The sequence below is a fragment of the Mycobacterium sp. OAE908 genome, from assembly GCF_017872775.1.
GTDB lineage: Bacteria > Actinomycetota > Actinomycetes > Mycobacteriales > Mycobacteriaceae > Mycobacterium.
In genome coordinates this window covers 1-57,671 of sequence record NZ_JAGGJL010000003.1, presented here as the reverse complement: position 1 = coordinate 57,671, position 57,671 = coordinate 1, and the positions used below count along the sequence as shown (strand labels likewise).

Annotated in this window: 51 protein-coding genes and 2 pseudogenes (1 of these 53 running past the window's edge); 28 read left to right on the top strand and 25 right to left on the bottom strand. The window is 63.8% G+C overall.

The window, feature by feature from the left end; genetic code table 11:
* The 3 genes in view from nrdH to J3E61_RS32715 are tightly spaced (at most 3 nt apart) and all read left to right on the top strand, a layout consistent with a single transcriptional unit that may run on beyond the window.
* Positions 1–194: the 3' portion of a glutaredoxin-like protein NrdH gene (nrdH, locus tag J3E61_RS32725; RefSeq protein ID WP_192726123.1), read on the top strand. 43 nt of this gene lie to the left of the window's left edge; only the last 194 of its 237 coding nucleotides appear in the window; the start codon falls outside the window, past its left edge; the stop codon is at positions 192–194.
* A 3-nt stretch (positions 195–197) separates the two neighbouring features.
* Positions 198–551: a hypothetical protein gene (locus J3E61_RS32720; protein ID WP_210086826.1), complete on the top strand. Its 354-nt coding sequence runs from the start codon at positions 198–200 to the stop codon at positions 549–551.
* Positions 548–1,126 (top strand): helicase DnaB, encoded by a 579-nt coding sequence (locus J3E61_RS32715; protein ID WP_210086825.1) that lies wholly within the window; start codon positions 548–550, stop codon positions 1,124–1,126. Before J3E61_RS32720 ends, J3E61_RS32715 begins: the two co-directional genes overlap by 4 nt.
* Positions 1,127–1,195: 69 nt before the next feature.
* Here the strand turns inward: J3E61_RS32715 and J3E61_RS32710 are convergent, their stop codons facing one another.
* A complete protein-coding gene (locus J3E61_RS32710) occupies positions 1,196–2,569 on the bottom strand; it encodes an NAD(P)/FAD-dependent oxidoreductase (protein WP_210086824.1) in 1,374 nt (457 codons plus the stop codon).
* Positions 2,570–3,429: 860 nt separating this feature from the next.
* On the opposite strand from J3E61_RS32710, the gene J3E61_RS32705 reads away from it, so the two are divergent.
* The 5 genes from J3E61_RS32705 to J3E61_RS32685 all read left to right on the top strand — a co-directional run bounded on the left by J3E61_RS32705 (position 3,430) and on the right by J3E61_RS32685 (position 10,013).
* Positions 3,430–3,963, top strand: a complete 534-nt coding sequence (locus J3E61_RS32705; RefSeq protein WP_210086823.1) for a hypothetical protein — start codon at positions 3,430–3,432, stop codon at positions 3,961–3,963.
* Between the two features lie 50 nt (positions 3,964–4,013).
* Positions 4,014–4,319, top strand: coding sequence for a hypothetical protein (locus J3E61_RS32700; protein ID WP_210086822.1), 306 nt, complete (start codon positions 4,014–4,016; stop codon positions 4,317–4,319).
* A 408-nt stretch (positions 4,320–4,727) separates the two neighbouring features.
* Positions 4,728–5,717 carry a DUF4192 domain-containing protein gene (locus J3E61_RS32695; RefSeq protein WP_210086821.1) on the top strand — a complete coding sequence of 330 codons (990 nt, stop codon included), beginning with the start codon at positions 4,728–4,730 and terminating at the stop codon, positions 5,715–5,717.
* 555 nt (positions 5,718–6,272) lie between these two features.
* Entirely contained in the window at positions 6,273–9,083 is a 2,811-nt protein-coding gene (locus J3E61_RS32690) for a relaxase domain-containing protein (RefSeq protein ID WP_210086992.1), read from the top strand.
* Between the two features lie 522 nt (positions 9,084–9,605).
* Positions 9,606–10,013 carry a hypothetical protein gene (locus J3E61_RS32685; RefSeq protein WP_210086820.1) on the top strand — a complete coding sequence of 136 codons (408 nt, stop codon included), beginning with the start codon at positions 9,606–9,608 and terminating at the stop codon, positions 10,011–10,013.
* A 102-nt stretch (positions 10,014–10,115) separates the two neighbouring features.
* Here J3E61_RS32685 and J3E61_RS32680 read toward each other — a convergent pair whose 3' ends face one another.
* Entirely contained in the window at positions 10,116–11,765 is a 1,650-nt protein-coding gene (locus J3E61_RS32680) for a chromosome partitioning protein (RefSeq protein ID WP_210086819.1), read from the bottom strand.
* Between the two features lie 317 nt (positions 11,766–12,082).
* On the opposite strand from J3E61_RS32680, the gene J3E61_RS32675 reads away from it, so the two are divergent.
* From J3E61_RS32675 to J3E61_RS32665, 3 genes are all read left to right on the top strand, one after another.
* Positions 12,083–12,268, top strand: coding sequence for a DUF1508 domain-containing protein (locus J3E61_RS32675; protein WP_210086818.1), 186 nt, complete (start codon positions 12,083–12,085; stop codon positions 12,266–12,268).
* Positions 12,269–12,828: 560 nt separating this feature from the next.
* Complete coding sequence (locus J3E61_RS32670) at positions 12,829–13,356, top strand: hypothetical protein (RefSeq protein ID WP_210086817.1); 528 nt, start codon at positions 12,829–12,831, stop codon at positions 13,354–13,356.
* 127 nt (positions 13,357–13,483) lie between these two features.
* Positions 13,484–13,807 carry a WXG100 family type VII secretion target gene (locus J3E61_RS32665; protein ID WP_210086816.1) on the top strand — a complete coding sequence of 108 codons (324 nt, stop codon included), beginning with the start codon at positions 13,484–13,486 and terminating at the stop codon, positions 13,805–13,807.
* Here J3E61_RS32665 and J3E61_RS32660 read toward each other — a convergent pair whose 3' ends face one another.
* Positions 13,808–14,584, bottom strand: coding sequence for a phosphoribosyltransferase (locus tag J3E61_RS32660; protein ID WP_210086815.1), 777 nt, complete (start codon positions 14,582–14,584; stop codon positions 13,808–13,810).
* 608 nt (positions 14,585–15,192) lie between these two features.
* On the opposite strand from J3E61_RS32660, the gene J3E61_RS32655 reads away from it, so the two are divergent.
* Together J3E61_RS32655 and J3E61_RS32650 are read left to right on the top strand one after the other, a co-directional pair.
* The gene (locus J3E61_RS32655) at positions 15,193–16,410 is read left to right on the top strand and encodes a helix-turn-helix domain-containing protein (protein WP_210086814.1); all 1,218 of its coding nucleotides are present in this window, start codon (positions 15,193–15,195) and stop codon (positions 16,408–16,410) included.
* Positions 16,407–17,078: a WhiB family transcriptional regulator gene (locus J3E61_RS32650; RefSeq protein WP_210086813.1), complete on the top strand. Its 672-nt coding sequence runs from the start codon at positions 16,407–16,409 to the stop codon at positions 17,076–17,078. Before J3E61_RS32655 ends, J3E61_RS32650 begins: the two co-directional genes overlap by 4 nt.
* A gap of 30 nt (positions 17,079–17,108) precedes the next feature.
* On the opposite strand, the gene J3E61_RS32645 is transcribed toward J3E61_RS32650, so the two are convergent.
* Entirely contained in the window at positions 17,109–17,507 is a 399-nt protein-coding gene (locus J3E61_RS32645) for a hypothetical protein (protein WP_210086812.1), read from the bottom strand.
* Entirely contained in the window at positions 17,470–18,264 is a 795-nt protein-coding gene (locus J3E61_RS32640; RefSeq protein ID WP_210086811.1) for a ParA family protein, read from the bottom strand. Before J3E61_RS32640 ends, J3E61_RS32645 begins: the two co-directional genes overlap by 38 nt.
* A 760-nt stretch (positions 18,265–19,024) precedes the next feature.
* Between J3E61_RS32640 and J3E61_RS32635 the strand changes: the two genes are divergently transcribed.
* Positions 19,025–19,558, top strand: a complete 534-nt coding sequence (locus tag J3E61_RS32635; RefSeq protein WP_210086991.1) for a GrpB family protein — start codon at positions 19,025–19,027, stop codon at positions 19,556–19,558.
* Positions 19,449–21,146, top strand: coding sequence for a carboxylesterase family protein (locus tag J3E61_RS32630; protein WP_210086810.1), 1,698 nt, complete (start codon positions 19,449–19,451; stop codon positions 21,144–21,146). The genes J3E61_RS32635 and J3E61_RS32630 overlap by 110 nt, the downstream gene beginning before the upstream one ends.
* Before the next feature lie 174 nt (positions 21,147–21,320).
* Here the strand turns inward: J3E61_RS32630 and J3E61_RS32625 are convergent, their stop codons facing one another.
* Positions 21,321–22,085, bottom strand: coding sequence for a hypothetical protein (locus J3E61_RS32625; protein WP_210086809.1), 765 nt, complete (start codon positions 22,083–22,085; stop codon positions 21,321–21,323).
* 442 nt (positions 22,086–22,527) lie between these two features.
* Between J3E61_RS32625 and J3E61_RS32620 the strand changes: the two genes are divergently transcribed.
* Positions 22,528–23,247 (top strand): ParA family protein, encoded by a 720-nt coding sequence (locus tag J3E61_RS32620; protein WP_210086808.1) that lies wholly within the window; start codon positions 22,528–22,530, stop codon positions 23,245–23,247.
* The gene (locus J3E61_RS32615) at positions 23,247–24,092 is read left to right on the top strand and encodes a ParB N-terminal domain-containing protein (RefSeq protein WP_210086807.1); all 846 of its coding nucleotides are present in this window, start codon (positions 23,247–23,249) and stop codon (positions 24,090–24,092) included. Before J3E61_RS32620 ends, J3E61_RS32615 begins: the two co-directional genes overlap by 1 nt.
* A 213-nt stretch (positions 24,093–24,305) precedes the next feature.
* On the opposite strand, the gene J3E61_RS32610 is transcribed toward J3E61_RS32615, so the two are convergent.
* Positions 24,306–25,376: an aminoglycoside phosphotransferase family protein gene (locus J3E61_RS32610; RefSeq protein WP_210086806.1), complete on the bottom strand. Its 1,071-nt coding sequence runs from the start codon at positions 25,374–25,376 to the stop codon at positions 24,306–24,308.
* 218 nt (positions 25,377–25,594) lie between these two features.
* The gene (locus J3E61_RS32605) at positions 25,595–26,032 is read right to left on the bottom strand and encodes a hypothetical protein (protein ID WP_210086805.1); all 438 of its coding nucleotides are present in this window, start codon (positions 26,030–26,032) and stop codon (positions 25,595–25,597) included.
* 187 nt (positions 26,033–26,219) lie between these two features.
* Here J3E61_RS32605 and J3E61_RS32600 point away from each other — a divergent pair, with 187 nt between their 5' ends.
* Together J3E61_RS32600 and J3E61_RS32595 are read left to right on the top strand one after the other, a co-directional pair.
* Positions 26,220–26,396 (top strand): hypothetical protein, encoded by a 177-nt coding sequence (locus J3E61_RS32600; RefSeq protein ID WP_210086804.1) that lies wholly within the window; start codon positions 26,220–26,222, stop codon positions 26,394–26,396.
* A gap of 115 nt (positions 26,397–26,511) precedes the next feature.
* Positions 26,512–26,988 carry a thermonuclease family protein gene (locus J3E61_RS32595; protein WP_210086990.1) on the top strand — a complete coding sequence of 159 codons (477 nt, stop codon included), beginning with the start codon at positions 26,512–26,514 and terminating at the stop codon, positions 26,986–26,988.
* Positions 26,989–27,410: 422 nt separating this feature from the next.
* Here the strand turns inward: J3E61_RS32595 and J3E61_RS32590 are convergent, their stop codons facing one another.
* From J3E61_RS32590 to J3E61_RS32555, 8 genes are all read right to left on the bottom strand, one after another.
* Positions 27,411–28,928 (bottom strand): serine/threonine protein kinase, encoded by a 1,518-nt coding sequence (locus tag J3E61_RS32590; RefSeq protein WP_210086803.1) that lies wholly within the window; start codon positions 28,926–28,928, stop codon positions 27,411–27,413.
* Between the two features lie 182 nt (positions 28,929–29,110).
* On the bottom strand, positions 29,111–29,509 hold the full coding sequence (locus J3E61_RS32585) for a hypothetical protein (RefSeq protein WP_210086802.1): 399 nt from the start codon (positions 29,507–29,509) through the stop codon (positions 29,111–29,113).
* Positions 29,509–30,048 (bottom strand): hypothetical protein, encoded by a 540-nt coding sequence (locus J3E61_RS32580; protein ID WP_210086801.1) that lies wholly within the window; start codon positions 30,046–30,048, stop codon positions 29,509–29,511. Before J3E61_RS32580 ends, J3E61_RS32585 begins: the two co-directional genes overlap by 1 nt.
* 28 nt (positions 30,049–30,076) lie before the next feature.
* A complete protein-coding gene (locus J3E61_RS32575; RefSeq protein WP_210086800.1) occupies positions 30,077–30,658 on the bottom strand; it encodes a hypothetical protein in 582 nt (193 codons plus the stop codon).
* 122 nt (positions 30,659–30,780) lie between these two features.
* On the bottom strand, positions 30,781–34,035 hold the full coding sequence (locus tag J3E61_RS32570) for a DUF559 domain-containing protein (RefSeq protein WP_210086799.1): 3,255 nt from the start codon (positions 34,033–34,035) through the stop codon (positions 30,781–30,783).
* Between the two features lie 548 nt (positions 34,036–34,583).
* A complete protein-coding gene (locus J3E61_RS32565; protein WP_210086798.1) occupies positions 34,584–35,744 on the bottom strand; it encodes a ThiF family adenylyltransferase in 1,161 nt (386 codons plus the stop codon).
* Complete coding sequence (locus J3E61_RS32560; RefSeq protein ID WP_210086797.1) at positions 35,719–35,976, bottom strand: multiubiquitin domain-containing protein; 258 nt, start codon at positions 35,974–35,976, stop codon at positions 35,719–35,721. The genes J3E61_RS32565 and J3E61_RS32560 overlap by 26 nt, the downstream gene beginning before the upstream one ends.
* A 74-nt stretch (positions 35,977–36,050) precedes the next feature.
* Positions 36,051–36,206, bottom strand: coding sequence for a hypothetical protein (locus tag J3E61_RS32555; protein WP_210086796.1), 156 nt, complete (start codon positions 36,204–36,206; stop codon positions 36,051–36,053).
* A gap of 370 nt (positions 36,207–36,576) precedes the next feature.
* On the opposite strand from J3E61_RS32555, the gene J3E61_RS32550 reads away from it, so the two are divergent.
* The 4 genes from J3E61_RS32550 (at position 36,577) to J3E61_RS32535 (ending at position 40,080) form a co-directional block, all read left to right on the top strand.
* Entirely contained in the window at positions 36,577–37,107 is a 531-nt protein-coding gene (locus tag J3E61_RS32550) for a sigma-70 family RNA polymerase sigma factor (protein ID WP_210086795.1), read from the top strand.
* Positions 37,104–37,781: a hypothetical protein gene (locus J3E61_RS32545; RefSeq protein ID WP_210086794.1), complete on the top strand. Its 678-nt coding sequence runs from the start codon at positions 37,104–37,106 to the stop codon at positions 37,779–37,781. Before J3E61_RS32550 ends, J3E61_RS32545 begins: the two co-directional genes overlap by 4 nt.
* On the top strand, positions 37,771–38,784 hold the full coding sequence (locus tag J3E61_RS32540) for an ImmA/IrrE family metallo-endopeptidase (protein WP_210086793.1): 1,014 nt from the start codon (positions 37,771–37,773) through the stop codon (positions 38,782–38,784). Before J3E61_RS32545 ends, J3E61_RS32540 begins: the two co-directional genes overlap by 11 nt.
* Positions 38,785–39,582: 798 nt before the next feature.
* Positions 39,583–40,080, top strand: coding sequence for a hypothetical protein (locus J3E61_RS32535; protein ID WP_210086792.1), 498 nt, complete (start codon positions 39,583–39,585; stop codon positions 40,078–40,080).
* Between the two features lie 335 nt (positions 40,081–40,415).
* On the opposite strand, the gene speB is transcribed toward J3E61_RS32535, so the two are convergent.
* From speB to J3E61_RS32495, 8 genes are all read right to left on the bottom strand, one after another.
* Positions 40,416–41,399, bottom strand: coding sequence for an agmatinase (gene speB / locus J3E61_RS32530; RefSeq protein ID WP_210086791.1), 984 nt, complete (start codon positions 41,397–41,399; stop codon positions 40,416–40,418).
* Between the two features lie 90 nt (positions 41,400–41,489).
* Positions 41,490–42,650 (bottom strand): serine hydrolase, encoded by a 1,161-nt coding sequence (locus J3E61_RS32525; RefSeq protein ID WP_210086790.1) that lies wholly within the window; start codon positions 42,648–42,650, stop codon positions 41,490–41,492.
* Positions 42,647–43,054: a DUF861 domain-containing protein gene (locus J3E61_RS32520; RefSeq protein WP_210086789.1), complete on the bottom strand. Its 408-nt coding sequence runs from the start codon at positions 43,052–43,054 to the stop codon at positions 42,647–42,649. The genes J3E61_RS32525 and J3E61_RS32520 overlap by 4 nt, the downstream gene beginning before the upstream one ends.
* Positions 43,054–44,685 (bottom strand): hypothetical protein, encoded by a 1,632-nt coding sequence (locus J3E61_RS32515; protein ID WP_210086788.1) that lies wholly within the window; start codon positions 44,683–44,685, stop codon positions 43,054–43,056. Before J3E61_RS32515 ends, J3E61_RS32520 begins: the two co-directional genes overlap by 1 nt.
* Entirely contained in the window at positions 44,682–46,133 is a 1,452-nt protein-coding gene (locus J3E61_RS32510) for a cytosine permease (protein WP_210086787.1), read from the bottom strand. The genes J3E61_RS32515 and J3E61_RS32510 overlap by 4 nt, the downstream gene beginning before the upstream one ends.
* A 60-nt stretch (positions 46,134–46,193) precedes the next feature.
* Complete coding sequence (locus J3E61_RS32505; RefSeq protein ID WP_210086786.1) at positions 46,194–46,541, bottom strand: WhiB family transcriptional regulator; 348 nt, start codon at positions 46,539–46,541, stop codon at positions 46,194–46,196.
* Entirely contained in the window at positions 46,538–47,290 is a 753-nt protein-coding gene (locus J3E61_RS32500; RefSeq protein ID WP_210086785.1) for an MBL fold metallo-hydrolase, read from the bottom strand. The genes J3E61_RS32505 and J3E61_RS32500 overlap by 4 nt, the downstream gene beginning before the upstream one ends.
* An 80-nt stretch (positions 47,291–47,370) precedes the next feature.
* Positions 47,371–48,798, bottom strand: a complete 1,428-nt coding sequence (locus tag J3E61_RS32495; protein ID WP_210086784.1) for a cytosine permease — start codon at positions 48,796–48,798, stop codon at positions 47,371–47,373.
* A 182-nt stretch (positions 48,799–48,980) separates the two neighbouring features.
* On the opposite strand from J3E61_RS32495, the gene J3E61_RS32490 reads away from it, so the two are divergent.
* Entirely contained in the window at positions 48,981–49,628 is a 648-nt protein-coding gene (locus J3E61_RS32490; protein ID WP_210086783.1) for a TetR/AcrR family transcriptional regulator, read from the top strand.
* A gap of 33 nt (positions 49,629–49,661) precedes the next feature.
* On the opposite strand, the gene J3E61_RS32485 is transcribed toward J3E61_RS32490, so the two are convergent.
* On the bottom strand, positions 49,662–50,318 hold the full coding sequence (locus tag J3E61_RS32485; protein WP_210086782.1) for an acetoacetate decarboxylase family protein: 657 nt from the start codon (positions 50,316–50,318) through the stop codon (positions 49,662–49,664).
* Between the two features lie 1,017 nt (positions 50,319–51,335).
* Here J3E61_RS32485 and J3E61_RS32480 point away from each other — a divergent pair.
* The 4 genes and pseudogenes from J3E61_RS32480 (at position 51,336) to J3E61_RS32465 (ending at position 57,380) form a co-directional block, all read left to right on the top strand.
* Entirely contained in the window at positions 51,336–53,924 is a 2,589-nt protein-coding gene (locus tag J3E61_RS32480; RefSeq protein ID WP_210086781.1) for an alpha/beta hydrolase fold domain-containing protein, read from the top strand.
* A 456-nt stretch (positions 53,925–54,380) separates the two neighbouring features.
* Positions 54,381–54,813: pseudogene (locus tag J3E61_RS32475) on the top strand (phenol 2-monooxygenase); the annotation flags it as partial.
* A 4-nt stretch (positions 54,814–54,817) separates the two neighbouring features.
* A pseudogene (locus J3E61_RS32470) lies at positions 54,818–55,018 on the top strand (alpha/beta hydrolase); the annotation flags it as partial.
* A gap of 52 nt (positions 55,019–55,070) precedes the next feature.
* Entirely contained in the window at positions 55,071–57,380 is a 2,310-nt protein-coding gene (locus J3E61_RS32465; protein ID WP_210086780.1) for a LuxR family transcriptional regulator, read from the top strand.
* The last annotated feature ends 291 nt before the right edge of the window (positions 57,381–57,671 follow it).

Below are 57,671 nucleotides of genomic sequence, written 5' to 3'. Positions count from 1 at the left end.
GCCGCGCCACCCTGCGAGCACTCGAACGCGCCGGCTTGGACTACGAGACTGTCGACCTCAGCACCGACCCGCAGGCGCGCGACTTCGTGATGAGCCTGGGCCACGTGCAGGCCCCGGTGGTGCTCGCCAGCGACCGGCATTGGAGCGGATTTCGCCCCGACCACATCGACGACCTGGCTGGCGAGGTCGCCTGAGACATGTTCACGCTCACCATCAACCATCCGGAGACATCGGCGGTAACGACGCACCCCGGGCGGGAAGTGGCACTCGCAGCGCTGGAACGGTTCCTGGGAACCATCGGGCAGCGCCACCGCATCATCACCGCCATCTGGACCCAGGCGGACTACGAGATCCTCGGCGGGGATGGCGGCGTCGTCGGCGCCGCCGCGATCGACGAGATCTGCGTGTGCAGCCACGCCGCGCGCGACCACGGCGAGATCGGCTGCACCGCAATCACCTTCGGCCCAGGGCCGTTCGCCGAGTGCCGCTGTACGGGCCACAGCCCGGTGATCGTCGAGGCCGACCTGTTCGCACCCGAGGTGTCGACATGAGCAGCGCGCCCAAGCTGACCGTTGTCGGGGGCGATACCGCGGCCCCCGGGCAGCGTGCCGAAAACACGCTGCGCCACTGGGATCCCGAAGCCCAGCTGGTCGGGGCTCTGCTGCACCTGCCGGCCGCCAAGGTCGCGCCCATCCTTACGCTGGTGCCCGACACCGCTATCTGGCATCCCGATCATCGCTGGGTCTATGAGATCGTCCGCCACCTCGTTGACACCGGCACTGATCCGGATCCGGTCGTCGTGCTGCGCACCGCCCGGCATCGTCCGCCGGCTGATGGCGGGCGAACCGTCACCGCCCGCCGTCACCACGCGTTCGCAGTGCGCCTCGCCGAGCTCTACACAAACACCGTCAGCCCCGCCATGATCGACCAGTACGCCCGCGAGGTGCTCGAGGATGCCTACCGCCGCGCCGTCGGCTTCCATGGCACCCGGATGACCCAGCTCGCCGAAAGCGACTGTTCCCGAGAAGAACTCACGAACTACCTGACCGTCATGCGCGCCGACCTGGCGGAGCTGTGGCGGCGAGCCGAGGCCGCCGGATCCCGGCGGCGCGGCCCCCGACGTTGACGTCCTCGCTGTAAGTCGCGCGATTATCCTCGCGACGGACTGTAAGTCCGTCGAGCGGCGACCGGCTGGTTAAGGCGTGGGCGTCGCCTCGTCGGAATGATGCGTCGCGCGAAGCATGTTGGGGTGCACGAACTTCAGCCAGGTGTAGGGGTGCTCGGGTGACGTCGTGCTGCCAAGGGTGAACGTGCGGTCGGTGCGCCGGGCGCGGGCGATCGTGGCCAGCCATGTGGCGACGGTGCTGATGCGGTTCTCTACGCCAGTGAGAAATGCGATGTGGATGAGTCCCCAGCCCAGCCAGCCGATGAACCCGGAGAGCTTGACCGGGCCGGCTTGTAGCAGGGCGTGTCCTCGGCTGATGTAGGCCGCGGAGCCGACATCGCGGTAACGGTAGGGCGGACGGGTCTTGCCTGCGAGGTCGTGACGAACGCAGGCGGCAGCGTGGATTCCGCCCTGCATGGCGTTCTCAGCCACTCCTGGCAGGTTGTCGCGGCCGGCGAGGTCACCGATGACGAAAATCTCCGGGTGCCCGGGCACGGACAGGTCGGCTTCCACTGCGATGCGTCCGGCATGGTCGGACTTGGCGTCGAGCACCTTTGCGATACGTCGCGCGAAGGGCACGGCCTCGACGCCCGCCGTCCACAGGACGGTCCTGGCCGCAAACTCCTCGGGCGCCCCGCCGGCCTTGGGGGTCACGGTTACGCCGTCGTGTCGCACGTCGGTGACGTGCACACCCATGTGCAGTTCGACGCCCAGATTCTGCAGGATCTTGGTGGCTTTGTCGGTGAGGGCTGGCGCGAAGCTGCCCAGAACGCAGCTTCCCCCGTCGAAGAGCAGTACACGCGCGTCTTGGGGCTCGATGCTGTGGAACTCGTTGGCCAGGGCTCGAGTAGCCATTTCCCGGATCTGCCCGGCCAGCTCCACACCGGTGGGTCCACCACCGGCGATGGCGAAGGTCAGCCAGGCGTCGCGCTGCGGTCCCGGAGGCAGCGTTTCGGCCATCTCGAATGCGCCGAACAGCCTGCGGCGGACACTCAGCGCATCATCGAGAGTCTTCATCCCCGGCGCCCACTGCGCGAATTCCTCTTGACCGAAATACGACTGCCGCATTCCGACCGCGACGATCAGCACGTCGTAGTCAAGGGTGAACGTCGACTCGTCGGGGCGGCGAGCGGTGACCCGACGCGCATCGGCGTCGAGGTCGACCGCTTCACCGAGCAGGGTGGTGACGTTGCGGTGACGCGCGAGCTCCTCGCGCAGCGAATGGCTGATCTGCCCAATGCTCAGCGTGCCGGTGGCGCACTGGTAAAGCAGCGGCTGGAACACGTGGGACGCGGCGCGATCAAGCAGCGTGACCTCAACATCGACATGCCCGAGCCTCCGCGCGCAGAACAACCCTCCGAATCCGCCGCCGATGATCAATACCCTTGTTCGACCTTCACCCATCACGTCACCTTTTTCGCATTCGAGGACCAGCTCATCACGGTGTACCCGCCTCAGTCTCGGTCTGAGGCGTGATTGCTCGACGAGACCGCCTCGGAGGATTAACGCTTAGTTCGTGCGCTGCGAAAGGGTCGAGGATTACGAATCTATAGGGCCAAACTTTCAGAGCAGGTGGTCAGAGGGTCCATTCGAGTGCCAGCGGCCCCGGCCGTTGGCTGACAGCTTCCTCTCACCCACGATGAGCAACACACGGCCGAGGTTCGACGCGGCGGGGTCCACTTCCTGCAGTCGGTTCCGCGAACGCGAAGAGGGCAGACTGCAAATCCGTTGACGAGCGCTAGGCTCTTGCCGGCTATCCAACGTCGTCGTTGCGGTGGTGGGGTTCGAAGTAGTTGCCGTTTATTCACCGTCAACGACTGTGAATCGGCTGGATCCGCCAGTGCGCGGCCAGATGTATCTGGCGGCCAAATGTGTTGTTACACAAGGCATGATGAGAAACGATCGGCATTGCCGCGAGAGGCGCACACCGACCGCAGCCATGCAGCGCCGCACCTACGCCCTTGTCCGCCTGCGGCGGCCAATACCAAATCCGTAGCCACTCACCATTCTTGCCGTCAGCGCTCGCCCAGTGTGGCCTGCGGGGCCCCGACCGCGTCAACCCACGCCGCTTCTCGCGCTCGCCCGTTCTCCGCTGCGCTCCGCCCGTGCGGCTCCGACGAATTTCGCCAAACCCGGACTCGCTGACGCTCGGCCCGCGAAATTCGCCTCCTGCGCGGCGGCTCAAAGGGGTTGACCCGGCCACCCCACCGGCCCGACCCGGCGCCGCCAACTGGCACTCCCCTTCAAACACGAGGTGAATCACCATGACTCAGACACTGCACACCGTCCCAGCGGCCACCATCACCCACACCATCGCTGTCATCCGCGGCGAAATCACCACCGATGTGACCGTGCATCACGCCCGCACCACCGACGCGCGCATCGGGCTGATCTTCGGCACCGCGCTGATGAACATCTACTCGGCGTCGTCGGCCCAAGGCCTGCTCGAGGCGTTCGCCGCCGCCCGCGCCGCCATGACCCGGGTGCCCCGCGAGATCGCCGCCCCCACCACACCGCCCTATGAGCCGTTCGCCCGCACCACCCTGGCCATCGACTGGACCCGCCGACCCGCCTACTGCGTGGTGCCGCAGTCCGGCCCCAACAAGCTGGGCACCCTCACCATCCACTGGGTCGACCTGCACTGCGGGCCAATCACTTTCCAGATCCGCGACCAACGCGGCCTCAAATCGACACTGGACCTGCTGACCCGGGTGCACCAGACCGCGGTCGCCGTCTTCCTCGACGGGGCCGAGCACGCCGCCGACCCCACCGCCGACGACTACCGGTGGCCGCGATAGCGGCCACACCGGCGCACCGGCGACCGGCGCGCACCCACCACAATTGAGAAATGGACATCGACTACGCGCTGGCGTGGCAGTTCGTCGACCTCGACGGGCGGCCACGCCGGCTGCGGTTCCGCCGCGACGACACCGAAGCCGACGACGTCTTGTCGGGCACCGGCCAGCTCGTCGCGGTCATCGCTGACCCGCACCGGGCCGATCACGACGACACCATCGCGATCAGCCGCCCCGGCGTCGACTTCCACGCCGTCGAGCACGCACTCGAGGGCTGGCGCGAATGGGCAATGCTCGGCGAGGAAGCGGTCAACCTCGCCGAGATCCAGCGCCGCATCCACGCCGCAGACCTGGACTGACGCCCCACTCCCGCAGACCTGCACCGACAGAACCTAATCACAGGATCACCCGGTGATCCGATCACACGATCACCTGCGGTGACACGGCGCCTGCGGCGCCGTACGAGTCCGTAGCCACTCACCTAACTAGCCGTCAGCGTGCGCCCAGTGTGACCGGCGGGGCCCCGTCGGCGTCAACCCACGCCGCTATCCGCGCTCGCCCGTTCTTCGCGCCGGCTCGCTGGCGCTCACCGCCGCTGCGCCCGTGCGGCTCCGACGAATTTCGCCAACCCCGTGCTCGCTGGCGCTCGCCCGACGAAATTCGCCTCCTGCGCGGCGGCTCAAAGGGGTTGACCCCGCCACCCCACCGGTCGCCCTGTCCCCACGCCAACCGGCGCACCGATCACCTTCGACAACGAGGAAAACACCATGAACACACCAGAACTGACCCTCACCACCCCCGCCGACCTGCTCGCCGCACTGCCCCACCTGCTCGGATTCGTGCCCACCGACGACCTGGTCGCGCTCATGCTCGGCCCCGCGGGCCACCGCGACGACAGAAAAGTCGCGATGCGCAGCGCCATCCGCTGCCCGCTCACCATCGATCGCGAAGCCGCCGAACGATTCCCGCGGGCGTGCCGGCTCGACGCCGACCACTACCCCGGCGCCATCCTCGCCGCGGTCTGCGGCAGCGGTCACGACGAACACGCGCACATGCTGCTGCACACGGTGCGCGCCGCGCTGCACCGCTGCGGCATCGTCGTGCACCGCACGCTAATGACCTCCAGCGTCACCGCACCCGGACACTGGATCGACCTCGACACCGGCCACACCGGCACCACCACCGCCTACATCGACTCCGCGGCCACCGCGCTGGGAGTGATGCAAGGCCGCGTCATCGCCGCCTCCCGAGACCACATCCAACGGGAATTCACCACCACCGACCCGGCCCCGGCCGTGGACGCCGAAGCTCAAGACATCGTCGCCCTCGCCGACGCCACCGTGATCGACTTGCAGGAAGCCATCAGCCGCAACAGCCCGCCCACAACCGATCTGGCGATGCGCGCCGCGCTCGTCGTCACCGCGCACATCGGATGGCGCGATGCGCTGCTGCGCCTGGCGGCCGGACGCGAACTCGTCGCGGGCCGGCTGTGGACCCAGATCGCGGCCCCGCACCGCGGGCGCACACGCGCCGAACTGCTGACCATGGCCGCGTTCGCCTACTACTGCGGGGAAGACACCGTGCGCGCAGGCATCGCGCTGACCCACGCCGCGGCCGCCGCCCGCGACGACGACAGCGCACCCCCGCGCCTGGCGGTCATGCTCGACACCGCACTACGAGCGGGCATGCCGCCCAGCAAGATCCGCCACCTCATCGTTACCGAGCCCACAGGCCCCACACAGAAACCGCACATATAGTCCCCGACACTGCGGCCGGCCAGGCCTCGACCCCCCGAAGAGCCGGCCGGCCGCAGCCCTTTCCCCGCCCGTCGACCCAGCCCACAGCCGTCGATCTGTGACGGGGTCACCCGACAAGCCGGCCGACAAATCCACCACCTCACCGCCGGTATCCGCTGCACGCGCGCTCAGACGCAGACTCGAATCACCCACACCCCAGCAACTCCCAACCACCCACCGCCCTCACACCACCCTCCGCCACCACCAACCGCCCCCCGATCCTCATCCGCACTCACCCGAGTCCTCAACACCCCCAACACCATCCACACCCCCAGCCCCTCACCGCCCAACCAAAATAACCGTCCGGCACATTGGCACAGCAGTGCAATACTGGGTTCGGACGCGTTGTGGCGCCGCATGATTGCGGACCACAGCATCCCTGGCGGGATGCTGCACGCGCCCGAAACCGCTGCCCCACAAGGGGCTCTGGTCGCGGCCAATGGCCGCGACGATCACAGCTCAGCGAAACCATCTCCACCCCAGGCGATCTCACCGACAACGATCGAAGCGTCGACATTGTTGACTATCTCGCGCTTGACGAAGTTTTCCATCAACTACTACAACGACACCGCTGATGCGGCCAAACAAGCCGCCATGGACCGGCAGAGCGCCAACGGGGGGCTGGCCGAGTACTACTCGGAAGGCGATACCCGCATCCCGACCTGGTTGGTCGTCGGGGACAAGGAAGCCATCGGCCGCACAACGGGTCTCAGCGAGGCCGCGATGGAAGGCGGGGATGCCGACAGCGACGACGCCCGTGTGTGGCTGGACTACGGGACCGCCCCCAACGGGGCGCTGGGCCGCGCCTTCACCGAGAAGTCGATCCACGGTTTCGACCTGACGTTCGCCGCGCCGAAGTCGGTCAGCCTGATCCGGGCACTCACCGACGACATCGCCGAAAAAATCCTCGCCACCGCCCACACCAAAGCCGTCCATGCCGCGATGACCTATCTGAAACAGCACGCCGGTTATACCCGCGTGCACAATCCGATTACCGAAACCAAGGACCTGCAGCGGCTGCCCGGGCTGGTCGCGATCGCCTATCAGCATGAGACGTCACGGTGCGGCGATCCGCACCTGCACACCCATGTCATCGTCCCAAATCGGCAGCCGCGCAGGGACGGCCGGCTGGTCAGCATCGATTCGAAGAGCCTGTATCACGAGGCCAAGGCCGCCGGGGTGATCTATCAGGCGACGTTGCGCCACGAGCTGCACGCCGAGCGCGGGTTCGAGTGGCAGGCGGTGGACCCGCACACCGGGATGGCCGAGATCGCCGGCGTGACCACAGAGACCATCCGGGCGTGGTCGCAGCGATCGACCCGGTTGCGGGAATGGGCCAAAGACAACCTGGTGATCGTCGACGGTGAACCCACGGCCGCGCAGTTGGCTGCCGCGCAGAAAGCAACCCGACCGGCCAAGCCGGAGTCACTCGCCTGGCACGAACTGAAGGAGGGCTGGCGCGCCGACGCGCGCGGTCTGGGTCTGGACCGCGACGCGCATTTCGCCGCGCGCACGCAGCGGCGCACCGCGCAGCGCAGCGCGGCGGATCGCGCGCACATCGCGGCGTGCGCCGCGCAGATCGACAAGGCCGCGTTCACCCGCGCCGACATGGTGGAGCTCATCGGCGCGCAGCTGCCGATCGACGCGCCCGGCGACCCGCGCGCGCTGATCGAGCAGATCGTCGGCGAGGTGAGCCTGCGCATCAGCGCACCGCGCCGCGCCCACCACCGCGAGGGCCATGAACGCTTCACCGTCGAGGCGGTCATCGCCGAGGAGCAGCGCGTCTTGGACATGGCCGACGCCGCCCATAACGGGGCGCGGCTGGATGTGCGCGACGAGGACCTCGGCGACCTGTCGGTCGATCAGCAGCGCGCGATCGGGGCGATCGCCACCTCGCCCTTCCTGGTCCAGCCGCTGCAGGCTCCCGCGGGAGCAGGTAAGACGCATTCGCTCAAGGCGCTGCGCGCCGCGGCGCACCGCGCCCGCAAACAGGTGCTGGTGCTGGCGCCGACCGGTAAGGCCGTCGATGAGGCGATGGGTGAGGGCGCTGGCGATAAAGGCCTCACCGTCGCCAAGGCGCTCAAACTCATTGAAGACAACCGGCTCGGCGTCGATGCGCGCACGGTGGTGATCGTCGATGAGGCCTCGATGCTGGGCACCCCGGAACTGAAGAAGCTGCTCGCGTGCGCCACCCGCGGGTGCGCGAAGATGGTGCTGGTCGGCGACGCGTATCAGCTGGCGCCGGTCAAAGCGCGCGGCGGCATGTTCGAGCAGATGTGTGCCGAGCTGCCGTGGAGTCAGCGCCTCGGTGAGGTGTGGCGGATGAAAGATCCCGAGGAGCGCGACATGTCGCTGGCGCTGCGCGCCGCGCACGGCAACCGGTTGCGTAGCGCGGTCAGGTGGTATCGCGACCGCGGCCGGCTGCACACCGGGGATCCGATCGCGATGGCCGCCGACGCCCTGCAGGCCTACCTCCACGATCGCGCCAACGCCAAAGACGCGCTCGTGATCTGCGATACCTGGGAGATGGCCGACGCGCTGAACCGCCGACTACACGACACGCTGACCGGGCCGGGCCCTGCCGTGACCGCGGCGCGTGACCAGCAGATCCGGGTCGGTGACATCGTGATGAGCCGAAGCAACGACGCCACCATTCCGGTGCATCCCGGCCCCCAACACAGACCCACCGACGCGGTGGATCAGGTGCGTAACGGCAACCGGTGGCAGGTGGCAGGCATCGACACCAAGACCAATCGGATTGCCGCCCAACGGCTCAGCGATCAGGCACGCGCGGTGTTCGACGCCGACTACCTAACCGAGCACATCACGCTGGGTTATGCGGCCACGGTGCACTCCGCGCAGGGGGTTACCGCCGACAGCTGCTATGCCGTCGTCGGTGAGGGCGCGACACGGGCCATGCTGTATGTCGCGATGACCCGCGGCCGCCACAACAACGAGGCGTTCCTGTATCAGCGGGTGGCCCACGAGGCCGACCATGAACACGCCGCACCGGTGGCGGCGCCGGAGATCCACCAGATCCGGCGCGGTGACAAGCATTCCGCCGCTTACTATTTCCGCCAGATCCTGGGCAACGACGAGCGGCCCCGCACCATGCACACCGAGGCCGAACGTACCGAGCGTCACTTGCTTCCCGAGGTGGTCGCCGAGGTGATTGAACGCAACGAGCTACGCCGCCGCGTCCGCCGCGCCATGTGGCAGGCGCACCGCAGAACCGCTGAAGCCTGGCGCAGCGGCTATGAGCGAGTGGCCGCTGCGGCAACCCGCGATGCGGGTATCGGCTTGGAGGCCAGCGGTTTCGAGATGTGACTCTGCCGTGCTCGTCGATTCGGTCACGCGGCAGAGATTATGCACCGTGCGAGAAAGCGGCGATTTGCCCCGAATCGGAGGCGATGGTGCCACTGTGGTCGTTGGCAGTGGTGCGGGTGGTGTTCGTGGCTTGAGGCCATGTCGCTGTTAGGGGATGTGATGCGGCGAATCTGGGTGGGTGTGGCGACGGCGGTGTTGTTGCTGCTCGCAGTAGTCGTTTGTGTGGCAGTGTTTCTCGCACCCACGCGGGCGTCCGATATCTGGACGGAGATCGCGAAGGCATGCATCCAACTTCTCGTTGTGGTCGGGCTAGGTGGCGTGGTGGGGACGGTGTTGAGATCCGTCGACCAGCGCCGCGATGAGCGCCGCGCACGAGACGAACAGCGGTACGCCATCTTTCAGCAGACTGTCGATGCCTATCACCGTCTAAAGTACGTTCGCCGGTACTTTCGATCGATGGGTCTGCGTGCGCCGGCGCCCCAACCGCTAAGTAGCAAGCAGCTGACGGCTCTACGAGACGGGATGACCGACGTCATCCAGGTCGAGTTGACACTCGAGGACATCTACCGTGGGTTAGACGCACGCCCTGTCTTCGATCGGACCGAAGATATCCGCCACGAGCTCGATCGGCTGCTCAAATACGTCAGCGGTTTGGTCAAGGAATGGGAAAAGAGTGGCGCAGCGCTGTGTAAGAACAGCCAGGCAGTCCACGTCGACAATCTGCCACGGCTGCAAGCGTTCCTGGCGCCAGCCCCAGTCAGCTTCACAGCCGGGGCCGCTGATCCTATGGGCTGGATCGAGTGGATTGTGCGCGACGAATTATCGAGTACGCGTCACACCCGTCGCAGCCGTGCAGAGGCCAAGAAACAGGGCCCGGCGGCCGAATTTGACGCCGAACGCGACGACAACCAGTCGCCCGCCAACGGTTGAGGGCGCCCTTCAGAGCTCGGGTTCTGGCCTACCGCAGCCGAACCAGAAGTCGGCGTGCTTCCCGGCCGGCGTTGATCGGATCCGTGCAGACCCTAGTCGCTGCTACTGCTCCCACCGGTGTCCGCGCGGCGCATCGGTGGTGCTCGGGAAGTGCTCGGCGATTGTCGCTGCGATCTCGAGGATGCGCCGGCGGGTGACGCGATCGACCTCATTGTCGATGTCGATCACACCGCCGGGGCGCAGATGCCGGTCGAACGGCAGCTGGATCACCGCCTGGCCGTGCTTGCTGAAGTAGTCCGCCAGTTCGTTCCGGGCTTTGGCGTCGGCGTGGCCGTCGGAATCGTTGAGCACGACCACGGTGCGGTGCAGCAAGCCGGTGTAGCCGCGTTCGGCCAGCCAATCCATCGTCTGTCCAGCGGCCGCCGCGCCGTCCACCCACGTTGAGGACACGATGATCAATGCGTCGAGGTCAGCCAAGACCGCTTGCATCACAGGCGAATCCATCGTCGTCCCGCAGTCGATGATGGAGATCGTGAAGTGACTGTCCAGCCGCGCGGTGGCTTCCCGGTAGGTTGCGGAATCCAACACCCGGCGCCGCGCTGTCGCGGTTTCACCGGCCAGCACGAACAGGCCGGCGCTGTTGTTGCCCACCCGAGTTCGCATGTCGGCGAAGGTGTTTAGTTGCCGGTCGCCGATCAGCTCCCAATAGGAACCGGATGTGCGGGGATCGATACGGGTGGCGAGCTTGCCGAACGCGGTGTCGGCGTCGACGGCGACCACCCGGTCGTCCTGGCGGAGTCGGGCGAACAGCGACCCGACGCAGGCGGCGATGGTGGTCTTGCCGGTGCCGCCCTTGCCCAGCACCCCAATCTTGTAGCGGCCCCGCAACACCGCGCGAACCTTGGCCTCCAGCTCGGCCTCGCGTCGCTCGTCGGGTGACTGGCCCAGGTTGATCAGCCCGAAAGTGATCCTGAGCACCACTCGCCGCCAGCCACGCGAGGGCGGCACCTTACGGGTAGGAACCAGTTCGCTGCTGCGGATCTGGTCGACGTAGGACCAATTGACTGCACCCCCACCGGTGGGCGCGGTGGCGCGCTGTTCGGGTCGGTGACCCGGCCCGATTGGCTGAGGATTGGGCGCAGCCCACTGAGCGGGGCCCGGGCGTCGCCCCGGATCGGTGTCATCCCAACGGCTTCCGGGACGGATTGCTTGTGCGGGCTGGGGGGCCGTCGAACCCTCAGCAGGCCTCGGCATCGATGTGCGGCTGAATTCGCGCGGCGAATACTCGTCCGCCGCCCCGGTCCACTCATCGCCCAGCGGATCGTGGTCCTCGCCAACAGTCGCGGGGCTGGGCGCAGGACCCCAGCGCTCCCGACCTGGCTCGTCGGACGGCCCCCCGTACCTTGCGGGTCCGGAGCGTTGCGCATCATCGGCGCGTTGTTCGTTGGTCGGCGCGGATGCGGGCTCTACTTCAGGCCGGCCGTCATCTGAGGTTGTCGACGCGTCGATGCCGTAGTAGCCGGCGGGCCCGCGGGGAGCGATGGAGGCAGGCCGCGTGGCGGCCGAATCTTCCTCATCCGCCGAACCAGTCCGTGACTGCAGCCGCTCCCACCGAGGCGCGGCGTTCGGCTGCGGTACATCAGGTCGTGCCGGTGTCTGCGGCGGGATGGGCCGGCTAGGCGGCGGAGGCTCAGTGTGTGCGTTGTTGTCCGGTGCAGCCGACACGTCGGTACTGCTTTCGGAGTCGCTCACTTGCTCATCCTATCGACCATCAACACGGCGCCGCGGGGCCGAGATCTGCGGTCACGGGGCTCGGGTCACCCGGGTTCGACACCCGCCTGCATCGGGTCGCCCAAGCGCTCAACTGTCCGAAACGCGCCGACATCGTTGCTGTGTCGTCGATAGCGCGCAGATAGCCATGCGTGTCGACTTACGACCCGGCGCACGCGATTTCCCCACCCGCGGATGATCGACCGGAGATCCCCTGCCGCGCGCCAACATCACCCGTGTTTTCCCATCGCGAGAGTTGTTAGCGTAATTGGTGCCAACCGATGCGAGAAGGAGGCCAGATGGCAGCGAAGTTCGAGCTGTTCAACGACAAGGCCGGCAAGTACAGGTTTCGGCTGAAGGCCGCCAACGGCGAAGTCATTGCCGTGGGTGAAGCCTACGAATCAAAGGCCTCGGCCAAGAACGGTGTTGAGTCGGTGAAGAAGAATGCCGCCTCTGCCGAGGTCGTCGATCTGACAGAGACGTAAGCACCGTTCTCGCAGGGACCTGATGCTGTTCGCGCCGTACACGGCGAACTACGTGCTGGGGTTGTGCGTCGGGGGGCTAGGTCCGCAGTGGCTCGTCGGTGGCTCGGACAACCACACAGCCGGCATCCGGAATTCGGAGCTGGGTGACCGGTACTCCATGCGAGATGTGTTGATCGCCAACAAATCATGCGTGTTGCGTCCTGTGTCGTGATTTATAGCCAGGGGCGGGTGGTCGCTGCCCGTCTCGCATCACGTGCACACTTTCCACGATGCTGACTGCCCGGGTGACTCAGCGACGCAGCAACGTCAAGCTCTCCGTATTGGGCTGTCCGGGTGACCAGCAGCGCACCAAAGTCTGCAGCGCCCAAAAAATGTGTACAGGTGACCCTCCCCGGCGACTTTATGGTCGTCATCGACCAGTAAGTACCGACGATGGACGGGACAAACGTGTCACAGGATATCAACAGCCTGCATCCAGGCAGAGCATCGAATGTCGTTTTCGGACAACCGATTACCGCGGCGCCGGAGGCGTTACCGCGCGGTGCTCAGGCGGGGCGCCGATGAACGTCAAGCTTCGACTCAGCGACGTCGACCGGTGGGATCCCGAAGCGCTACGCCAGGTCGCTCACGCGTCCCGCCTTCGCGCCGAGGCCGCCGAATCCGCCGCGCAGGGCCTCGCCAACCTCTCCGTGTTCGGACCTGCCGACGGACCACCCGCAGCATCAGCACAGGCGATCGCCGAGACACGCGATCGGTTGACCGCACTTGCCGCAGAGGCACGCGATGTCGGTGCCGCCGCCGACATCGCCGCCGGAGGCGTCGAAGACCTCAAGGACCGCCTTGCGGCATTGCGTCAGCGAGCATCCAGCCAGCAGCTGCGCATCGACGAGGACAGCGACGGCGTGGTACTCGAACCGGCCTCTCCGGGTGACGGGCCGGAAGCCGCGCCGACCGTGGCCGCGCTGCAGGCAGAACACGACGCCATTGTCGCCGAGGCTAATCGGATCGACCAGACCCTGGCCGCTGCGATCGAGGCCGCGGATCACAGCCGAACGCGAATAGCGCCGCGCGCAGCTGAGGCCGTGTAGCGCGCGACTGATCGCCGCCCCACCGTCGGGACGGGAAATTGCCGTCCGGGGCCGACGCTTGGCGCCGGTATTCTGATCTTCTGCAATTTGCCGGCGCGAAGTTGCGCCCCAAGTGCTGGAGGAAGCGATGGCTGATCGGATCCGCGTCAGGCCCGAGGACCTGCTGATCTCAGGTGCACAAGTCAAGAGCCAAGCCGACGACGTGGAAGCGGGCCACGCTGCATCCGACGCCAATATCTACGCCGCCCAGGCAGGCATGGTCGGATCGTCGGCAGCGGCCATGGAAGCCAAGCTGGCGCAATGGCAAAGCACAACGGTCGCACTGACGAACAAACTGACCGAACATGCCCAGGCGCTGACCGCGGGCGCCGACGAATTCACCGAGAGCGACCGACACAACGCGGCGATCATCGCCGATGTCGGCAGACAGGCCACCCAAGCCGGCATGTGATCACCGGACTGACACCGCACCGACGCCGGTGAGATCGCAACGATGTCCGGTGACCAGGCACAGCAGGGCATCGTAATTCGCATGGAGTTGTTCGCGAATGAACCGCACGCACAACGGATGCCGCGCGTCTAGCCACCGCGCGATGACGACCACACTGACCGCAGAAGCCCCAGCTCGGCGCAGAGCCAGCGACGCGGACTGGGCGTTGGATCCGGTTGTCCAGACGTCGTCGATCACCATCACGTGCTGGCCGACCACGGTGCCGTCGACGATGAATTTGTCGGCGTCTACCACGCGGTCACACCGCGCATCGAGTGACGGCCTCAACACCACGTCGCCCAGCAGATCCAACGAATGTGCGATGGACACCATCGGGTGGGTCCCCATGCGGCTGGTCAGCGAGGGCACCACGACCCGCGTCACGACCGGCTGACCGACCGCGGCGGTAATGCACGGCTGATGGCGTGAGATCGCCAACCGGAGAAGTTCACCGATGATGCGCGCGCAGCGTTCACGCTCAGCACGCTTGGGGTGGTTCTTGTAATTGCGCAGCAGCTCTGCTGAGCCGGGGCCGTCCATGGCATAGATCAGCGGCGCCACGAGATCCGCGACCCCAGGTGTGCGCCGGTGTTGTCGACATCGCCAGCAGAACCGATAGCCGCCGACCGGCGTGGTGCAGACCGCGCAGGTACGAGCCGGTTGTCGTATGACATTGCGGAAAACCTCGAGGGCGACGGCGGTCGGGCAAGTCGCAGATGTAGGAGTCGGTGCGCGCATGACCGGAAGCTATGACTGCAAGCCGACGAGAATGCGACTCGATGGACCGGTTGTTAACAACCACTGGGCTATCCACAGGCTGTGGATAGCGACAATGAAAAGCGCCCCCGCCCGACATCCTTACACGTCTTTGCCGCGCTGCGACAGCAGAATAGAAGCCCGGTGCCGACGCCCGCATACCGCCGCGAACCGTACGAATTTCTGCACCGGGCACCTGCCCGGCGGGCAGAGAATTAGATGATGGCAGTCAGTCAAGCCGGCTCGCGAGAACCAGCCGGCACCATAACGGCCGTGACTGATGTGACTATTGGTGCGGCGTGTCATCACCGAATGCGCCCCGACCTGCGGCATGCTGCCATGTAGCGCGGATATCCGCGTCGAACGGACACAAGTACCAACGCGGATATCCGCGTCGACCAGGCGCCAGATAGGAGTCCTCGACACCAGCCGGCTCGGCTGAAAACCCACACCGCACAACTTCATACGCACACGCGATAGCCCCATCTACGACGAAACCCCCGGTCCTGCGGACCGAGGGTCGTCGGGTTCGAGTTGCCGCTCGAACCGTCGTGCTTTCGCGCTCTCCCCATCGCTGGAAGGGAATCGTCATGAAAGACGCATTCCACGGTAGCGCACGCCCATCTGGCGGTCTAGTTATCGCGCACCGTGGTCACGGATCGACCATCACTCGCCCATATCAGGGCTCGAGCCAACGGATGCGGCGCCGCGGTACCGCCCACACCGCACCGGTCTGGATACGCCGCGCGGGCGCGCATTGTTTCGACCGACTGCCCCGCATCGTGCTAGAAGTCGACGCGGCCTGGGGCGCCATTCCCTGCTGGAGCGGTCGGGCACGACGCTGGGCGCACGAGGTCGTCCCTGCGGCCTACCGCGAGCGCTACGACAGCCATGTGCGCCCCGCGATGCCGAACAATCCGGTGAGCTTGAAATCGCTTGTGGCGGTGGCCGAAGCGCGTGCCTCGTTCGCCGAACACCGCACCGGGCGTAACTGCCGCGCCACCAATGAGCGGCTTGCGGCCATGACTGGACTGTCGGTGCGCACCGTGCAGCGCGCCTCGACGGCGCTGCGGCTGCTGGGGGTGGCGACCGAGGTGATGCGCGGCAGGCAGCGCACCCGCGCAGAGCGGTTCGCCAGCTGGCGGGTTGGGGATAAAGGCCGGGGCTGGGCTTCGGTATGGGCACTGCACGACAGCCGGATTCAACCGCTGTCACCCCATCCCGAAGGGTCGTATTTCCCTAAAAAAACCTCACCTAAATCAGTTCTCACTACACGCACCCGGCGGCAAGCCGCCGGTAGCAGCGCCGCTGCGCGGCGCACTCGCCCCGACAACCAAGGGCTGGCGCTGGCAAACAAATGGGTGTGCGATGAGCAAAGTCCCCCCTGGGCCAGGCGCTACCGCACCGGCACGCCGTGGGCGTGGGTGCTCACCGGACCGGCGCAACACGGGTGGACCCCACGCGACATCAACCAGCTGATCACCGACTGGATCGGCACCGGGCACTGGTTGCCGGAGAACCCCCACAGACCGATCGGGTTGCTCGGCGCGATCCTCGCCGCGCACGGCAATCTGCAGGAACGGCCAGCGGCGCTGGACGAGGAGCGCGAGGCCGCTGAACTGGCCAAGGCGCGGTCCCGCGTGGCCGAGCAACTGGCCGAGCGCGAAACCGCCCGCGCCGCACGGGATGCGGGGCGCGCCGCGCTGTCAGGTCCCGGGCGTGAGGCCGCACGGCGAGCGCTCGACGAGATTCTCGAACGCGCCAAGCAGCGCCGCCACGGTCAGCCCGACTCCGACGGTGCGCGATGACGCGCGCCACTCCCCCGCCGCCGCCGAATGTGCTTCCGTGCCAAGGTGATCCTGAGCGGTGGTTCGAGCCTCGCCGTCACGCCGATGCGCTCGCCGGCTGCCTGTCATGCCCGGCCCGGCGGTGGTGTGCCCGAGAGGCGCTCGAATGCCGCGCATCCTGGGGACTTTGGGCCGGCGTATGGATCGATGGACGCCACGACGACGCGGTTCCTCACCTGCGGGCGATCGCCACCGGCATGCTGCAACAGGCGGCCCCGGTTGCCGCGGCGCCCGAGCAGCGGCCACGCGCAGCCGACCGCATACCTGCCCCGCTGCATCGACCCGCAGCCCCACTGATACCCGCGTCGGCGCGGACTGCGGTGCTCGCGCGCAGCAGCGGACACTGTGAAATCCTCGCCGAGGACTGCCGACTGTCGTTCGACCGCATAATGACCCGGCGTGCGGTGAGGTCCGAATCGCCCGCTCCCCCAGACCTGTTCGCGGCGTGTCACCGCTGCGCGGAGCTCGTCGCCGCATTGGATCCGAACCTGTCCGCCCGGTTCGGTTACCTTGTCGACGGGCATCGCGACCCCGGGCAGGTGCCGTTCTACTGGCGCCAGAGCCGGTGGGTGCTGCTGGATCGCGACGGTTGGCTGACCGAGCTGCTCGATCAGGCTCAGAGTGCGTGAAATCTTTACCGCGGTAAAGATTCCGGGCGGCTACGACGTCGCGTCGTGCAGCAGCGCGCGGCGGGCCAAGGCCTCTTCCACGAGGTCCGACGCGAAATCCTGTGCAGTCAAAAGGACGTCGTCACGCTTGGCCGCCAGCCACGCATCGCGAAGTCGCGACGCAGCGGCTGGCCGCAGCCGCAGAGTGCGTGGCGCCTTCGAGGAGGCCGCCTCGGCTGGTAGCGGCTGCGGGGTGCTGTACAGCGGACTTACCGAGGCCTGCGGCTGTTCCGTCACTGTGACGACCGGGGTGTCAACGATCTCCTCCCCCGGTTCGGGGCTCTCCTCGTTCCGACGTGTCTGCGCCCCCGCGGTGGAGAGCATGCTGAGAACCGCTGTGGCGGTGTCCTTCTTAGGCATGATGTTTCCCTCGATTCCGTCGGCCCTCATCGACGAGGGACATGACCTCCACAGTGAAGTTGGCATACGCCTCCGCTAAATCAGGGTCGGCGTCCTCGTCGCCGAGCACGACCTGATCGCTGACCATCCGTTCTGCCGCAGTACGTTTCGGGATCATGGTGTTGAACATCGGCAGGCGGTCACCCTGCAACGCCTTGAGCGTTTCGCGGCTCACCAACGTTCGCGACTCGTACTTCGTCAACAGCACACCGAGGAATGTCGCCGAAAGTACTTGGTGCTGACGCAATGTGGCCGACCACTCGAGGAACATGTTCACCCCTCTCCTGCCCCACTTGCTGGCGTCGGTCGGCACGATCAACCAGTCCGCGGCGTTGAGTGCGGTGATCACCAACTGCCCGAGGTTCGGTGACAGGTCGAGGACGATCGCGTCGTAGTCCTGATAGATCGGCTGCAACGTCATCGCGAGCTGTTCCTCGCGGCGATGCATGGTGACGAGTTCCTGGTCGAGCTTGGCGACCGCGAGTGTGGAGGGGACCAAGTCGAGATTGTTCAGCCGCGTCGGGCGGATCACCTTGCTGACCGGCGTTCCTTCCCGGATGAGGTCGTAGATGTCGAACTCCACGTCGTCTTCGGGATCGAACATGGTCGTCGAGTTGCCCTGCGGGTCGCAGTCCACGAGAAGGGTGCGCCAATTGCCCCGCGCCAGGCCGGCGGCGAGGTTCACCGCGGTGAAGGACTTGCCCACCCCACCTTTGTGATTGGCGATCGCGATTACTTCCGCTTTCACAGCAGTCACTCCTTTAACTTGAGTTACACGAATTAGACCAGGGTGATTCGGTGTTGGAGCGACGCCATCACGGCGTGTTGGGGTGATGTGATCGCCTTGTGATGTGATCGCCGGGCGATCCGGTGAGGCCGTGATGGCGCCACCGGGCGATCGCATCACCGGATGATCGGATCAGTCGGCGACCCAATCACCCAGCGACGAGATGACTTGGTGACCCGGTCGCCGAGTCATCGAGCGATCGGATGATCCGATCACGTCGCGACTCGATCACGCGGTCACCTGGTGACGAGATGATGCGGTGATGGGATCACAGCGTGACCGCATGACCGCGTGATCAAATCGCGCGGTGATGAGGTGATCCCATAACGCAGTGGCGTTGTGATCGTGTGTTGGGATCACCGAGTGGCGGCGTGACGCAATCACGCTGTGCCGCAATGATTGTGCGACTCGGTGAGGCGATGACCGAATCACGCTGTCACACAGCTACCGTGCGACGGGATGACGGGATCACGCAGTGACCGTGTGATCCTGCGACGACCTGGCCGATCGCTGCGGCGCCGGCTCGGTTGCGTCATTGCACGATCATCGATGAATTTTCACAGTGTCACGGTGACGAAATCGGGCGGTACCGTCGGAGCCTTCGGATCCCGAGTAATAGAACGATGCAAAGCCGTTTCGAGCGCTGCGATGGGGGAGCGCACCCGGCGGACGTGACTGCTGCCGGTCCGACATGCCGACGTACGCTGAACCGGTGGTCGACATGCCGGTCACCGTCATCGAATACGACCCTCATTGCCCCAGCCAATTCGCCGAGCAGCGGGACCAGCTGACGCACCTTCTTAAACCCTGGCTCGGCGCACCGGCCGAGCAAGTCGGATCGACGTCGGTGCCCGGGCTAGCCGCCAAGCCAGTCATCGACATCCTCGCTCCAGTCACCGCGCTGGCCGAGGCACGCGCGGCGGTGTCGGTTCTGGAGAACGACCGATGGCTCAACTGGCCGACGGACCCGAACGGACGTTGGCGGCTATGGTTCCTCCGGCCCCGTCCCGAAGCGCGAACTCAACATCCTTATCTGGTCCAGCGCGACGATCCCCATGTCGCTGAACTGCGGGTGCTTCGAGACGCACTGCGTGCATACCGTGGCCTACGCGATCAATACGGGGCGCTGAAACGACGTTTGGCCAATGCATTTCGTGACGACCGCGAGGCCTACACCCGAGCCAAGACCCATTTCATCGACCGCACATTGCGAGCAGGCGGCGTCGATCCGTCACCACGACCAGAGCTGCAATGAAAGCGTGCCGAGCCGCGACAGCAGGGGTTGGGAAGCCGTGAGGCAAGCCGACGTGGACGTCCGAACCGCGGCCGGCGTCGTGCGCGGCCGGTGGGAGAGCGGCGTTGCAGTGTTCCGCGGGATCCCCTACGCTGAGCCGCCATTCGGCCTACGACGATTCGCGGCGCCTATGCCAGTAATGCCCTGGGACGGCGTACGCGAGACCATCAACTTCGGCCCACCGGTTCCCCAGGCCGGCCACAGCGGCGCGGTGATGTCTTCGGTGTCGGGCACCGCGGCAGACGGCTCGGAGGACTGCCTGACGCTTAACGTCTGGTCACCCGCCGTGGGAGCCGCGGGGCTGCCCGTGATGGTGTGGATCCACGGCGGCAGATATCTGCACGGCAGTTCTGCCAACCCGCACCACGACGGCACAATGCTCGCCGCCCGCGGCGTGGTTGTCGTGAGCATGAACTACCGCGTTGGCGCTGAAGGCTTCGCACATATCCACGGAGCGCCGGACAATCGCGGCATCCTCGACCAGGTCGCCGCCTTGCGGTGGGTCCAAGACAACATCGCTGCGTTCGGGGGAGAGCCGAACACGGTCACCGTCTTCGGCCAATCCGCGGGCGCCGGTTCCGTCGCTGCCCTACTCACAATGCCGATGGCAACTGGACTGTTCCGGCGCGCAATAGCCCAAAGCGTCCCCGGAACGTTCTTCTCGCCCGACCTGGCGTCCACGGTATCCGAGGCGATCGCCGCAGAACTTGGGGCACGACCGGCCGCGCACGAGCTCGCGCGTTTCTCACCGCGTGCGCTGATCGAGGCCACCGAGTCGGTGATCCAAAAGATGCCCGAATTCGTCGAGGCGTGGGGGCCGATGGCGCTGACACCCACACCGTTCTCGCCCATCGTGGACGGGGAAATCATCGTGGAGGCGCCCTGGCGCGCGCTCGCGACCGGCGCCGCACGTGACATCGAGCTACTCGTGGGCCACACCCGCGACGAGTACTCGCTATTCATTCCCTATCGCGGAGCAGAGGTGCCAGAGGAGCAAGTGTCTGCCAGGCTCGACCAACTTGCGCCGGCCATCCGCCGCGACGCTTACCGCACCGAATACCCCGACGCGAACGCGAGCCAGCGGTATGAACTTCTCAACTCCGACTGGCTGTTTCGAATGCCGACGCTGCATCTGGCCGACGCCCAGCACAGCGGCGGTGGCCACGCGTGGATGTACGAGTTGTGCTGGAGTTTCAACCGGGACGAGGGCGCCTCGCACAGTTTGGATCTGCTGCTCGTGTTCGGAACGCTCAGCGCCGACGACGTGCGCAACCACGCGTCCACCCTGCCGAACGCCGCAGAGGAGCTGTGGAGAGTTTCGGACCGGATGCGCAGTGACTGGGTGCGTTTTGCGACTTCCGGCGACCCCGGATGGCGGCGCTATCGCCCGGACACCCGGACCACCCGGATCTACGACTCCGAATCGCATATCGGGCCCTACCCGGAGGAGGGCTCGCGCCGGATCTGGTGCGAGCACGACTTCGACGTCCTCGACCTACCAGAACACTCCCCACGGCAAGAATCCGCTGACAAGGAGCCCTCCGCTTGACGCCCTCTGCCCTGGAATCTGGCCAACGGCACCCCGCCCAGCCGGCACGCAGGCGACGTGAATTCTGTTTGCCACTTTACCGCGGTAAAGATTTGACGGCGCGAATCCACAGGTCGCGCAGTCAGTAGAGCCTGAAGACGGTGAATCGCCACTTTGCTAGCGAGTGCCCAAATGCTAGGCCGGGAGCCGTGCCGTTGCCTTCGTGCCCAGTTCGGCGAACTGGCTGCGCAGGGTGTCGGCGCGGGCGAGGAGCGTGTGCACCGTGTACGGGCGCGTGCTGTCCAGTTCGAGGACCGCTGGCGCGGTGCGCAACTCGGAGGCCGCCAGCCCCAGGATCACCATCGTCGACGAAGTGAACTCGTCGTCGCGGCCGTCGATCTCGAGCTCGTCGACCCATTCACGTTCGTCGATCTCGAAGCGGTCCGCCTGCTGCACAAAGCCGTTGATCACGTTCATCAGCTCGTCGCGGCGGGCGTGAAACCAAGCCTCCTCGGTCGGCATGCGGGCCTGGCGCTCCCGTTCGGTTTGGCGCGCTGCGCGGCTGATCTTCTCGTCGGGCCGGTCGTAGCGCAGCAGGGCCTCGAGCCGGTCGATGCGATCGATCAGCCCCTGCTTGCCGACGCCGACTTGCGCGCCGATCTGAGACAGAAACAGGCCTCGGTCGCGGCCGGCTTTCAGAAAATACAACTCACGGCGACGGTCTTCCCACCACAGCCAGTTGTTGAGGGTCAGGGCGTCGCAGACATCGGCCTGCAGCACCCAGCGGGGGATATCCGGGCCGCTGAATCTGCGTAGATAGTCGAGTACTTCGCGAGGGTCGGAAGCGGCTGAATCGGGCAACAATTCGAGGTGTCGATCGTCGATTTTAGCCCTGCGACGTGCGATTCTAGTGATGGCGGCGGCCACCTCAGAGCGATGCACCTTGGGCCGGGTAGCCACCCTGTCAGTATTTCACTGACGGATAGAACGCGCTCGTTGCGACGCGCCGGGATTTGCCGGGTGCCAGCCGAATTCAGGTTCGCTGCAGCGCATTTCAACGGCATCGATGCGACGGGAGTGATGCCGCCCAGTCGCCGACCATGAACGTACCTGCCAGGCACCGTGATTCGAGACCTCGCCGCAAAGCCCGATCAACGAGGGGTGACGGGTCGATCCTCGCTGGACTTCCATTCTTTACCGCGGTAAAGAATGGAACCGTTCAAGTCTTTACCGCGGTAAAGATCGTCAGGGCTGGCTGTGGCCCCGACTGCACCGACAACCGGTGCGCCCTCAGGCTTTTCGCCCAGCGTGTCGGCGCGAGAGATTCAGCGCATCACCGTAGACTGCGGCTGTCTCATCCGAAGTACCCCGCTGTGCGGGGGAAGCATACGGAAGGCCTTTCATGGCTGTTAACGTCGTCCTCAATCAGAAAGGCGGCGTTGGTAAAAGCACCATCACCGTCAACCTAGCCGCAGTCACTGCACATGTGCTGACCAATCGTGACGATCCGGACGCGAGTTCGCCGGTGGCCGCGGTGTCCATTGACCCGCAGGGATCCGCGATCTGGTGGGCTGCGCGCGTCGACGATCTGCCGTTTCACGTTGTGCAAGCTGATAACAACGACCTCGACGCGCTCAAACGACTCGGCGAATTGCCCGGGATCAAGCATGTCTACGTCGACACCCCGGGTTGGATCGAGCTGGCGTCCGACGGCGATGATGCGTCCGATCCGCTGGGCAGGGGACCGGCCGCCGACGCGCTGCGGGTGGTCCTCGATGTTGCCGACCGCGTGATCGTCCCAATGGAAACCGAGCCGCTGAGCTTCGACCCCACAGCGCGGACTATCAACAAGGTCATCCGCCCCCGCGGGGTGCCGTACGTCGTCGTCATCAACAACTGGGAAACCCGCGACGGTCAGCGTGACCTGGAGGAGACCAAGGAGTTCGTCCGCGGCAACGGGTGGCCGTTGGCGCACACGGTGATTCGCCACTACAAGCTGCACGCACGCGCCAGCGCCGACGGCCAGGTGGTGACCGAGTATCCGACGAACGGGGCTTCGCTGCGGGCGCGTGAAGACTTCTACCAGCTCGCGCTCGAACTCAACGTCGGAGGAGTCAGCTGATGGCCCGCGGAGGACGGACCAGCCTCGCCACGCTTGTCACCGGCGTCGGCGATCAGTCACCGGTTGATCAACTGGTCAGCGGGGCATCCACCCGCACGGCACCGTTGACCGATCTGACACCGAACCCGCGAAACCCCCGCGAGGACGTGGGGGACCTGTCGAACCTGGAGTCGATCGCCGACATGCAACTGCAGCCGGCGGTTGTGGTCACCAAAGGCGCATACCTCAAGTTGTATCCCGAGGATCACATCAGCACCCGCTTCGTCGTCATCAACGGGTGCCGGCGGTTGGCGGCCGCGCACAAGTTCGGCCGCACCGATCTGGACATCGTCGTCAACGACGAAATCGCCCGCGACCGCGTCACACTCATTTCGGCATCGATCGCCGAAAACGTCGACCGCCAAGACTTCGACGTGATCGAAGAAGCGAAGGCGGTCGCAGCGCTCGTCAAAGAGTGTGGCAGCGCCACTGAGGCAGCCAGCCGACTGCGTAGGCACGAGACGTGGGTTTCGCAGCGGCGGGCGCTACTGCAGCTGGCGCCCGAATTGCAAAGAGCTTTGCGCAGAGGCGAATTGGCGATCAGGGAAGCCCGCCAGCTGGCGCGTGTGCCGCTCGAGCAACAGGTCGTGCGGTGGCAGGCCGCGCTTGACAAGAAGAACGACGGCAGTGACAGCAATGGCGCATCCGGTAAGAGACCACCGAGCCCATCGCGCGTAATCGTCAGCGCCTTAAAGGAATTCGACTCGAAACCACAGCTGCTCGCTGACGCGTTGCGGTCACACCTTGGCCCCGACGGTGTCAAGACGTTGCTGGCGGCACTGGCCGACGAAGCGGCCGCGGTCTAACGACGCACTCCGGCCGTCACGTGACGATTGGAAGCCGTGTAGCCGCAGTCTGGTGATGCAGCTCCGAAAAGCCGCAAAGCGGGCGAATCGAACTGCGGGTCCGGGTTGAGCGTCATCCTTCGCGGCCGCTAGCTCTCCGGCCCGAGTCATTCGTCGCGGCAGCGACGACATCGGTGCCCTCCTTCGTGAGACGCGTCAGCGATCCCACGTCGGTCATGGCAGCCGAGTGCTGAGCAGATCAGCGACGGCGTGATCGGCTATTGCCGCGTCGGCGCGCATGGTCGCTGCCATGCCGATTTCGATCGGCTGCCACCTTGACCCCATCCCTGCCGTGACGACCGCAGCGATCCACGCGGATACGAGATGCACCTTGTACTGGTCCCACGCCTCCTCGATTCCGAGCGTGACGCCGCGTTCGCCGAGTCCCGTGCAATAACGGGCAATGAGCCGACGTTCCTGCGCGCGCCGTAAGTCCGTCGGCACCGAGTTGCCAAGGAAATAAGCGACATCGCGAATCCCGGGCGCGAAGCCGGCCATGGCCCAGTCGAGGAAGCCGGGCTCGGTTCCAACGAGGAACATGTTGCGGGGGTGCGCGTCGCCGTGGATGAGGGTGCGGGTGCCTTCTGCGAGCAGCTCTGGTACTCGCTCGGCAAGAGGGACGTACACCTTGGCCAGCTGGTGCGACGACGCAGGCAGGCGTTCGCCGAGCTGCTCGACGGCAAAGCGCACTAGGGCCGCCGCCGATCCATAGCTCTGCGCGCCGCTTGTTCCCCGAACCCATGCGAGGTCCCCGTCCGGCGAGAATCGCGGACTAGCCCAGAACTCGGCGTGCAACGCCGCAAAGGCCTCGACCGTGCGTTCGACGAACGTCGTCAGGTCAACACCGTCGAGATGTTCTGGGTAGCGTGCCCCGACCGTGTGCAGGTCTTCTAGCACCATGACGTAGCGTGAGGCGTCGTCGTGCGCCGCGTACAGGGATTGGGGATGACGAACTGGCACGTCGGGTGCGATCTCAGCATAGAAGCGGGCCGCGGCGACGCCCATGCCATGCTGATCGACGAACGCGCGCTGCTCGGTGTCGAATGGCGCCAGCTTCACGAACGCCGAATCCGGCAGGCGAGGATCGTCGTGTGTTAGCAGGACGCGTACGCGTCCCGTCGTTCCCGAATGCGCCTCGATCACGTCGATCGCGCGCAGCCTCGCGCCCGGCGCCCAAGCCTGCAGCACGCCCTCGAGCCACCCGGAAGTGATGTCTGCGACCTCGATCGGGATGGGTGCTGACACGTTCGCACGCTAGCGCAGAAACTCGCCCGGGTTTGCAGGATTGGGAGTGAAGCGGTTTGGCGTGACCGACCCCGGTGGATTACAAGTATCGCCGGCCCATCCACGTCTGGATTGCTCCGCGACTACCGCCCCATATACCCCCGATGACGAAGTGTGAGGCCAATCCTCGCTTCGACGCTCGCACCCTGACATCGACTGTTGGTCAAAAGCCACACCGCCTACAACTGGTCGGCTAGCTCGCCCAAATTTCCGGGTGTCATGAACTGCGACAACGCATTCAAGTACTCTCGCGCGACCGCCCGGTACTTGTCGGCGGCCTCGCTAGTGGAGCGGTCGGCGTCGAGCAGATCCTGTTGCGCGGCGATCAGCAACCGGTTGGCTTCCATCTGCGAGACGAGCTGGGCGCGCAACTCGTCGAGCTCGCGGCTGACGGGTGGGGGAGTGGCGCCCGGGGGTGGCGGAAGCTCGTCGGCGTAGACATACCAGCGGAAGCGTTCTGGTCGCGGGATCGCACCCCCGCGGATGTTGCCGGCGGTGATCGCGCGAATGACGGTGCGCGGATCCTTGCCCAGGCGGGTGGCAGCCTCCTGCAACGGCACCACAGGTCCTTGTGGTGTCGTCTCAACGCCAGGTGGTGGCTGCTTGGGCTGCGTCATCCTCGATCCGGTCGGGCACGGACCGTGCGCTGGGTCCGTAGAAGCATTATGCTCCTAAATAACGGCAAGATAGCGACATGCGGCGATTCATTTACGACAGATGCCGCTAATTAAGGACATCGATGTCGTAAACTAACAGCACGCGCACCGCCGCGCAGATCATCACGACGGCGCCAGAGGAGTGAACATGAGCCGTGGGACCGAGACCCGCAAGCTCACGGAGGGTGTGTACGTGCGCTTCAGCCCCGCCGACTACGACGCCCTGCGCTCGGAGGCGGAGCGCCGCGATGTCAGCATCGCCCAGCTGCTCCGCGAGGAGACACTTGCCGCGTGCCGCGCCGGCGACGAGGCCAGCGTCGCGTAACTACTGCGATCCCGTCACTCCTGTCGGAGCGGTACGGGATATTGCAACCGTGAGAAGGCTGACTCGCCTCGTCCTTGCCGTCGCGACGGTGGCTGGCGCATATCTGATTCCGGCAATCGATCAACCGTCGGCACACGCCGATCCGATCGCGACGACGGCCACGGTGCTGAAGGTGGTCGACGGTGACACCGTCGACATCGTCGACGACGTCCGGGGTCGGCTGCGCATCCGCCTATTGGGCATCGATACTCCGGAAACCAAGAAGCCCGGCTACACCGTCGGCTGCTGGGGCCCGCAAGCATCCGAGTTCGCGAAAGCGACTCTGCTCGGCCAGCGGGTCGCGTTCATCAACGACCCGAGCCAAGGGATGTACGACCGCTACGGACGCACGTTGGCCTACCTGGACAAGGCCGACGGGTGGGACTACTCGATTGAAGCGGCCCGCGCCGGCATGGCCCGCTCGTACGTCTATCACAACAATCCGTCGGCCCGGGCCGACGAGATCGCCGCCGCCGAACAGGAAGCCAAGGCCGCAGACCGCGGACTGTGGGGGCCACCGTGCAACGGCCAGACAGCGTCTGCCCCGAACTGATCGTCGAACATCGTTTGGTATCCGTATTTATTGGGGGACAAAACGATCGGTGCCGTTTTGGACGCCATTGCCTTAAGCACGGGCGTGTAGCTGTGCCCGCGACGCCGATCAACGAGATTACGTCCATGTTCGTGAGTCTGCAGATTGCCCAAGGGTTTGTCCGACAAAGGTTGCTCCACGCAGGAGGATTGAGCGAGGAGGGCAGTGTTAATGATCCGGTGATGGATCAGAACTTCTAATGTCGACCGCTGACGTAATTGGGCATTATCGGCGTCGCATCCGGTTGGCAGTTGCTCTGCAGTGGAGTGATAGCGGTCCGAAAGCGATGACAGACGGTTTAGAAAGGTGCGACGACATCATTCGAGACGCACGATCGCTCATCTGTGGCCGCTGCGCTGACAAAGGCAACCGTGTGTCCACGGTTAGGCACCGCAAAGCCCTTGACTGTCACGGAATCCGGTACCTCTCGGGCACAAGGTGACTGGCTTACCGGTGGGGTCGGTGATCGTCGCATAACCATCGGGTCGCAACGTAAAGGTGAAGGCTTCGCCGCTGTAGCGGTTTAGCCATTGAGTGGCGGTATCGCCGTGCGACTCCATCTCAGTCGTCAGAACGATCATGGCTGTGCTGGAGGTCATCGCCGACCATGTCGCGGACCAGGACGTGCCGTTGGCCACTCCGGACCACACCGCATAGTGGGCGCTCCCGTCTGGCGCGAGGGTGACAGACGTTGCGTGTTGGCCCCACTCGCCGTAGAACCCCGCGGTCGATATCGCGGGCGTGGTTGTGGTCGGGGGTGACTCAGCCGGCTGCGCCGGGGCAGCCCCGGGAGCTGGCGTAAACGGCGAACTGACCGTGGACGCTGACACCGGACTGGATGTTGATGGTGCGGTTGTGTCGGGGGCAGTCGGAGACTGCCACGGTCGCCAGAGCACAAGCGTTATCGCCAGCGCCACGATCGCGGCTGTCGCGGCAGCGGCTAGCCATCGGTGACGAGTACTTCGATTTGATGCCGTAGCGGTCTTCGGCTGGGGTGCTGGCTTCGCAGTGGCTTTCGGGGCGGTTGCGGTCGGTGCGGAGGCCGCGTGGGCATCGGCCGAAGTGGCGGCCTTCAACGCGCGCGCGAAGTCCGCGCAGTGTTCGTATCGGTCGGCGGGATGCTTGGACAGCGCTCGAGCGAGCACTGGATCCAACGCCCCGAGTCCGGGACGTTTGGCCGCCAAGGATGGAGGGTCGGCGTTCAGATGGCGGCTGATCACTACTGCCGGATTGGACTGCGGGAACAGCTGCTCACCGGTGAGCAGGTGGTAGGCGGTCGCCGCCAATCCGTACTGGTCGGCGCGCCCATCAATATCCTCACCCATCAACTGCTCTGGCGCGGCGTAAGCGACTGTGCCGACGGTCATGTTGGTCGTGGTCAAACCGCTGACCTCGCCCAAGGGGCGCGCGATGCCGAAGTCGGCCAGCAAGATTCGGCGGTCCTCCTCGCCGGCTGCATCATGCTCGGCGAGCATGATATTCGCTGGCTTGACGTCGCGATGCAGCAGACCGCGCTTGTGGGCGTGGTCCAATGCCGCGGCAACAGCCGTCACAATTGTGGTCACCTCATCGACGGGCATCCCCGCGGGTGAGTCCTCGAGTCGCCGGCCAGCGTCAATGCCGTCGACAAACTCCATTGCAATCCACAGCTGGCCGTTGTGCTCGCCGCGGTCGTAAACAGTGACCACATTCGGGTGCCACAGGCCAGAGGCCAGGTCGGCTTCGCGTGTGAACCGTTCCCGGAACGTTGAGTCCCTCGATATCGCTGCCGGCAAGACTTTCAGTGCATCCCGCCTCGGCAAACGCGGATGCCGCGCGAGGTACACCTCGCCCATGCCGCCGGCGCCCAACGCATCGATAATCGTGTAGTCAGCAAAGTCATCCCCCGGGGCTAACTGCATCCCCGCATGTTAGCGATGACCTGGTCCGTAGTCGGCCGAAAAGAGGCTTGTGGGCTTCCGCTCGGAATTGCCCGTTGGCGCAGCCCACTGTTGCGTCGTCGTTCGTTCGGCTGCGCGCCGACCTCGAACGAGTGAGGTCAAGTCGATCTCAGAAGTGAGACGTCGGGCGCTCGGTGCGCGAGCTAGTCGGGTTCATTCAACCTGCGCCACTTGAGACATAGCTTCCGAACCTGCGCTGCCACAGCGAATCCCATACCTATCGTCAATGCCCACACGCCGACGAACAATGCGCGAACCGGATCGTAGCGATGTCCCCAATCGTCAGTGAGTGCTCGTACGACGACCATGATGGCCGGTGGGCCACAAGCCAATACGATGACGACGATGGCGATCAGCAGAGGAATGGCGCGAAAGAACAAGGCTTTCTTGACCTGAGCGATTCGCGGGCCTCGGTCGGCGAGCTTGCCCTTGGTGGAGACTTCGGTGGCAGCTGCGACCTCGGGATGCCATGCAGAGAAGAGCAGCCCAAGGGTCGCAAGCAGCAGGCCGGCCGCGGTGAGGAGGTCTCCGTTGACATCCATCAGAGAAGCGTCGTCAAGGCGGCGTATGTGGATGCTGCGATCTCGTATTCGCCAGCAGTGCCTGGCGCTTTCCTGATCTTGGGGAGCGAGCCGTCGTGCCGCGCGACAGTGTCATTGAGCGCTTCGATGACGTTCTCCGAGTCGCACACTAATGACCACGTGTCAGCATCGTCGTCCTTTGTCGCTTGACCGAAAGCCGCTGCCATCGTGTCGTGGGTGGCCTCACGAAGCTCGTACTGGAACTTCGCGCGAACAGCCCGCAAGAGGCTGCGGCTCTCCGTAGTGGTCGTCTGAAATAGGGCACTGATCTGACCTTCGGTTGGAAGGCGTCTACCGAAGGCATGCTTGATCAGTAGCGACAGCCGATAGATCTTGATGTCTTGCCCGCGGCTATAGACGTGTTGCCCCAGCATCATTCGCACGTACTCTTCTTTGGCGGCGGCCACAAATCCCGACATACGCTCGTCGAGATCTTCTATTGAGCACCCGAGCACCGATGCCAGCTGTGTCTGTTCGGCACGTGTGTAGTCGTTGGACATCGCTTCCTCCCGTCGCGGCGCCGTCGGGTCAGATTAGGTCACCGACATTCGGCGGCGGGATCGAGTCGGGAAACTCTGTCAGTACGGCGGCGACCGATGCGCAGATGTCGTGTGGCGCGCCTATGGGCTCGAGTTCTCCGGTATCACCGATGTCGAAAACCTGAGCCTTCATGTTGAGAAGGTCGACCTTGACCACCTGACTGTAAGCGTCGCCGTCAAGAGTGGAGATGAGGTTCGCCCGGAAGGTGGTGTAGTCGATGGCGCGTTGGTACCTAGTGATCCGGGGCTTCGACAGGTCACCCGTCTTCGTCTCCCGACATGAGCGTGCGCTCACGGATGCTTTGCTGTTCACCGTCACGAGTCGTTCTTCAGGGTCGATGGCAATGAAGTCCTCCGGCTTCGCGGTCGTGGGCAGGTTCAGTACGTCGGGAACCATCCCGAGGAAGTCGTCTTGCGCGCCCAGCAGTTGATACCCGAGTGAGGCGAGCAGTCGCCCTGTCACGTGCTCGCCGAGGTTGCCGATCGCCACGTAGTTACGCGATCGCCGCCAACCGGCCAACCGGGCACGGATCGCCGCAACATCATGTCGCGATTCGGGATCCGCGGTCATCATCTGATTGTGTCCGCCGGCCGTCGAACGGGTCGGTGGTTGAAGACATAGGGCGCAGTTATCGGCGGACGGCGTGCAAGGCGGTGGGATGAACCTGGCGGACGACTAGATCTGCTCCCTCACTAGGCGGACGGGGTCTCAGCCCCAGAGTTGACCGTGCGCCGTTTGCACAGCGGACATAGGTAGATGTTGTTAATGCGGTTTGACGGGCGTCCGCGCCAATGATGGTTGCAGTCCTCGCAGATCCACCAGAACCGCTGGTTCGAGCAAGCCGCGACGTCGGCGGGGGTTAGTGGCCCGTTGTGGTCGTGGTCCCATTGCTTGGCGATGGCGGGATAGCGTTCCAGCAGCGAGCGGCCAGGTCCAGGTCTTGTTTGTTTGGTTCCTGAACGCTTCATTCCGCAAGGGCGGCATCCGGGTTGCCCGGGCGTGGCTTGCCATTCGTGTCCGCAGTTCGGGCACAGCCACCACACTCGCGTGTGGCTGCTTGGAGTCAGGTCGGTGGGCTGGATGCCCGTGTTGCGCGTGGGGTGCCACAGCGTCAAGAGTTCGGGCTTTACGTCCGCCATTGATTGACCGGGTTTGGGCCGCTTCTTAGTCACACTCAGCTGGGCAGACGCACACTTCTTGCATCCGTGGCCCCTTAGCGCTCGCGTGTCGATTCGGGCGTTCCACTCATGTCCGCACCGGCTGCATCGCCACCAAGCACGTTCTAAACTGTTGGCTTTTAATCTTTTTGGGGATCCAACGTTCTTTTCGTCGAGCCATTCCAGGGCGAGGTGCGGGTGAGTATCGGCCAATGATTGCCCTTGTTGAGGGGTCTTACGGAGCGTGCCGAGTCGGCCGGCAGCACAGCGCCGGCATCCTGCGCCGCTGGCGACGCGAGCTCCTGGGCTTCGCCGCCACTCACGTCCACAGTCATGACAGAGCCACCAAACGAGTCTGGCCGCGCCTTCTCGCACCTGCGATGGGAGTAGGTCCCCGTTCTTCGTTGGGTGCCACTGACTCGCGATCGCCGGGTGCAGATCTGCGAGTGACTTGCCGGGCTCAGGCGTGGCGATCTGGCGTCCGCGTCGTTTAGAGCCGCACGGTCGGCACCCGGAGTTCCTGCCCGTTTTCGTGGCCCATTCATGTCCGCAGTCGGGGCATTGCCACCAAATCTCGTGTGTGGTACCAGCATTCACGGAACGAAGATCCAAGTCACCATTCTTCGTCGGATGGAAAATCCTGAGAAGGTGGGGGTGCACCTCGGCCATGGATCTTCCCGGCTTGGGCGTACGAACCTGCACTGCTCGATCTTTCGCTGCACACTGGGGGCACCCGGTCCCACCGTCCTTGGTCCGATGGCCGGGCCGCACCCGCCACTCGTGACCGCATTGCGGGCACAACCACCAGACCGGAATCTTGCTACCCGGGTTGATGTCCTCAGGCGTTCGTGAGCCGTTCCGTGTCGGATGCCACTCCGTAGCGATGTGGGGGAACTCTGACATCAGGCTGCGCGACTTGAGGTTGAGAACCGCGCGGTCTGAGTCGCTGCCCGCCCACAGTTCGGGGTCCCCGAGATAGGCGTCGAGTTTGGCCACATGATGGCCGAGCGTTGACAGCTTCGTCAGGGTGGCGACGGCAATTTGCTTAACAGTGGCATTGTTGCCGACCCGCACGCACCGGCGATCAATCGCCTCAAGTGCTTGCGGCCGGATGCGAATGACGGTCCATCCGGCTTCGGTTAACGCCACCGTCTGACGGCGGTCTCTGTCGACAGCGTCGGCTGCTGCGTGGTAATGGCTCCCGTCGTATTCAATGACGACGCGGTAATCGGGTACGACGATGTCGGCGGCGACCGGCCGGCGGCCACTGACTGGGATCTTGGGATGGTCAAGGATCACCGGGACGCCCGCCGCGATGAGTTCGTAGGCGATACGAATTTGGCTGGCCGACGTCCCCCACATCGTGCAAGTGGGGCATGTCGAAGCGGTCGGTCCGTTGCGGTTGCTAATCGAGACTTGCCACTCGTGGCCGCGTGCCAAGCATTTCCACCACGCTTTGAACGCGCTGGACGGCTTGAACTCGTTCGGCCGACGGTCACCATTGCGGGTGGGATGCCACTCGAGCGCGATGTCCGGGTTGAGGTCTGCGAATGACCGCCCTTCACCGGGCAGATGTATGCAGTCGGGGCAGCCGTTTGGGCTCGGACCCGTGCGGCGATAGACGCGCGCCTGCCAGCGGTGACCGCGACGTTCACACCGCCACCACACGAGAACATCGCTTCCCGGTTTCAACTCCGTCGGATTGATCCCAGTGTTGGCGTCCCAGTCCCACTCGGCGACGAGATGCGGAAAGCGCTCCGCAAGCGAGGCGTCGGGCGCGGGTGTTTTTCGAAGAGTTCCGCGCTGCTTGTAGCTGCACGGCCCGCATCCGGTGCCTGCCTTCGCCCGCAGGGCAACCGTCGTCTGCCACTGGTGATTACACGTGCGACACCGCCACCAGGCTGTCACTGAGGAGCCCGGTTTGAGGCGGCGTGGATCGAGCTGTCCGTTGAGGTGAGGATGCCATTCAGCGAGCAGCTCTGGGTGTAGATCAGCTAGTGACTTCCCGGCTTCCGCCTCATGCATGTGAGCCCGACTGCACAACGGACATCCGGTCCGCTTCCCAGTTGTCCGGTTCGCGACGGCGGTCTGCCATTCATGCCCGCAGTTACGATCACCGCATTTCCACCACGCACGGTATCCGCTGGCATGGCTAACATCGCCGGGGCCCGTGGGTGCGTTCAATGTCGGGTGCCAGTTCGCGGCGACATCTGGCCGCATGGCTTGAAGCGACTCTCCAGGCGGGGGAGTGCTGAGTTTCTCACCAATCCTGCGGTAGGCACATGGCGGACAGCCACTTGCCGCTGCCGCCGTTCTGCGGCGCGGCGCCATTTCAAACTCGTGGCCGCATTGAGCGCACAACCACCAGACTTTGGTGTGTGAGCCGGGATGAACCGTCGCGGGTGTGCAATTCGGGTTACGTGTTGGGTGAAATTCAGCGGCCAGCCTTGGATGGAGGTCTGCCAGCGACGCACCAGCTCTTGGTGCATGAACCGTATGCGCCAACCGCTTGCGAGTGCACGCCCTGCACCCCGTGGAGCGCTTTCGCGTCCGGTTGTTGATGATCGCTTCCCACGCCGCGTCGCAGTAGGAGCACTTCCACCACACCTTGCGGTTGCTCGAGACAGTGACGTCCGACGGTGTCAGTTCTCCGTTGAGCGTCGGATGCCATTCCCCAGCTTGGAGCGGGCAGCGATCGGCTAGGGATTCACCCGACGCGGGTCGACCTCTGCCCATCGCTCCGGCTCCTTGTTTGCTGCTGAGGTCGATGCTAGAGCGTCGGTACGACATATCCGTGCCGCGAACTTCATCTCGCTCGCGTACCCACGATGCCGACGTGGAGCGCCAGCGACGGGCAGATCGCAGCACGCCGTCGGCATTTCGCCGGCGCGGACGTGGAGCTAATCTGGCTCTGATTCGAGTGGCGCTTTAACGGAACTCAAGGGTCTATCGCCGTCCTCGTAGACGCCGCCACAAGCGTTTCGCCAAGCCGTCGTTTGTAGCGCGATGTTCTTCCACTGCGCGTCGGTCGGCCTCTCGTGCCCGCGCTGCCTGCGTGGCACTGAGGGTATGGCGCCAGTCGACTTCGCCTCGGGTAATGAAGTAGTGGGAGTTGCACGCGAGCCCTGCGGCCGACACTGATGGCCGCAGCGACACTTCGCCGTCGAATATGATTCGCCACCGGGCGGGGGAAAGCTTGGTGACGACTTCGCGCCCGCATCCGCATGGGCACATGTGACCGGCGGTCGAGTACTTGGTGGAGATATAGAGGAAGCCGGGTTCCATTGGCGTGGGGAATGATTCGACGAATTCGGCGGCGTAGCGGGGTGCGTGACTCATTAAGCGTCGCCGTTTCGGAGTTCGTTGAGGTACAGCTTGTAAACGGTCTCGCTGGCCGCGGTGTGCGTTGCGTAGTAGCCGAGATAGCGCTTCCAGGTAATTACCGCCAGTAGTGCGTTGAGGGCGTTAAGGTCGGCGACTTGGATGTTGGTGCTGTAGTCGTCTTCTCCCGGCGGAACTGCGGGCTTTGTCGGCAAGCTGATGCTGCTGCCGGGGAGATACGTGGTGGCTTTGAGAATCCCGGTGAGGCCGCCATCGACGTGGCGAAGGCCCATGCCGACGTCGACGAAGGGGATGTTGTGCTCGCGCAGCCAGGCCATGATAATGGGTCGCTCGGGGGCGTCTGCGGCTGCGAGGAAGACGAACGTCGCGTCTGCGATCAGGTGGATATTGTCTGTGCTGAGATGCTCGGGATGGCCTGTGATGCCGGTATGCATGCGGGAGTATTCCTCGGCGAAGTACTCCGCCTTGTTGCGCCCGGCCTGAAGGGTCTCGTGTGCGGCGGCGCCGGGTGCGCGGAAGGCGTTGTGGTTCTCGAACACGTCGCCGTCGAAGAGGTCGATGAGGTCAACCCAAGTCTTGGCCACCTGGTCGAGGATGTAGCTGCCGCTGCCACCGACGCCGATAATCCCGATCCGGTGGCCACGGAAGACGTTGTTGAGTGCCGCGAGTCCGGCGCGAGTCGTGTTGGTATCGCGGTATACGAGCGGCAGGCCGTCTTCGACGACCTGGAAGGCGGCCCCGGGCGTCGCGGTAAGCGTCGGGTCGATGCCGCGAGCTGGAGTGCTGAGAATGCGCGCGTAGGTGCGCACCTTCTCATAAAGGGTGGCGTAGCTGCCGCCGGCCGGCTTGAAGGACAGCATGAAGCTGACGCTGTTCCCATCGCCGATGTCGCGCGGACCGGCACTGCCGAGGGGCGCGCCGCGTTCATCGCGCGGTTCTTCGCCGGCGAACCAGATGGTGTGATCGCCAATGGCGTCGGCGATCACCCCACCGCTGTCATTCACGGGCAGAACCAGCCGTCCGTCGGTGCGCACACCATCAAGCGCCACGTAGGGAATGCGACGGACAATAAGGTGCCCGCTCTGGAGCACTAGGTCGTAGCCGTCGGCGAACAGCCGACCGACGGGTTCCTCAGGACCGGTTGGCGGGTTCGACATCGAAGATCATCCCGTCCTTGACGCGAACACTTTGGCCCTGCCGCAGCGACTTGTCGGGGCCATGGCCGCGGCTGTATTCGACCGTGGTGCCCGCCGGGTCGTACGGCTGCCCGGGTGAGGCGAGCTCGACGACTTGCTCGAACGTGATGCTTTTCTCGCTCCACGGGTGTGGCTTTGTATTGACGATGATTGTCACCGTCCTGGTCTTCTCGGCTGCCTCAACTGCAGTCATGTGCTGGTCCTCCATATCTCACTGCTCGGGATACTTTCTGTGGTTGCCGCCTGGGTCCACGAGCGGCGCTGTCGCTACTTCTCGTTGCGAACGCCCTTGTGCTGTTTCGCGCTGCCGTTGAGGATGCGCCCGGTGTTGGCATCGCGCTTGAACCAGGTTTTACCGACCTTGAACTCGCTACGACGCTTGATCGCACCGGTTCGGTGGCCGCGCCCAGTGTTTTTGGCCATCGTGGTCTCACCTCCCATCCGAGGGCACGTAGCGGGACGGGATGAGTGCTCCGCAGCCTCTCACCGTGTAGTCGATGCAGCTGTCTGCGGAGTTAGCCGATCGGCGAGGCCAAAACCAGAGCGGAGACGTTGATCGGAACACGATTAGGTGCAGTGCTTCGCGAGCGCATGGAGTCGAGCGGCCGCCGACCACCCTCCCGGGCTTCGTCAAGCCGAAGGCATCTATCAAGAGGCATCGGATGGGCGTGGCTAACCCGATAACGGGCTGCGTCGACTACTAGTTAGGACGAGATTCGGTCCGAGGTGCCGTGTCGGGATGGAGGTTCGCTGTGGCAGCACAACCAATCAACGCGTCATCTGGGGACCCGGGATGAGTGCCGCCCATCCAGACTGGGCGGCCCTGTATCAGAAGCATCGCGACGCGATGTATAGGGTCGCCGCCACAGTGTTGCGTGAGGTTGGGCTCGTCGATCAGGTTGGCGACGCTGTGCAAGCTGCGATGCTGTCATTAATGAAGGCTCCGCCGTCACGGATTGAGAACTGGGAGGCTGTTCTCGTTAGGACAGCGCAGAGGCGAGCGCTCGATATCGTCAAGTCGGCCGCGGTCCGTCACGCAGGTCCAGAGTTGGCTGAAGAGCATGATTGCGCTGACCCCGGCCACAACACCGACGACATCGTAGAAGCTCTCGACAGGCAGCGGGACGCGGTGCGGCTGCGGGATCACCTGGCCCTGCTTAATCAACAGCAGCGGTTCGTGGCGTGGGAGTACCTCGCGCTTGATCGTCCTCGGTCCGACATCGCGGCCGAGCTTTCTGTCTCGCCGGCGCGAATCAGCCAGATCGCCAGCGCTGTAGTCCTAATACTTAGGGATGCGATGGGCCCGAAAGGAGGGAGCGAATGACGAAAGATGAACGAGACAAGGTTCTCGAGGCGTTTCTGGATTCCAAGTCGCGTCGTGACGTCGAGTCCAGCATTGCAAACTGGTCCGCAGAGGACCGCGCAGATTTCGCGTCCCTCATCGAGGTTGTCGATCTGATGTGGGAGGTCGGGCATGGCGCGCCCCCTCTGGAAGCGGACCCTGTCGCTGCAATGCTCGGGCTGATTCCGGATCCGCATGTGGGGCTGGATCCCCGTGCTCTGTCGCGCGCTCGCAAGAATGCAAAACTGAAGCCCAGCGATGTCTCCGAGCGTTTGCTTGCTAGAGGTTGGGACGTAGGCGCGCGCGATGTATTCCGCTGGGAGAACCAGACGCCATCTGATGTGGCGCCTGCACTCATCAGGGCGATCGCTGAAGTGATCGGCGTCTCTCCGGAGCAGCTCACGACAGACAGTGAATCTTCAGAGGAGCGGGAAACGCTCTCCTCAATTGTGAAGTCTCCTCGGTTTGATGGCCTGGTAAACCGGTGGGCAAGGCTTCAAGGCATGCCCCGCTCGCTCGCATCTTCGGCACTACAGTCTCGCCTACTCGCGACGGTGCATCGTGGAGATCGGCCAGACCAACAGCAGATGCTTCGGTCACTTGATGCATTAATCACAGCAATGGAAAAGGAGCACGACCCCAAGCATGGACCTTGATCAGGCGGCGGATACCGCTCTGGCGGTGTTGGACGAGTCTAGGCGGGCTCGGTTCGCGGTCGATCCATTGAGCGTAATCCGCGACGATTTGGGATTGAAGGTTCAAGCTGTTGGGCATCTCACTGAGCGGCGCGACGATGGTGGCGCATGCGACGGTGTTTCGTTTTTGCAAGACGGTGTCATTCTGTACGCGCCAACGGATTCGAGTAAGCGTGAAAACTTCACTCTCGCACACGAATTAGGGCACTGGCTCGTCGAACAGCGTGACGAGTTGTATGACTGGCTAGCTGACCAGGATGAACCACAACATATGCTCGAGACGCTGTGCGACGGGATTGCGCAGCGTCTATTGCTACCTGAAGATCTGATTGATTCTGTGGTCGGTGCAGGCGCTATACGGGCGACGCAAGTGCTCGAGCTGTACACCCTGAGTGAAGCGAGTCGTCCCGTGTGCGCCATTGCCCTCGCAAAGCGGCTTCCATGTTGTGGTGCCGTACTTTTGGTTGACCGCGAGAGTGAACAGGTGACCTATGCGAGCATAAAACCTGACGCGGAGGAAGGTTGGCCGACGGTATTTCCATGGCCGGGCCAACGTGTGCCCGGCGGGCATCCGTTCCTAAGTATGCGACCCGGTGGCGAAATGACCAGACGCACCTACTGGGCTTCGCCTTGGGGAGACCGCCAGGAGTACTACGCGGATTCGGTTTGTGAGGGTCGGCGCATCATTGCTGTCATAGCGGATATCGACCTATGGGACGCGGAGCAGCTTCACATCGACGAACCCCGTGATTTCGACCGGCGCCCGTCGTCCCAGGTCACGTGTTGCGGCCAGACCGTGACCGTTCGTGGTTACCCGTGCGATGAGTGCGGACAGCACTTCTGTCCGAAGTGTCGACGATGCAATTGTGATCGGCGCGCTGAGCGCGAAGGCGCCTGCACGGGCTGCTATCTACGATTTCAACGGCACCTGTTGGCGGATGGCTTGTGTCAAGACTGCCGCTGATGGGCTATCGCGCTGCCGGTAGGGGTTCGATGGGTGTATGAGGTCGAACTAGCCACCGATCGACACCGGCTGTGTAAAACTCGCTGTTTCCCCGCCCCATTACCTCGGAATTTTCGACGTGAGTAGGTGTGCATGTGATAAGCCGCAAGACTGGATTGTCGATAGTTGCCGCCCCACAAACGGTCCCTAAGTGACAGTCATTTCCTGAACCGGTTTGTGCACAACCGTGCGGTTCTAGGATCCGCCACGAATGTGAGAAAAACGCGTCCGCCATTTCAATGAGAATTCTGCAAACATCCAGGTAGACGCACCGCGATCCGCCACGCAGGTTGAGAACCTACACGCGTCGTCGCATCGATAAGTTGAGAGAAGCCTGCAGGTGAGTTTGGTTGCCAGAACGCTCTTTCCAGATCATCGCGGAGGCTGCTGCGTGCGCATCCGTTACCGCGGTACGGCCGACGTTCCTCTTTGCACGACATGCAACAAGAGCTCTGACGGATGCGGCACGGTCTCGTCTTTGGGCCAGTCGCCAAAGTCTAGTCGCCCTGGAGCATTCGGTGTAATCCGCAGCTGGGCAACGGCCGGAGCGGCTTGGTGCCATGTAGTAGCAGGAGTTGCAGATCCGTCGGTCCGACCACGTTGCCGCTGTGCGGCGGCACCCCGATGCGGATGCCCTGCGCGGCTGCTGAGTGTCGGTTATCGAGGGACGGCTGCTCAAACAATAGCTAGACATCGGAGTTGCGTGACGCTAAATTAATGTCATATATCTTCGGGATTTGGCCTCATAAAGGGGATCTAATGTTATCCACGCAGACAGCGGAATCCGGGCGCGCGGCCGCAGAGGCCTTTCTGCATCTTGAACTTGTTCATTCGGACCCCGACGCGGTCTTTGCTTTCCTCCAGGATTGCCTGGGTGCCGTGCGGGTCGAGACGAAGATTTCGGAGTATTTGGGTAAGACGTTCGATGCGCCGTGTGTCCATGCCCGGGTGGGTAACGTCGTTTTCCAGATCGTGAAGCCGCCGCCGACCCTGCCGACCTGGCACGCCGAACTCGAGGAACGGGGCCCTGGGGTACACAACGTGACCTTCTACGTCAACGACCTAGCGGCGGTGAAACAGAGGATGCTCGCCCACGGCGCGACCGAGATCCTCGACATGCACATACCGCTCGAACCGGTCGGTCTGGGAAAGGAGCCGGCCCGCTTGGTGGTGCTGGACGCCCGGGAGAAGACCGGGTTGCGCTTCGAGATGGCCGAAGCGGTCGAGGGATGGCCCCCCGGTGGTGTTCTTCCGTGAGGTTGTACTGCTCGGGTTGAACACCGTTGTGTGATGGCGAAGTCGACGGCCGCCGGCTCATGTCGCCGCTCATGTCGCCGAAGAACTTCTCGACGATGGCAGCAGTCAAGACCATGGAATCTCGTTGATGTGTGCGCCTGCGAGGTTGTTGCAGGCAGTCGGCACATGCTCTCATCGGCCTGCACGAAGGTTCGTACCAGTGTGTCGCGAACCATAACAGCCTATCCGCCGACGCCTGAACCTCATCGGTTAACGCCGTTGGTTAGACCTGGTCACCCCGTTGTTGCCGAACGTGCGCATCCCCGCCAGCCCCACTCGCCCACCGCTTCAGGTCGTCACAGCGACGCTCGTCCACAGTTGGCAGCCAGCGCCGACAACAACTCGTAGGCGGCGTGTGCTGCGGCGATGCCGGTGATCTCCGCATGGTCGTAGGCCGGAGCCACCTCCACGATGTCGGCGCCAACAACGTTGACGCCGACCAGGCCTCGTAGGCAGTGCAGCAATTCCCGGCTGCTCAGTCCGCCAGCTTCGGGGGTGCCGGTGCCCGGCGCATGCGCCGGGTCGAGCACATCGATATCAATGGAGACGTACACCGGGGCCTGCCCCAGCCGGTCACGCATCTGCTCGACCACGGTGACCACTCCGTCGACCTGAAATGCATCCGAGCCGAGGACCTGAAACCCGAGCCTGCGATCGTCGGCGAGGTCGGTCGGCGCATACAGCGGCCCGCGCGTTCCGATGTGGATGCAATGCTCGGGATCCAACAAACCCTCCTCGCTAGCCCTGCGAAACGGTGTCCCGTGCGTAAAGGGTGCGCCGAAGTAGGTGTCCCAAGTGTCGAGGTGGGCGTCGAAGTGCACTACGGCGATCCGGCCATGGTGGCGATGCAAAGACCGCAGTAGGGGTAGCGCAATCGTGTGGTCACCGCCAAGGGTGATCAGCTTCGCACCACCCGCGCGTAGCTCGTCGGATGCTCGCTCGATCGACTCGATGGCCTCGGCGATGTCAAAAGGATTGACAGCGATATCGCCGGCATCGATAACTTGCTGCATGTCAAATGGGGACACTCCCAACGCAGGGTGAAACGGCCGCAACAACTTCGACGACGCACGGATGTGACCCGGCCCGAAACGGGCGCCCGGTCGATACGAGACACCAGAATCGAACGGAACGCCGACTACGGCGACATCTGTCCGAGTTACCTGATCAATACGTGGCAGGCGAGCAAACGTGGCCGGCTCTGCATATCTCGGAACCTGAGTAGCATTGACCGGACCTGCTGTCGGAGACGAATCCCGACGGTTTGAGACCGAACTCATTTCCCGTTGGCGATCGTCGAATGTCACAGGGTTTCGCTCCTCCCTATCAAGGATGGTCGACCTTCCGGGCCGGGCTAGGGTGGCGTGGTTTCATGCCACCGCGCCGACGATGGTTTCTGCGAGGGCGAAAGTCGCCGCGTCGAGGGCGGCGTTCTCTGGCGTGGGCCACGACGAAAGTTTGGCGATGGTGACGTCGTGGTCATAGTCCACATAGAGCAGTTGACCGTGGATACCGATGCAGGCGAGCACATTTCGGTCCGGGTAAGGCACCCAGAACTGGTTGCGGTACATGCCTCCCGGCATGCCGGTCCGGGTCGGCGACTTCGCGAATGCTGTGCGCGAGTCGGCCGTTCCAGTCAATGCATCCTCGAACCAGCACGCGGGTACTACCTGATCGGTTCCGTTGCGACCGCGGTGGCGTATGAGTTCACCGAATCGCGCCAGATCGCGTAAGGAAGCCGCCAAGCCGCCGTCGTAGAACATCGTGCCCGCGGCATCGATGCCCGCGTCCATCCTGTCCGCGGCCAATCGCGACCACAGCCGCTGCGAAAGCAGTTCGGGCATGATTGATTTCGCGGCGCGTTCACAAACCCAGCCCAGTACGTCAGACTCGCAGGATCGATATTCGAATACTCCGCCGTGAGGGCGGTAGCTCTTGAGCATCGGTAAGAAGTCGTAAAGGGTGTGCGGTACCCATGCGTCGACGTGAGGGACCCACCCGACGGCTTGGTCGAGGTGACGAACCTCGGCGGCAGGATCGAGGTAGTTCTCGCGGAATTGGATGCCTGAGCGCATGTCCAATACGTGCTGCACGAGGGCGCCGGAATAACCCGAGACCGCTAACTCGGGGATGTAATCGGTGACCAGGCGCTGGGGGTCGAGCTGACCCTCGCCGATCAGTACGCCGGCCACCGCGCCGACAATTGACTTGCTGATGGAATACAGCATGTGCGGCGTGCCGGGACGAAGATGTCCGTCGTACATTTCGTACTGGATGACACCCTGTTTCAATACGAGTAACCCGTCGGTGTAGGTGGCCTTCAGCACCGATTCCACGGTCCCATCCTGTACTGCGGGGTCGACAGGTGTTGCTGAATCCAGAGTGAACGTTGGCTGCTCAATCAGTCGCAGGGGCGTGCGCCCAGGCAGGACAGCGGTGGTAGGCACAATGTCGCCCATGCGTGTCACTGTGCCGCGGTTGTGGGGCCCTTGTTGCCAGTTCTCAAGTGTCACTGATGGTTTAGAGGTCATGTTATCCGCGATTCTTGTCGGGCAGATCCTGAAGTTTTCGCCGCGGCTTGGGACCCGATCAGTGCGATGAAGTACTTCTCGGAGGGTACGAGGGTTTCCCAGGTTCCGGTGAACGACTTCGGGACGAAAAACGCGTCGCCAGCGCTGAATTCGCGACGTTGTCCCTCAGTATCGATCAGGGCGACTCGGCCGCTGATCATGATACAAACCTCGTCGTAGGGATAGGGATTGCACAGCAGTGTGCCGGGTTGTCCGGTCCAGCTACCACCCATGTAGGGCCCATCCTCAGAACCGAAGGCGCGCCATTCGGTTTCATCCCAATCAGGAGATGCGGCCGCGCCCCAATCGGGGCGGTGCGCGATGCCGCTGCCGGGACGAAATGCGACGATGTCGTCGACACTCACTAACGGTCTCCTTCACGGGTTTCTGGTGCTACGAATGCATCCAGGACATTGCGAGTGATGATGTGGGTGAACGGGTCGCGGTGGATGAGCCCGTTCACCCATTCGGTGGTGCCGGCGCAGAACACTGAGCCATTGCCTCGTTCAAAGGTGGCGATCATGCCCGCGCTGTACTCGATCTCGCGCAGGTATTCGGGCGGGTCGCCCTCGAAGATCGCCTCGATATCACCGTCGACGTCATCAATGGGTTCGCAAATAGGGACGGTTCCGTTCCATCTGTCCCGAGAGCCTGTGACTCCCAATGCCATCGCGATGATTTCGAGGTCAGCTGGAGCGCCGTCCGCGCCTGTCGGGTACGGCAGTCCCTTGCTGAAGGTGTAGTCGACACCGTCCATTTCGAACGCGCCTACGCATGATGGTGGGCCGCCGAAGACGTCACCGTAATACAGGTCGGTACCCGCTAGCACCCAATGGTCTGGCCGATACACCGTAAACCCACCCGATGAGCGGGGCGACGCCGCACCGAAGCGGGAATACACACCGGGAAACCCAGTGAGCCCCATGGTCTGTGCGCCGGGTCTTCCGACTTCAGGGGCATCCCAGCTGGTGGTCACGCGGGGCCCGCGTACCGGGTCCAGCCGAGGATCTTTGAAACAGGTCTGGGTGTGCTCATCGAGATCCAGGCGCACCTGCCACAGATAGTTACCCGCGAACCGCGCCAATCGACCACCCTTATCGATGAACCCATCGATGTGATCACGCATCTCCCATGACCAATACTCGTCATGGCCGACGATGACGGCGCAGCGATACCCGTCGAGGACATTTGGGTCGCGGTGCAGATCATGCTGAGTGATATGGCCGACCCGGTAGCCCTGCTGTTCGGCCCAGACAGTGAAGGGCCGTTCGTAGGTTGCCCAGCCGGCATCAGCGTGATGGCGTGAATACCGGTGATGCCAGGCCCATTCGTAAACCGGATAGCGTGGAATCCAGCCTGGTCCCGGTGTTTCCGGGTTGGCGTTGCGCGGCGCCGAAGCCGGTTTGCGAAGCATGCCCCTGGCGACGGGCCGCTGACTGGAAACGACGTAGGCCGGGGTGTCGGACATTCCATCAGGGACCCCGCGGTAGTGGTTGGCCCCACCCCAATCGTTGTAGGCAAGCATTGTGCTGGTGGTGTGAATGAGAACGAAATCATGATCGGCAGCGACGCTGGGGCGCAGCACGAAGAAACCCACTGCCTCCATAGGCCTGCCGTCGTGAATGCCGGTGGCAACAATGAGATAGAAACCCGATTCCCATGCCGTGCCATTGAGGTCGATGCGCAGCGACTCCTGCCACTGGCAGCCTTGAGTGTAACAGTCGGTCGGAGTGTTCTGAACATGGCCGGGGAGTCCCTTCGCGGTCCACACCGTCTTAGGTTGCAGGCCATCTCTGATGATCTCCACGTCGAAGGTGTCACAAGTGGTGTGCACAAACAGCGACACGGAATCCGCCCGCGCGTAGGACATCTCGCTGGCGTAGACCCAGAGTTCGCCTGCATTGGGCGTATGGCAGGGACGCTCAATCACACCGCCCGGCAGGCTCCACGCTATAGGTGCCGCGCCGTTCGGTGCACCGCCATCGTCGGTGGTCATCGCAGCGAATCCCGGTATAGGGTGCGCATCAAGCCCACGTACAGCGTTGCGCTGAGACCGATTCCGACTATCAGCGAGATATCGATTCCCCCGAGCGCAGTGGCGATCGGCCCGACATAGTGCGGTGTGCTGATGCATAACAGCGCCACCCCGGAGGCGGCGATCAGCGCGACCGCACCGGCAACATTTACTCCCCGCGTATACCAGAACGTACTCGTCGGACTTTCGTCACTGAGCGCAACCCCGTCATAGATGTTGCGACGCAACAACACATCGCACACATAGATTGTCATCAGCGGCCCGACCACCGCCGTGAGCAACTCCAATAGGCTGCTGACAGTATCGAGGAAGTTCGACACCAGCAGCGCATACAGCGTAACGGCGACTCCGACTGTCCCGTCGATCAGCACAGTGATCGAGCGCCGCAACGGCACTCCGATGGACTGCAACGCCAACCCCGAGCTGTAGGTTGTAGTTGCATTGCCGGCGATCGAACCGATGACGATGGCCAGCAGGAAGATCGGCATGAACCACGACGGCAGAATCGCACCAAGCGCCGACTGCGGGTCGGTCATGTCGATGACGGTGCCTGCCAAAATGCCTACCACGGTGAAGATCACGCTGGGAATCAGCAGGCCCGCGGTTGTCCAGCCTGCCACGGCGACCGGCGAGGACGACCGGGGAAGGTAGCGCGCGAAATCCGCACTGTTGCTAAACGACAACGGGGTAGCGGCGACCAACACGACGCCGACGGATATCGCCGCCCACAGCTGCGTGCCCTGCAGCGGCTCGGCGGGCCGATAACTCCAGTCGGCGCGCCCCAGCACATAGCCGGTGAGCACCGTGAAGATCACGGTCAGCACTATCGTCAGTGGCACGTAGACCCGCACGATGGTGGCATGGCCATAGACGCTGATCACCAGCGTGACTGCCGCAATCGCAAGGATTACCAAGGCTTTCAACGGAGTTGTAAGGGTGACACCGAACCGCTCCAGGATGGTGAAGCCTGCCAGCGCACCCGTCGCCCAGACGATCGCGATGTAACACATCGAGAAGATCCACGCCGTGACCGCCACGTTGACGCGGTTCGCCCGGATGCCGAACATTGCGCGCGTCACTACCTCGCTAGGGGTGCCCGACGCCGGACCGCTGATCGCCACGACGCCAGCGCCGACAGCGAAGAGATTGCCGAGGATTGCCACAGCGATGGCCTGCCAGAGGCTGAGCCCCAACAGAATCAGCGCTCCTCCGACCACGATGGCCAAGAAGTTGACGGCCTGCGCGGCCCAGATGCTGAACAGTTCGCGGGAACGGCCGTGACGCTCGGTATCGGCGATGACATCGATACCGTGAGCTTCGATCCTGCCGACGCGGTCGTTGGCCGCCACAACTGAGACAGCTTCCTTGGCGGTCTCCAGGCGCGCTTCCTTGCCACCTGCAGCTTGCATGAGATGAACCCTTCTGATAGCCGGCCGCTGCCCTCAACGGCATGAAGTCAATGTGAGCGGTCACCCGTTGTCACCGGCACGGCTCTCTTGTCGGCGGTCGTAAGGCGTTGTCGCACCCCAGATTCCGAATCGCTCCTGGGCTGCCACAGCGTGATTCCGGCATGGGTCAAGGACAGGGCACTCGAGACAGATTCGTTTGGCCGCGTCCTCGTAATGACGTCTCGAGATACCAACGATGTCTTCCGGTGGATAGAACACCGACGACGGCATGCCTTTACAGCGGGCGCGATCATGCCACCAGATGGACTCCAACTGCCACATTCTCGGCCGCGGCCGGCCGCGCTGCTGTGAGTGCGAATTCAACGAAAGCGGATGGTCCACTGCAACTTTCGCCCCGGCGCGCGTCATTGGCCGCATCTGTGATTCCGCTGGGTCGTCGCCTGGTCCGTCGTGCGACGGTAGGTGGTCGCGATTTCACGGAGGCGAGATCGATCGAAACTATGCCCGTGTCCGGGATGCACCACGGTGACGTCGAGTTCGATCAGGCGTTTCATGGTCGCAATGTAGTCAGAGATGTCGGCGCCGATGCAGGTGTCGATGAGTAGGTCGTCGTAGACGACGTCCCCAGAGAAGAGCGTCCCGTCAGATTCGTCGAATAACGCCACACCGCCAGGTGTGTGGCCTGGCAGATGGAGGACGGTGAACTGGCGGTCGCCCAGGTCGATCCGATCGCCCTCCTGCAGCCAGCTGATGCCAGGGGCGGGCCGCAACCGATAGTCGGCTAAGGCGTAATCGCGATGGGGTACTGCACTTATCAGGATTGGCAGACCCTGCGCGAACTCGCATGCAGCGAGCCCGAGTTCGTCGACAAGCGGCTGCGGATAGAGACTGCCCGGCGGGGGATCTTCGAAAGGCTCGCCGGGATATGCACAGCACGAATCGAATTCATGCGCACCTCCCATGTGATCGAGGTGGGCGTGCGTGAGCACGACGACGGGATCGCGCTCGAATAGCTGTGGTAATTGAGCCCGTAGGGATGCCACGCCGAGACCGGTGTCAACGACGAGGTCCCGCTGCTTACCGCGAAGATGCCAGATGTTGGCCCGCAAGAATTCGTGGACGTACGGTTCGTCGATGCGGTCAAGTGAGGAGTTCATTGCCTCGGTCCGGAACCACGGTTCCGCGGCAACCGGCAGATTTACCGGCGTCGACGTCACGCTCCTGTAATTAGGTTCCCTCACCGAGCGCCCCTCCCAGTTACGTTGGGGTAAAGCAACTTAGTCATGGCGATATAGACACAGACGGAGACGAGCGGACTGACGAGCCATGACAGGTCGGCACCGCCGAGAGCTGTACCGAGCGGCCCAGCGAATTCCTCACTCTGTACGAACAACGCTGCAACGACGGCACCCGAAACGAACGCGGTGACGCCCGCGACGTTGAACCCACGGCTATACCAGGCGACGCTGCCCTCGGTCACGTCGTTGAGTGCCAGCCCGTCGTAGCGGTTGCGTCGCAGCCATTGGTCGGCCACGTAGATCGCGATACTGGGCGCCAACAGGATGATGGTGAGTTCCAAGATTCCGCTCAATGCGCTGGTGAAGTCGGAGACAAAAAGCGCATAGCACGCGAGCGCAACGCCGAGCAGGCCATCGAAAAGTACGGTGACTGCCCGCCGCAGAGGGATGCCCACGGCTTGCAGGTATAGACCGGATGAATACATCGTCAGGACGTTGTTGGCCATCGAACCGATGACGATGATCAGGAGAAAGATGGGGTAGAACCAGGCCGGGACGATCTGGGCAAGGTTGGTTTGGGCGTCGGCCATGTCGATCACGGTGCCGGCGAGCACCCCTACACCGCCCAACACCACGCTAGGAACGAATCCGCCCAGGGCAGTCCACATCGCGGTCGCCGTTGGTGAGGAGTCAGCGGGAAGGTAGCGGGCGTAGTCGGGACTGATACCCCACGACAGCGAGGCAGCAGCGATCACTGCGGTCCCGGCGGCCATTTTTGCCCACAACGCAGCTCCGCTGAGCACGTCTGGGGGCTGATACCCCCAATTAGCATGCAGGACAACGAAAACGGCGAGGAGGAACATGGCTGCAGCGAGGGCGACGGTGAAGACACCGCTCATCCGCATGATGGTGGCGTGGCCGTAGACGCTGATCGCCAGCGTCACGCCAGCGGTTACGACGACGATCGTCACTCGAAGCGGTGTGGAAAGGGATCCGCCCCAAGCCTCGACCACCGCGTAGCCGGCTAGCGCTCCCATACAGAGGTTGATCGCCTCGTAGGCGATGAAGACCGGCCAATTCACGATGAGGTTCCACCGGTTTCCGGTGACGCCGAACATGGCGCGCATGATCACGCTGCTTGGCGTTCCCGCGACGGGGCCACTGATTGCCATGGCGCCGATCGCTATCCAGAACAGATTGCCGAGGACCAGGACGCTCATCGCCTGCGCAATGTTCAGCCCGAACACGGTCAGTACGCCGCCCAGGACAATGTAGAGGTAGTTGATGTTGGCGGCCGCCCACACGGTGAACAGGTCCCGAGGTTTTCCGTGGCGTTCTTCGGCGGGAATGAAGTCGATGCCACGCACTTCGAGTTTGCCGAATTTGTCGCTGGTCACCTCCTGGTCTGCGGCTTGTTCGACGGCCATCGCACCCTCCTTGTTGGTGACAACACCAATAACTATTGGTGGCGATGACAATAACGATCAGCGAGGCGGTTGTCACCGGATCGGTGAAACTTTTCTGCCGGACACCTGCCTAGGCGCCCAGCCCCGACCGTCGGGGAGTGGGGCTTCAGTGTGCCCATTGATGCTGGTGTTAGCGTCGGTGCATGACCTCCACGGCGAGCGCATCGCGTCCTCGTCGCATGCGGCCGGACAAGCGCAGAGACGAGATTGCCGAGGCCGCGGGCAAGATCGCAGGCGCCGAGGGCCTTGCCCACTTGACAGCGAAGCGGGTCGCCGAGGCGGTGGGTGTCTATCCCGGATTGGTCAATCACTACTTTCGCTCGGCAGACGACCTGGTTGCCGCGGCTTTCGCAGCAGCTACCGAGCGGCGCCGCGAAGCACTGGCCGTCACGATGGCACAGGCCGCCGACAACACCGTCGGAGAGTTGCGGGTCTTCTTGCACCAGGCGATAGCGCCCGAACATGACTCCGCCGCCCTGCTTTGGCTCGACGCGTGGCGGGAAAGCCCTAAGCGTCCGGCCCTGCAGCGCGAGGTCGTGCGCCAAATGGAGATCGACATCGCCGACCTCACGGACTTGATCACCCGCGGTGTTGCCGCCGGCGACTTCACCACCGACGACTGCGCGGCCGCCGCCATGCGCATTCTGGCCATGATCGACGGCACGGCCGCCCAAAGCGCCGTCCGCACCGCCATCGCTGGAACCGGTCTGCTCAACTACCCCGCAGTAACCGAAATGCTCCTGCGCACGACAGAACACGAACTCGGACTGGAGTCGGGAACCCTCGGTTAACCGGGCGCCGGTTAGAGCACGGCACCTGTTGTCCTAAAACGGAAAAGTTTCGGTTGGTGCCTGCAATGTCAGCGAGGCGTTGCGGGTGAGGGTTGCGGCCAACATCTCTTCTACGGGCAGCAGATGCAGTGGCGCGAAGTCGCTGTCGCCGGTGAGGCGCAAAGATCCTTGCCCCAGCCAGATCTCGCCGCCGCTGGGGGCCAACGTCGAGGGAATGAGTTCCCGAATTGCTGGTGGTTGGCCGGGGATGGCCGGGGGAATGATTCGGAGATTCAACGCGGCGACCTCTGCAGCTTCGGCTATCGCTACGCGTTGCTGCGGTCGGAACTGTGCACATGCCAAAGGCACGCTCGCCGGTCGAGCAAGTTCAGCGGTGATGATCCCCAACGCGTCGCCACAGTTGTCGTCGAGGCGGATGGTGGCCAGCTGTTTAGGGCAGCCCAGCCATTCTCGCCCGGCGACCATAGCTAACTCATTGGTCACATAGATATGAACGATGTATTGGTAGCGCCGGCCGTCGAGGCGACACGAAATCGACTGGAATACCTCCCGATACGGGCCGGCGGGGCTCATACCGTACGACAAGAAGGTCAGGGTGCATTCGGGTCGATCGTCGATAGTGAGCATCGATGGCACGACCTGAGCAGCAGTCTGCGCGTCAGTGAGGTAAGTCAACGACAACATGTCCACGTCGCTGAATTGGTACGTGGGGGCGATGGTGTACGCAGGTGCATGGGCGGGTAGGACTTCAGCGGTCGTGCAATCCAACCGACCCCGAATCTCCTTGACTTCCTTAGCGATGGTCGTCACCGTAGCTTCACCTTTCATTACTCCACGCGGTAGAGAGCCTTGGCGCCGCATGCCGAGGCGTGAGCAATCATCGGATTGCGTATCGCGAAATCGTCATCATGACCAGTCAGGTTGTAACAGCGCACCGTGTCGAAATTGGCGGTATGGCCGTTACGGAGAACAGATATGCATCGCTCCTCCCCCGCTAGGACCACCGGGGCGGCCGACGACGCCTTCACAATCAACGGTCCTCCGGCGCTCAGCGGCTAACGCGATCGACTCTAGAAGCCGCTACTCGATCCCAGAGGGCTCATGGCAGAAACAGGTATGTCAACAGGTATGGGAAGGGGTAGCGGCACCGATGTTGTCTGCGTCACTGCAGGGCAGGGTTTGAGGTGTGCTGCACAGTGACACCGTCGGTTGCCTCGCAGCTTGCCGCCGTTGACCCACTTCGCGAGGGGACCCGAGGTCATGTCCGAATACCTCACTGGCATAGGCATTCTCGTGCTTGTGCTGTCGCCGCTGGTGATTCCGACAGCCATCACCATCTTCGGTGCTATGCGCCGATGCCGCCGCTGGCCGCGTTTCGCTGCCCCGTCGATCCACACTCATCGACGTACGTCCTCAGATCGCCTTCGATTGAGACCGCCCAGCTATATGTCGCCGCGCTCTTGCAACGTGACGCCGACTTTGCATCCGCGTGCCTGGACGCCGCCTCGATCACTGCCTAGCCCACATCGCGGGCAATGGCGCTGGCACTGCTTGGCGGGCGCGCGGTGTGCGGACCAGTCAATGGGTTTCGACGACGAGGTCACGTACCCGCGGCGACCGGTGAGCGCAAAACAGGTATACCAACAGGTATCTGGTGGGGTCATTGAGCCGGTGTGCGAAGGGTCACACCAGGGCATCGTTCGCCGCATGACCAACACAGACGTTGATGCAGTTATCGTCGGCGCGGGGTTTTCCGGTCTGTACGCCACCCACCGGTTCCGGAATATCGAAAGCCTGACCGTCCAGTGCTTCGAGGCAGGCGATGGCCCGGGCGGTGTGTGGTACTGGAACCGCTATCCAGGGGCGCGTTGCGACTTCGAAAGTATTCACTACTCCTTCACGTTCGATAAGGACCTGCAACGGGAATGGCGGTGGACCGAGCGGTTCGCCGCTCAGCAGGAGATTCGGGCATATCTCGAGCACATAGCCGACCGGTTCGATCTGCGCCGCAGCTACCGGTTCAACACCCGTGTCACGTCGGTGGTCTGGAACGAGAGTAAGCAGCGCTGGCTAGTCGGGACTGACGATGGCGCGACAACCACGGCGCGGTTCTTCATCAACGCTGCGGGCGCATTCTCAGTCTTCAAGAGGAACGACTTCCCGGGACAAGAAGACTTCCAAGGAACAGTGCTGCACACCAGCCGGTGGCCGGCCAACGGCGTCGACTTGGCCGGCAAGCGCGTCGCGGTGATCGGAACTGGGTCGACCGGTATTCAGGTCATCCAGACCATCGCCCCCGAGGTCGCGGAACTGACGGTGTTCCAGCGAACAGCCAACTTCGCCTGTCCCTTGGGTAATCGGCCGCTATCCGACGAGGACCACGAGCGCGCCGTGGCAGAGTTCGCCGAGCATCGAGAGGAGGCCCGCAAGTGCATGCCCGGCGCGCCATACCCGCGCGCCCAGCGGTCGGCACTCACGGACAGCCCCGACGAACGACGCAAGGTCTACGACCAGTATTACAACGGAGGTGGCTTTCGGATGCTCACCTCCACCTACTACGACTTGATCTTCAATCCCCAAGCCAACGAAACGGCGGCAAGCTACATCCGGGACCGGATTCGCGAGCGGGTCCACGACCCCAAGGTCGCCGAGTTGCTATGCCCTAAAGATCACCCATACGGGACCAAGCGGGCCACGTTTGAGACCAATTACTACGAAGCGTTCAACCAGCCCCACGTCCACTTGGTTGACGCCCGCACCACACCCATCGTGCGGATCACCAAAAAGGGCATCGAGACCACGGACCGCGAGTACGAATTCGACGTGATCGTGCTGGCCACCGGATTCGATGTCGGAGCTGGGGCGCTGGCGCGAATGGGAGTCGTCGGACGCGGCGGCCGCAAGCTGACAGACCACTGGGCGCACGGCCAACGCGCTTACATCGGAATGGCAACCCACGGCTTCCCGAACCTGTTCCACATCAACGGGCCGCAGAGTGCCGCAGCGCTTTTCAACAACCCGATAGCGATCGAGGACAGCGTCGACTTCGTTGCGGACTTGATCGGGCACATGGACCAGTGCGGGCACACGACTACCGAGGTGACCTCTGCAGCCGAGAACCGGTATAACGAGCTGGTCTGCGAAGTCGCCGACGCGACGCTCTTTCCCACCGCGACAACGTGGTACATGGGCGACAACATCGCGGGCAAGGCTCGCACCCCGGTCTCGCTGTTCACCGGAGCGCCGATGTATCGGGCCATCTGTGCCGAGGTCGAGGCCAACCAGTACGCGGGGTTCTCGTTCGACGGAGATGAACGTCCTGTATCCAGCACCGTGGAGCTCGACGGATCCGTGGTGTTCTTCCTCGCCGGTCTGCAGAACATGGGCGCCAAACCGCTCGAGGAGTGCACGTTCGAAGAGGCCCGGGCTGCCATCGAGTCGTTCAAATGGATGCAGCTGCCGGTCGCCGACGACGTTGACATCGTTGATGCCCGGTTCCCGATCGAGGGGGGCGAGCGAACGGTGCGGCTGTACCGCCCGCCGGTCGAGGGTCCCCTGCCGGTGGTGGTCTTCTTCCACGGCGGCGGATGGATCGGCGGCAGCATCGATTTGTACGACGAACCCTGCGCAACCTTGGCTCGCCGTGTCGGTGCCCTTGTCGTCTCGCCGGACTATCGCCTAGCCCCGGAGCATCCGTTCCCGGCAGCCACCGACGACGCCGCCGCGGCTCTGCGCTGGGCCGCAGACCACATCTCCGAGGTCGGCGGTGACCCGGAGCGGATCGCGGTTGCCGGCGAAAGTGCTGGCGCCAATCTCGCGGCCGTTGCTGCACTGCGGGCCCGCGATGAGGGCGGTCCCAGCCTGCGCGCGCAGGTTCTCGTCACTCCGCCAGTCGATTTCCTCGCCGACACTGAGTCGCGCAAGCAATTCGCGCACGGCCCAATCCTTTCGATGGAAACCGCGATGCGCATGGCGGCGCTATACCTCGGTGATCCGGCCAATGCGATGTCACCGCATGCTTCACCTGCCCGAGCAGAGGATCTATCCGGGTTGCCCCCGGCTCTCGTCATCACGATGGAAATCGACCCGACCCGTGACGAGTCGGAGAACTACGCTCAAGCCTTGGCAACCGCTGGAGTGCCGACCGTCTGTCGGCGCATCAAAGGACTGTGCCACGGCGCGTTTGAGTTGTCGGGCGCAATACCCCGGGTGGCCGAAATCCACACGGCGATCGCGGACTTCCTTACACCGCTGCTGTCGTCGCGGCAGGCTGCGACCGAAGCCGCGCTCGGGTAAGCCGGTGACGCCCTTCATGATTGAGGTCAGTGACCTGATCGACGGAGTCACACCACCCGTGCCTCGCACCGAGCCGAGCACAACTCGGCCGGTTGCGCAGGCTACCGATCATCAGGTCGTGATCCGCTCGCTGGCAGAACAGCTCGTAAGCGAAGCCAACGCGGTGTTGTCCGCTCACGGTGAGATCATCAGCTTGGTCGACGGACAGCGGCCAGAACGAGCTCGCGTTCAGTCTCGGTTACCGCGATCGCGTCGCGCGGATACCTACCACAGTATCCGGCCGCACGGCCACCGCTGAGCTGACGTACGCAGGTGCGCCCCAGCTGCAGCAACAGCTCACCGGTGAAGACCAAGTGCGTGCCTTGGCGCTCAACCTGTTGGCCGGCGCGTCAGCGTCAACTAATACAGATAGAGGCGTACGCCCGTGCAATATAAATTGCGCTACCGGGTCGTAAGCCAGCCAGTCGCTATCTGGAGGGCACTATCGACGTCCAACCTCGCGAGAACTTCCATCACCGGCCGACGTGGGCACCTGACCGAGAACTGTATGACCCACGGTTCACCGCGTTACAACTAAGCGACAGTTACAGTTTCATCGATCCGCGGCAATACTTCTACACGCCATACGTCACCGCGCGCGGCATTCTGCACGACGCATTCGCAAAGTCGTTGGGGTATATCCAGGAACGCGATCTGCTGATGCGCCTGCCAGACGCCTGGCGCGAAGTCTTGGTGTCCGTGATCGTCCCGCTAAGGCATTTCGAGTCGGCCGCGCAGCTGGTGAGTGTGGCGGGTGCGCGTTTTCGCCGACGGCACACCCATCGAGCAATGTTGCACGTTCGCGGCATTCGACCGAATCGGCAACGCCCAGATGCTGTCCCACATCGGCCAACACGCCAACACTGGTCATCGCGGCGGCGAACGACCCCGCGACGCCACCCGAGCATGCGCGACGCATCGCTACCGCGATAGCGGGAGCCCGTCTGGAAATAGTGTCGCGAGCAGCACACTTAGCCAATGCCGAATGTCCTGACAAGGTCAACACGCTGATCCTCAGTCATTTGCGCACGTCTTTGCCCTGCAACCGCGATTGACCGGCGTGCTATTCGGCGAATCCTGACCACGTAGCCGCTCTAGGCTTGCTGCATGAGCTCAGCTCGGGGCCCTCGACGAGGCGAGCGGGTCGGTCCGCCGTTGAACCGGCTCGTCGCTCGAAGGCACGAGCTCGATGCCGCTGAGCGGGCGCTATCGCAATCGCGGTTGCTGACCTTCACGGGGCCGGGGGGAGTCGGCAAGACCAGGCTTGCCATGGAGCTGGCGTTCCGAATGCGCGGAAAGTTCCCCGACGGCGCATGGTTAGTGCGGCTCGCCGACTTGAGCGTCGGCGCAGGAGTGGCCGAGGTCGAATCGGCGATCGTCAGCGCCCTGGGTATCAGTGACCAGTCCGCAACCGCTCCGCGCGAGAAGCTGCTGTCCTTCCTGCCGGAGCGCAACTTGCTACTGGTCCTCGACAATTGCGAGCACGTCGTCTCGGCAGTCCGAGTCACCCTGCCGGTCATCCTGCGCGAGGCGGCCCAGCTCCGAATCATCACCGCCAGCCGAGAGCAGCTGGGCGTCGCCGGCGAGGTACTGCGGCCGGTGCTTCCCCTTAGTGTGCCCGAACCGGGTACGCCCGCAGAGCAGCTGATCACTGATGGGTCGGTGAGTCTGCTGTTGGAGCGCGCCAGCGCGGGTGACCCCGACTTCGACATCACCGACGACAACGCTGCGGCCGTGATCGAGCTGTGTCGCTTGCTGGAGGGTTCGCCGCTGGCTATCGAGCTTGCTGCGGCGAAACTGAGGGCACTGACCGTCGAGCAGGTAGTTGCGCGATTCAGCAGGCGGTTGACATCCTTGACCGCCTCGGATGTGCACTCGGTGTCGCGCCACCGATCACTGCGGTCGATGGTGGACTGGAGCTACGAACTATGCCCGCCGACCGCCAAGGTGTTATGGCGACGACTGTCAGCATTCCCCGCCAGCTTCGACCTCGACCTCGCGGAGGAAGTCTGCGGTTTCGGCGAACTGCGCGCAGATGAGGTCATGGATGCCATCGATCGTCTTGTCGCCCAGTCGATTCTGGTTACCGACCGCAGCGCAGGCGCCATGCGGTACCACCTCCCGGCGACCATGCGTGAGGTCGCCGCCGAACTGGCCGACGAAGCCGGCGAGACAGCTGAGCTGCAGCGCAGGCACAGCGAAGCGATGCTCCGACGGGCAAGGCAAATGTTGCAGCAATGGTGTGGCCCGCAGCAAGAAACGCTCATCCTGCAGATGGGACTCGACCATCCAAGCTACGTGGCTGCGGTGCAGTGGAGCGCGACCACGACCGGGGAGGAGCAGACGGGGCTGCAGCTGCTTGCGTTCCTGCGCTACCACTGGTTGTCCGGCGGGCGCCTCGCGGAAGGCCGCATGCGAATCGAGTCCATGCTGGCCGCGGCGCCCGAGCAGTCATCTGCGCGGGCGGAGTGCCTGTGGGTCGTCGCCTGGATCGCCTTGCTACAACGCGATCACGACCAAGCCCGGCTTTGGTTAGACGAGCTGGCCTTGCTTGCCGAAAAGCTGAACGACGCAACGCTCGGCGTGCAGGTCCAACACTGGCGGGCGCTGCAGGCGATGTTCGCCGGAAATTCGGCTGCGGCCGTGCGCGGTTTTCAGCTCGCAGTGGAGGGGCACCGTGGTCGTGGCGATCATGAGCTGGAGTTAACCGCCCGCTACATGCTCGCGAGTGCCCTGGCCGCGGATGGCCGCGCGGATGAAGCGCTGTCCGAAGCTCGCATAACTGCGGTCCTGTGCGAAAAATACGGCGAACGATCGGCACGAGGGTATGCCGAATGGGCAGCCGCAGTGGCGCATTGGACGTTAGGTCATCTCGATGAAGCCGAACGATCCGCACGGCAGGTATTGACGATCCGGCGAAAACTCACCGACGGTATCGCCGTCGGGCTCACCACCGAGCTGCTGGCATGGATTGCGAACGACCGCAAGCAGTTCGGTCGGGCGCGCGTTCTGTCACGCACGGCCAATGATGTCTGGCGTTCGATGGGTACCGCGCTCGAAGCGTTTGGGCCGCAGTTGTCAGGTTTCGCCGCTGGGCATCGCTCGGCTCAGCCGGACTCCCCGTCGACCGCGGGAAAAGCTGCAAATCGGTTCGACGATATCGACGAAGTAATCGATTTCGTGCTCGGTGTCCTTGACGGAGCGCATAGGTCGGGGCGCCTGCCCAGTGAACCGCTGACGAAGCGAGAACTCGAAGTAGCCGCTTTGATCGAAAACGGCCTGTCGAATCGTGAAATCGCGGAGCGACTGGTCATCTCCAAACGTACGGCCGACGGTCACGTCGAGCGGATACTCGCCAAGCTTGGATTCACCTCTCGGACACAGGTAGCCGCGTGGATGGCTCGCCGCGCTTCTTGATACCTCAGACTCGCCGCAGGTTCATTCCGCAGTCGATGACGATGGCGGTGCCATTGACGAATGATGCTGCAGCGGAGGCCAACTAGTTGGCGGACCGGCGAAATTAGCGGTATGGCCAGCGAACGTGCCGTGACGGCTTTCCGGTACGGCCTTTCGACCGGATGGTGTCGCGGGACGAGGCGGCCAGCATCTTCTGCGACGTTCTCGCCGAGAAGGGCAACAAGGGAGCGCAGGAATTAGCCACCTATTGGGTAGGTCAAGGCGTGGGACTGATGAACAAGGTCAGGCCGG

What these genes read in the sequence shown, in the direction of transcription:
- J3E61_RS32720 (WP_210086826.1), top strand. Translation starts at nt 198, where the DNA reads ATGTTCACGCTCACCATCAACCATCCGGAGACATCGGCGGTAACGACG.
- J3E61_RS32715 (WP_210086825.1), top strand. Translation starts at nt 548, where the DNA reads ATGAGCAGCGCGCCCAAGCTGACCGTTGTCGGGGGCGATACCGCGGCC.
- J3E61_RS32710 (WP_210086824.1), bottom strand. Translation starts at nt 2,569, where the DNA reads ATGGGTGAAGGTCGAACAAGGGTATTGATCATCGGCGGCGGATTCGGA.
- J3E61_RS32705 (WP_210086823.1), top strand. Translation starts at nt 3,430, where the DNA reads ATGACTCAGACACTGCACACCGTCCCAGCGGCCACCATCACCCACACC.
- J3E61_RS32700 (WP_210086822.1), top strand. Translation starts at nt 4,014, where the DNA reads ATGGACATCGACTACGCGCTGGCGTGGCAGTTCGTCGACCTCGACGGG.
- J3E61_RS32695 (WP_210086821.1), top strand. Translation starts at nt 4,728, where the DNA reads ATGAACACACCAGAACTGACCCTCACCACCCCCGCCGACCTGCTCGCC.
- J3E61_RS32685 (WP_210086820.1), top strand. Translation starts at nt 9,606, where the DNA reads ATGACCGACGTCATCCAGGTCGAGTTGACACTCGAGGACATCTACCGT.
- J3E61_RS32675 (WP_210086818.1), top strand. Translation starts at nt 12,083, where the DNA reads ATGGCAGCGAAGTTCGAGCTGTTCAACGACAAGGCCGGCAAGTACAGG.
- J3E61_RS32670 (WP_210086817.1), top strand. Translation starts at nt 12,829, where the DNA reads ATGAACGTCAAGCTTCGACTCAGCGACGTCGACCGGTGGGATCCCGAA.
- J3E61_RS32665 (WP_210086816.1), top strand. Translation starts at nt 13,484, where the DNA reads ATGGCTGATCGGATCCGCGTCAGGCCCGAGGACCTGCTGATCTCAGGT.
- J3E61_RS32660 (WP_210086815.1), bottom strand. Translation starts at nt 14,584, where the DNA reads ATGCGCGCACCGACTCCTACATCTGCGACTTGCCCGACCGCCGTCGCC.
- J3E61_RS32655 (WP_210086814.1), top strand. Translation starts at nt 15,193, where the DNA reads ATGAAAGACGCATTCCACGGTAGCGCACGCCCATCTGGCGGTCTAGTT.
- J3E61_RS32650 (WP_210086813.1), top strand. Translation starts at nt 16,407, where the DNA reads ATGACGCGCGCCACTCCCCCGCCGCCGCCGAATGTGCTTCCGTGCCAA.
- J3E61_RS32645 (WP_210086812.1), bottom strand. Translation starts at nt 17,507, where the DNA reads ATGAGGGCCGACGGAATCGAGGGAAACATCATGCCTAAGAAGGACACC.
- J3E61_RS32635 (WP_210086991.1), top strand. Translation starts at nt 19,025, where the DNA reads ATGCCGGTCACCGTCATCGAATACGACCCTCATTGCCCCAGCCAATTC.
- J3E61_RS32630 (WP_210086810.1), top strand. Translation starts at nt 19,449, where the DNA reads ATGCATTTCGTGACGACCGCGAGGCCTACACCCGAGCCAAGACCCATT.
- J3E61_RS32620 (WP_210086808.1), top strand. Translation starts at nt 22,528, where the DNA reads ATGGCTGTTAACGTCGTCCTCAATCAGAAAGGCGGCGTTGGTAAAAGC.
- J3E61_RS32615 (WP_210086807.1), top strand. Translation starts at nt 23,247, where the DNA reads ATGGCCCGCGGAGGACGGACCAGCCTCGCCACGCTTGTCACCGGCGTC.
- J3E61_RS32605 (WP_210086805.1), bottom strand. Translation starts at nt 26,032, where the DNA reads ATGACGCAGCCCAAGCAGCCACCACCTGGCGTTGAGACGACACCACAA.
- J3E61_RS32600 (WP_210086804.1), top strand. Translation starts at nt 26,220, where the DNA reads ATGAGCCGTGGGACCGAGACCCGCAAGCTCACGGAGGGTGTGTACGTG.
- J3E61_RS32590 (WP_210086803.1), bottom strand. Translation starts at nt 28,928, where the DNA reads ATGCAGTTAGCCCCGGGGGATGACTTTGCTGACTACACGATTATCGAT.
- J3E61_RS32585 (WP_210086802.1), bottom strand. Translation starts at nt 29,509, where the DNA reads ATGGATGTCAACGGAGACCTCCTCACCGCGGCCGGCCTGCTGCTTGCG.
- J3E61_RS32580 (WP_210086801.1), bottom strand. Translation starts at nt 30,048, where the DNA reads ATGTCCAACGACTACACACGTGCCGAACAGACACAGCTGGCATCGGTG.
- J3E61_RS32575 (WP_210086800.1), bottom strand. Translation starts at nt 30,658, where the DNA reads ATGACCGCGGATCCCGAATCGCGACATGATGTTGCGGCGATCCGTGCC.
- J3E61_RS32570 (WP_210086799.1), bottom strand. Translation starts at nt 34,035, where the DNA reads ATGTCGTACCGACGCTCTAGCATCGACCTCAGCAGCAAACAAGGAGCC.
- J3E61_RS32565 (WP_210086798.1), bottom strand. Translation starts at nt 35,744, where the DNA reads ATGTCGAACCCGCCAACCGGTCCTGAGGAACCCGTCGGTCGGCTGTTC.
- J3E61_RS32560 (WP_210086797.1), bottom strand. Translation starts at nt 35,976, where the DNA reads ATGACTGCAGTTGAGGCAGCCGAGAAGACCAGGACGGTGACAATCATC.
- J3E61_RS32555 (WP_210086796.1), bottom strand. Translation starts at nt 36,206, where the DNA reads ATGGCCAAAAACACTGGGCGCGGCCACCGAACCGGTGCGATCAAGCGT.
- J3E61_RS32550 (WP_210086795.1), top strand. Translation starts at nt 36,577, where the DNA reads ATGAGTGCCGCCCATCCAGACTGGGCGGCCCTGTATCAGAAGCATCGC.
- J3E61_RS32545 (WP_210086794.1), top strand. Translation starts at nt 37,104, where the DNA reads ATGACGAAAGATGAACGAGACAAGGTTCTCGAGGCGTTTCTGGATTCC.
- J3E61_RS32540 (WP_210086793.1), top strand. Translation starts at nt 37,771, where the DNA reads ATGGACCTTGATCAGGCGGCGGATACCGCTCTGGCGGTGTTGGACGAG.
- J3E61_RS32535 (WP_210086792.1), top strand. Translation starts at nt 39,583, where the DNA reads ATGTTATCCACGCAGACAGCGGAATCCGGGCGCGCGGCCGCAGAGGCC.
- speB (WP_210086791.1), bottom strand. Translation starts at nt 41,399, where the DNA reads ATGAGTTCGGTCTCAAACCGTCGGGATTCGTCTCCGACAGCAGGTCCG.
- J3E61_RS32525 (WP_210086790.1), bottom strand. Translation starts at nt 42,650, where the DNA reads ATGACCTCTAAACCATCAGTGACACTTGAGAACTGGCAACAAGGGCCC.
- J3E61_RS32515 (WP_210086788.1), bottom strand. Translation starts at nt 44,685, where the DNA reads ATGACCACCGACGATGGCGGTGCACCGAACGGCGCGGCACCTATAGCG.
- J3E61_RS32510 (WP_210086787.1), bottom strand. Translation starts at nt 46,133, where the DNA reads ATGCAAGCTGCAGGTGGCAAGGAAGCGCGCCTGGAGACCGCCAAGGAA.
- J3E61_RS32505 (WP_210086786.1), bottom strand. Translation starts at nt 46,541, where the DNA reads ATGACGCGCGCCGGGGCGAAAGTTGCAGTGGACCATCCGCTTTCGTTG.
- J3E61_RS32500 (WP_210086785.1), bottom strand. Translation starts at nt 47,290, where the DNA reads ATGAACTCCTCACTTGACCGCATCGACGAACCGTACGTCCACGAATTC.
- J3E61_RS32495 (WP_210086784.1), bottom strand. Translation starts at nt 48,798, where the DNA reads ATGGCCGTCGAACAAGCCGCAGACCAGGAGGTGACCAGCGACAAATTC.
- J3E61_RS32490 (WP_210086783.1), top strand. Translation starts at nt 48,981, where the DNA reads ATGACCTCCACGGCGAGCGCATCGCGTCCTCGTCGCATGCGGCCGGAC.
- J3E61_RS32480 (WP_210086781.1), top strand. Translation starts at nt 51,336, where the DNA reads ATGACCAACACAGACGTTGATGCAGTTATCGTCGGCGCGGGGTTTTCC.
- J3E61_RS32465 (WP_210086780.1), top strand. Translation starts at nt 55,071, where the DNA reads ATGAGCTCAGCTCGGGGCCCTCGACGAGGCGAGCGGGTCGGTCCGCCG.